46 protein-coding genes and 1 tRNA gene are annotated in these 44588 nt (G+C 46.3%); 29 read left to right on the top strand and 18 right to left on the bottom strand.

Annotated features, from left to right (window positions below):
* Nucleotides 1–172: 172 nt before the first annotated feature.
* Nucleotides 173–832 carry a tRNA-uridine aminocarboxypropyltransferase gene (locus DN062_RS17595; RefSeq protein ID WP_112160610.1) on the top strand — a complete coding sequence of 220 codons (660 nt, stop codon included), beginning with the start codon at nucleotides 173–175 and terminating at the stop codon, nucleotides 830–832.
* A gap of 18 nt (nucleotides 833–850) precedes the next feature.
* On the opposite strand, the gene secB is transcribed toward DN062_RS17595, so the two are convergent.
* From secB to DN062_RS17610, 3 genes are read right to left on the bottom strand one after another with little or no spacing between them, the layout of a single operon-like run.
* Complete coding sequence (gene secB / locus DN062_RS17600; protein ID WP_112160611.1) at nucleotides 851–1315, bottom strand: protein-export chaperone SecB; 465 nt, start codon at nucleotides 1313–1315, stop codon at nucleotides 851–853.
* Between the two features lie 31 nt (nucleotides 1316–1346).
* Entirely contained in the window at nucleotides 1347–1598 is a 252-nt protein-coding gene (gene grxC, locus DN062_RS17605) for a glutaredoxin 3 (protein WP_112160612.1), read from the bottom strand.
* Nucleotides 1599–1601: 3 nt separating this feature from the next.
* A complete protein-coding gene (locus DN062_RS17610; RefSeq protein WP_112160613.1) occupies nucleotides 1602–2018 on the bottom strand; it encodes a rhodanese-like domain-containing protein in 417 nt (138 codons plus the stop codon).
* Nucleotides 2019–2176: 158 nt separating this feature from the next.
* On the opposite strand from DN062_RS17610, the gene gpmI reads away from it, so the two are divergent.
* From gpmI to DN062_RS17630, 4 genes are read left to right on the top strand one after another with little or no spacing between them, the layout of a single operon-like run.
* Entirely contained in the window at nucleotides 2177–3727 is a 1551-nt protein-coding gene (gpmI, locus tag DN062_RS17615; RefSeq protein WP_112160614.1) for a 2,3-bisphosphoglycerate-independent phosphoglycerate mutase, read from the top strand.
* Nucleotides 3728–3741: 14 nt separating this feature from the next.
* Nucleotides 3742–4881 (top strand): murein hydrolase activator EnvC family protein, encoded by a 1140-nt coding sequence (locus DN062_RS17620; protein ID WP_133256781.1) that lies wholly within the window; start codon nucleotides 3742–3744, stop codon nucleotides 4879–4881.
* Nucleotides 4882–4918: 37 nt separating this feature from the next.
* A complete protein-coding gene (locus DN062_RS17625; protein WP_205126771.1) occupies nucleotides 4919–6202 on the top strand; it encodes a S41 family peptidase in 1284 nt (427 codons plus the stop codon).
* Between the two features lie 3 nt (nucleotides 6203–6205).
* Nucleotides 6206–7048, top strand: coding sequence for a divergent polysaccharide deacetylase family protein (locus tag DN062_RS17630; protein ID WP_112160617.1), 843 nt, complete (start codon nucleotides 6206–6208; stop codon nucleotides 7046–7048).
* A gap of 9 nt (nucleotides 7049–7057) precedes the next feature.
* Here the strand turns inward: DN062_RS17630 and slmA are convergent, their stop codons facing one another.
* From slmA to coaBC, 5 genes are read right to left on the bottom strand one after another with little or no spacing between them, the layout of a single operon-like run.
* Entirely contained in the window at nucleotides 7058–7681 is a 624-nt protein-coding gene (gene slmA / locus DN062_RS17635) for a nucleoid occlusion factor SlmA (RefSeq protein ID WP_112160618.1), read from the bottom strand.
* A 31-nt stretch (nucleotides 7682–7712) separates the two neighbouring features.
* Nucleotides 7713–8615, bottom strand: coding sequence for an acetylglutamate kinase (argB, locus tag DN062_RS17640; RefSeq protein WP_112160619.1), 903 nt, complete (start codon nucleotides 8613–8615; stop codon nucleotides 7713–7715).
* A gap of 24 nt (nucleotides 8616–8639) precedes the next feature.
* Nucleotides 8640–10037 carry a phosphomannomutase/phosphoglucomutase gene (locus tag DN062_RS17645; RefSeq protein ID WP_112160620.1) on the bottom strand — a complete coding sequence of 466 codons (1398 nt, stop codon included), beginning with the start codon at nucleotides 10035–10037 and terminating at the stop codon, nucleotides 8640–8642.
* 9 nt (nucleotides 10038–10046) lie between these two features.
* Complete coding sequence (gene dut / locus DN062_RS17650) at nucleotides 10047–10502, bottom strand: dUTP diphosphatase (protein WP_112160621.1); 456 nt, start codon at nucleotides 10500–10502, stop codon at nucleotides 10047–10049.
* Between the two features lie 8 nt (nucleotides 10503–10510).
* On the bottom strand, nucleotides 10511–11716 hold the full coding sequence (coaBC, locus tag DN062_RS17655) for a bifunctional phosphopantothenoylcysteine decarboxylase/phosphopantothenate--cysteine ligase CoaBC (protein ID WP_112160622.1): 1206 nt from the start codon (nucleotides 11714–11716) through the stop codon (nucleotides 10511–10513).
* 119 nt (nucleotides 11717–11835) lie between these two features.
* Between coaBC and radC the strand changes: the two genes are divergently transcribed.
* The 10 genes from radC to DN062_RS17705 all read left to right on the top strand — a co-directional run bounded on the left by radC (nucleotide 11836) and on the right by DN062_RS17705 (nucleotide 22397).
* Nucleotides 11836–12510, top strand: coding sequence for a RadC family protein (gene radC, locus DN062_RS17660; protein WP_112160623.1), 675 nt, complete (start codon nucleotides 11836–11838; stop codon nucleotides 12508–12510).
* A gap of 188 nt (nucleotides 12511–12698) precedes the next feature.
* Entirely contained in the window at nucleotides 12699–12935 is a 237-nt protein-coding gene (gene rpmB, locus DN062_RS17665) for a 50S ribosomal protein L28 (RefSeq protein ID WP_112160624.1), read from the top strand.
* Between the two features lie 11 nt (nucleotides 12936–12946).
* The gene (rpmG, locus tag DN062_RS17670) at nucleotides 12947–13117 is read left to right on the top strand and encodes a 50S ribosomal protein L33 (protein ID WP_112160625.1); all 171 of its coding nucleotides are present in this window, start codon (nucleotides 12947–12949) and stop codon (nucleotides 13115–13117) included.
* 195 nt (nucleotides 13118–13312) lie between these two features.
* On the top strand, nucleotides 13313–14125 hold the full coding sequence (mutM, locus tag DN062_RS17675; protein ID WP_112160626.1) for a bifunctional DNA-formamidopyrimidine glycosylase/DNA-(apurinic or apyrimidinic site) lyase: 813 nt from the start codon (nucleotides 13313–13315) through the stop codon (nucleotides 14123–14125).
* Between the two features lie 25 nt (nucleotides 14126–14150).
* The gene (locus DN062_RS17680; RefSeq protein WP_239995839.1) at nucleotides 14151–15068 is read left to right on the top strand and encodes an alpha/beta fold hydrolase; all 918 of its coding nucleotides are present in this window, start codon (nucleotides 14151–14153) and stop codon (nucleotides 15066–15068) included.
* A 492-nt stretch (nucleotides 15069–15560) separates the two neighbouring features.
* Nucleotides 15561–16568, top strand: a complete 1008-nt coding sequence (gene hemB, locus DN062_RS17685; protein WP_112160627.1) for a porphobilinogen synthase — start codon at nucleotides 15561–15563, stop codon at nucleotides 16566–16568.
* 11 nt (nucleotides 16569–16579) lie between these two features.
* Nucleotides 16580–18748 carry a polyphosphate kinase 1 gene (gene ppk1, locus DN062_RS17690; RefSeq protein ID WP_112160628.1) on the top strand — a complete coding sequence of 723 codons (2169 nt, stop codon included), beginning with the start codon at nucleotides 16580–16582 and terminating at the stop codon, nucleotides 18746–18748.
* Between the two features lie 122 nt (nucleotides 18749–18870).
* A complete protein-coding gene (locus DN062_RS17695; protein WP_112160629.1) occupies nucleotides 18871–19785 on the top strand; it encodes a hydrogen peroxide-inducible genes activator in 915 nt (304 codons plus the stop codon).
* Nucleotides 19785–21854, top strand: a complete 2070-nt coding sequence (recG, locus tag DN062_RS17700) for an ATP-dependent DNA helicase RecG (RefSeq protein ID WP_112160630.1) — start codon at nucleotides 19785–19787, stop codon at nucleotides 21852–21854. The genes DN062_RS17695 and recG overlap by 1 nt, the downstream gene beginning before the upstream one ends.
* A 33-nt stretch (nucleotides 21855–21887) precedes the next feature.
* Nucleotides 21888–22397: a DUF501 domain-containing protein gene (locus DN062_RS17705; RefSeq protein ID WP_112160631.1), complete on the top strand. Its 510-nt coding sequence runs from the start codon at nucleotides 21888–21890 to the stop codon at nucleotides 22395–22397.
* Nucleotides 22398–22443: 46 nt separating this feature from the next.
* Here DN062_RS17705 and DN062_RS17710 read toward each other — a convergent pair whose 3' ends face one another.
* Together DN062_RS17710 and coaD are read right to left on the bottom strand one after the other, a co-directional pair.
* Nucleotides 22444–22695 carry a YfhL family 4Fe-4S dicluster ferredoxin gene (locus DN062_RS17710; RefSeq protein ID WP_112160632.1) on the bottom strand — a complete coding sequence of 84 codons (252 nt, stop codon included), beginning with the start codon at nucleotides 22693–22695 and terminating at the stop codon, nucleotides 22444–22446.
* A 22-nt stretch (nucleotides 22696–22717) separates the two neighbouring features.
* On the bottom strand, nucleotides 22718–23206 hold the full coding sequence (gene coaD / locus DN062_RS17715) for a pantetheine-phosphate adenylyltransferase (protein ID WP_112160633.1): 489 nt from the start codon (nucleotides 23204–23206) through the stop codon (nucleotides 22718–22720).
* 274 nt (nucleotides 23207–23480) lie between these two features.
* Between coaD and DN062_RS17720 the strand changes: the two genes are divergently transcribed.
* Nucleotides 23481–24101 (top strand): TetR family transcriptional regulator, encoded by a 621-nt coding sequence (locus tag DN062_RS17720; RefSeq protein WP_162301324.1) that lies wholly within the window; start codon nucleotides 23481–23483, stop codon nucleotides 24099–24101.
* A gap of 8 nt (nucleotides 24102–24109) precedes the next feature.
* Here the strand turns inward: DN062_RS17720 and rsmD are convergent, their stop codons facing one another.
* Nucleotides 24110–24736 carry a 16S rRNA (guanine(966)-N(2))-methyltransferase RsmD gene (gene rsmD, locus DN062_RS17725; RefSeq protein WP_112160635.1) on the bottom strand — a complete coding sequence of 209 codons (627 nt, stop codon included), beginning with the start codon at nucleotides 24734–24736 and terminating at the stop codon, nucleotides 24110–24112.
* Between the two features lie 21 nt (nucleotides 24737–24757).
* Complete coding sequence (locus DN062_RS17730; RefSeq protein WP_133256782.1) at nucleotides 24758–25954, bottom strand: hypothetical protein; 1197 nt, start codon at nucleotides 25952–25954, stop codon at nucleotides 24758–24760.
* 108 nt (nucleotides 25955–26062) lie between these two features.
* Here DN062_RS17730 and ftsY point away from each other — a divergent pair, with 108 nt between their 5' ends.
* From ftsY to trmB, 6 genes are all read left to right on the top strand, one after another.
* The gene (gene ftsY, locus DN062_RS17735) at nucleotides 26063–27748 is read left to right on the top strand and encodes a signal recognition particle-docking protein FtsY (RefSeq protein ID WP_338039990.1); all 1686 of its coding nucleotides are present in this window, start codon (nucleotides 26063–26065) and stop codon (nucleotides 27746–27748) included.
* 8 nt (nucleotides 27749–27756) lie between these two features.
* On the top strand, nucleotides 27757–28422 hold the full coding sequence (locus DN062_RS17740) for a cell division ATP-binding protein FtsE (RefSeq protein WP_112160638.1): 666 nt from the start codon (nucleotides 27757–27759) through the stop codon (nucleotides 28420–28422).
* A complete protein-coding gene (ftsX, locus tag DN062_RS17745) occupies nucleotides 28415–29410 on the top strand; it encodes a permease-like cell division protein FtsX (RefSeq protein ID WP_239995840.1) in 996 nt (331 codons plus the stop codon). Before DN062_RS17740 ends, ftsX begins: the two co-directional genes overlap by 8 nt.
* Before the next feature lie 128 nt (nucleotides 29411–29538).
* Nucleotides 29539–30402, top strand: coding sequence for an RNA polymerase sigma factor RpoH (gene rpoH / locus DN062_RS17750; RefSeq protein WP_112160639.1), 864 nt, complete (start codon nucleotides 29539–29541; stop codon nucleotides 30400–30402).
* A gap of 63 nt (nucleotides 30403–30465) precedes the next feature.
* Nucleotides 30466–30840: a DUF423 domain-containing protein gene (locus DN062_RS17755; protein WP_112160640.1), complete on the top strand. Its 375-nt coding sequence runs from the start codon at nucleotides 30466–30468 to the stop codon at nucleotides 30838–30840.
* A gap of 90 nt (nucleotides 30841–30930) precedes the next feature.
* On the top strand, nucleotides 30931–31662 hold the full coding sequence (gene trmB, locus DN062_RS17760) for a tRNA (guanosine(46)-N7)-methyltransferase TrmB (protein ID WP_112160641.1): 732 nt from the start codon (nucleotides 30931–30933) through the stop codon (nucleotides 31660–31662).
* A gap of 64 nt (nucleotides 31663–31726) precedes the next feature.
* Here the strand turns inward: trmB and DN062_RS17765 are convergent, their stop codons facing one another.
* Nucleotides 31727–32179 (bottom strand): Spy/CpxP family protein refolding chaperone, encoded by a 453-nt coding sequence (locus tag DN062_RS17765; RefSeq protein ID WP_112160642.1) that lies wholly within the window; start codon nucleotides 32177–32179, stop codon nucleotides 31727–31729.
* A 135-nt stretch (nucleotides 32180–32314) separates the two neighbouring features.
* On the opposite strand from DN062_RS17765, the gene DN062_RS17770 reads away from it, so the two are divergent.
* Both DN062_RS17770 and DN062_RS17775 read left to right on the top strand, forming a co-directional pair.
* Entirely contained in the window at nucleotides 32315–33022 is a 708-nt protein-coding gene (locus tag DN062_RS17770) for a response regulator transcription factor (protein ID WP_112160643.1), read from the top strand.
* Between the two features lie 3 nt (nucleotides 33023–33025).
* Nucleotides 33026–34321, top strand: coding sequence for a sensor histidine kinase (locus DN062_RS17775; RefSeq protein WP_112160644.1), 1296 nt, complete (start codon nucleotides 33026–33028; stop codon nucleotides 34319–34321).
* A 149-nt stretch (nucleotides 34322–34470) separates the two neighbouring features.
* Here DN062_RS17775 and glnK (DN062_RS17780) read toward each other — a convergent pair whose 3' ends face one another.
* The 3 genes from glnK (DN062_RS17780) to glnK (DN062_RS17790) form a co-directional block, all read right to left on the bottom strand.
* Nucleotides 34471–34809, bottom strand: a complete 339-nt coding sequence (gene glnK, locus DN062_RS17780) for a P-II family nitrogen regulator (RefSeq protein ID WP_112160645.1) — start codon at nucleotides 34807–34809, stop codon at nucleotides 34471–34473.
* A gap of 206 nt (nucleotides 34810–35015) precedes the next feature.
* Entirely contained in the window at nucleotides 35016–36290 is a 1275-nt protein-coding gene (locus tag DN062_RS17785; RefSeq protein ID WP_193483912.1) for an ammonium transporter, read from the bottom strand.
* A gap of 39 nt (nucleotides 36291–36329) precedes the next feature.
* Complete coding sequence (gene glnK, locus DN062_RS17790; protein ID WP_112160646.1) at nucleotides 36330–36668, bottom strand: P-II family nitrogen regulator; 339 nt, start codon at nucleotides 36666–36668, stop codon at nucleotides 36330–36332.
* Nucleotides 36669–37043: 375 nt separating this feature from the next.
* On the opposite strand from glnK (DN062_RS17790), the gene DN062_RS17795 reads away from it, so the two are divergent.
* Nucleotides 37044–37337, top strand: coding sequence for an accessory factor UbiK family protein (locus DN062_RS17795; RefSeq protein ID WP_112160647.1), 294 nt, complete (start codon nucleotides 37044–37046; stop codon nucleotides 37335–37337).
* Between the two features lie 31 nt (nucleotides 37338–37368).
* On the top strand, nucleotides 37369–38880 hold the full coding sequence (locus DN062_RS17800; protein ID WP_112160648.1) for a YifB family Mg chelatase-like AAA ATPase: 1512 nt from the start codon (nucleotides 37369–37371) through the stop codon (nucleotides 38878–38880).
* On the opposite strand, the gene DN062_RS17805 is transcribed toward DN062_RS17800, so the two are convergent.
* Nucleotides 38849–40375, bottom strand: a complete 1527-nt coding sequence (locus DN062_RS17805; protein ID WP_112160649.1) for a putative bifunctional diguanylate cyclase/phosphodiesterase — start codon at nucleotides 40373–40375, stop codon at nucleotides 38849–38851. The genes DN062_RS17800 and DN062_RS17805 overlap by 32 nt on opposite strands.
* A 163-nt stretch (nucleotides 40376–40538) precedes the next feature.
* On the opposite strand from DN062_RS17805, the gene rep reads away from it, so the two are divergent.
* Nucleotides 40539–42554 carry a DNA helicase Rep gene (gene rep, locus DN062_RS17810; RefSeq protein WP_112160650.1) on the top strand — a complete coding sequence of 672 codons (2016 nt, stop codon included), beginning with the start codon at nucleotides 40539–40541 and terminating at the stop codon, nucleotides 42552–42554.
* A gap of 67 nt (nucleotides 42555–42621) precedes the next feature.
* On the opposite strand, the gene DN062_RS17815 is transcribed toward rep, so the two are convergent.
* Nucleotides 42622–43002, bottom strand: coding sequence for a c-type cytochrome (locus DN062_RS17815; RefSeq protein WP_239995841.1), 381 nt, complete (start codon nucleotides 43000–43002; stop codon nucleotides 42622–42624).
* Between the two features lie 290 nt (nucleotides 43003–43292).
* On the opposite strand from DN062_RS17815, the gene DN062_RS17820 reads away from it, so the two are divergent.
* Both DN062_RS17820 and DN062_RS17825 read left to right on the top strand, forming a co-directional pair.
* A tRNA-Arg gene (locus DN062_RS17820) sits at nucleotides 43293–43369 on the top strand.
* 202 nt (nucleotides 43370–43571) lie between these two features.
* Nucleotides 43572–44129 carry a hypothetical protein gene (locus tag DN062_RS17825; RefSeq protein ID WP_112160652.1) on the top strand — a complete coding sequence of 186 codons (558 nt, stop codon included), beginning with the start codon at nucleotides 43572–43574 and terminating at the stop codon, nucleotides 44127–44129.
* Nucleotides 44130–44588: the final 459 nt, after the last annotated feature.

The following is a 44588-nucleotide window of genomic DNA, read 5'->3' on the forward strand; positions in this document are numbered from 1 at the left end:
AGAAGTGAAACGCGTCATCGCCGATGGTAGTGTGGGGTTTCCCCATGTGAGAGTAGGTCATCGCCAGGCATTTATTTAGAGAAGCCCCTGATTCCATGAGTCAGGGGCTTTTTGCTTTTTTTTCGTAGACCTTCATCATTCTTTATTTTAAGACACTTATCGCGAACACAACATGAACTCCCAGTATCCACGCAAACCCTTTATAGCACGAGGTTCAAACGTTATTCGTTGTGATGACTGCAAGTTGCCAGTAGTTGCGTGCATGTGCTCTGATACACTTAAAAGCAATGCTGCCTGTGATTTTTGGTTACTGATGCATCATGATGAGTTTTACAAACCGACCAACACTGGGCGTTTGATTCAGCGAACCTTTCCATCAACGCAATGCTCTCGTTGGTCTCGTTTAGAACCCACTGAAGACCTGATCTCGGTTCTTGCCAATCCTAGGATATCCCCTTGTATCGTCTTTCCTGAAGCACCAGACTACTCAGACAGAATGATAAAGGATCTATCTAAGCTACCCAACCGACCTCTGTTTATTATTCCAGATGGAACTTGGAGGCAGGCAAGACGTATCTTCAGACACAGTCGCTACTTAGATGTTCTTCCTGTCATTGAGCCGACGATATTATTTGATAGTCGCTATAAATTGCGCTCTTCAGGTGAAGAACGGCATGTTTGCACTGCGGAAGTTGCGGCTGCTTTATTACTTCAGATAGGTGATATTGAGGCTGGAAATGCATTGTTGCAGAATTTTGAGACGTTTAATCAACGATATTATGAGTCCAAAGGGCGCAATCTGAATGCGGAGGAGGGCGCCAGCAAGCCGTAAGCGAGCTGGCGTTTTCTCTTAATGTGTTTCTGGTGCTGCTTCTTGCTGTGCTGCTTTCTGCTGTAATTGTTGTGCGTACAGCGCATCGAAGTTTACAGGTGCTAGCATCAATGGTGGGAAGCTAGCACGAGTCATCATGCTGTCAACGGCTTCTCTGGCATAAGGAAACAAAATGTTTGGACAGAAAGCGCCAAGTGTATGTCCTAACTCTGCCTCACCGAGTCCACTGATTAAGAAAATACCTGCTTGTTGTAATTCGACCAAAAGCGCTGTTTTCCCATCATTGGAAATGGTTACCGTCAGTGTTAATACGACTTCATAATGAGTTTCGTCAAGTGCATTGGTTTTGGTGTTCAAATCCAATTTGACATCTGGCTGCCAGGCTTTGGTGAAAACCTGTGGGCCTGCAGGTGTTTCAAGAGATACATCCTTAAGAAACACACGTTGGAGTGCAAATTGGGGTTTTGCTGCATTTTCTGACATTAGAAAAATCCTGCTCAGTAAGTGGTCGGTTTTATTTTAGAAGTGGATCGAGTTTATTATCTAGATCTAACTCATACAAGTCATCGCATCCACCTACATGAAAATCATCGATGAATATTTGTGGTACTGTTTGACGGCCACTGCGTGCAATCATTTCACGTTTGAGCTCAAGCGATGACCCGACATCAATTTCGGTAAATTCAACGTTTTTTTGTTTCAGTAGATACTTAGCCCTTACGCAAAAGGGGCAAGTTCGAGTTGTATAGATCGTTACAATTGCCATGGATTATTTCTTCACTATAGGTAAGTGTTGAGCTTTCCATTCGGTGATACCGCCACTCATCCTTGAAATATTTGTAAATCCGGCGCTTTTCAGTTTTTTACCTGCACTACCTGCCGCTTGGCCTAAATTACAGACAACAATTATTGGGACTTCTTTAGCAGAGTCGAGTTCAGAGATGCGTCGTTCCATGTCAGCAAAAGGGATGTTTTTAGAACCAGCAATGTGGCCTGCATCCCACTCTTTTTTCGGACGAATATCAACAACAATAGCAGATTCTTTATTGATCATCCGTGTCGCTTCAGCAGGAGTCACTGAGCGACCCGATTTATTCTTTTCAGTCCAAAGTAAGACAGCAAGTGTAATTAGCCAAGCTAGGACAAGAAAATAGTGGTTTGATATAAATTCAAAGAGTTGTTCCATCATGGGTTCCGTTCAGCGCATTTATAAATTCTTAAGTTAACAAGTATACAATGTAGGAGGCCCTCGGATAAGACTTATACCTGTTCAGCGTTAGCTATAATTGTATTTTGTCAGTAAAATGGCGGATATTATTAACCCTCCAATACAGATGACAGACAATGAGTGAAAGAAGAGCAACCAAAGCACTGATCATTCTCGATGGGTTCGGGATTGAGTCAACCCCTTCTTCGGCAATCGAAGCGGCGAATACACCTACTTGGGATATGCTGTTAGCATCTAACCCTAACTCTCGTATATCAACGTCAGGACTTGCCGTTGGGTTGCCCGAAGGGCAAATGGGCAACTCAGAAGTTGGTCATATGAATATTGGAGCAGGCCGTGTTGTCTATCAAAATTTTACTCGCATCTCTAAGGCGATTGCCGATGGAGAGTTTGAGCAGAATGAAGCATTGGTGAGTGCGATTGAATGTGCTCTTGCGAAGGGCTCTGCTGTACATATCACAGGGCTATTGTCGCCAGGAGGTGTTCACAGCCATGAAGAGCATATGTTTGCACTAATTGAAATGGCCGTGAAAAAAGGCGTGAAAAAAGTATTTTTACACGCAATTCTTGACGGTCGAGATATGCCTCCACGATCAGCAGAACCTTCGATTGCAGCCGCCGAAGCAACCTTTGCTCGTTTGGGAACGGGTGCTGTTGCAACTGTTGTTGGACGCTATTATGCGATGGATCGAGATAATCGTTGGGATCGTGTCCAACAAGCTTACGATGCGATGACGGCAGGTACTGCTCCTTATTTTGCGCAATCTCCGCAACAAGCTTTAGGCGAAGCCTATGCTCGTGATGAAAATGATGAATTTGTACAGGCGACAGTGATTACCGATATGGCGGGCCACCCAAAGGGCCTTATTCAAGACGGAGATGTAGTTATCTGTGCTAATTTCCGTCCAGATAGATCACGCGAGATCACGCGTGCTTTTGTCGAGAAGGACTTTGATGGATTTGTACGGACGTCGGCGCCAGCCCTAAGTGATTACGTTATGTTGACAGAATATGCAGCCAACATTGATGCAAGCTGTGCATTTCCTCCGACGGCTCTCTCGAATGATCTAGGTGAATTTTTATCTAAAAGAGGGAAAACTCAGCTGCGTATTTCTGAAACTGAGAAATATGCTCATGTCACCTTTTTCTTCAATGGTGGACAAGAAGCTGTTTATCCAGGTGAAGACCGGATTTTAATTCCTTCACCACAGGTGGCGACATACGATTTACAGCCTGAAATGAGCGCATTTGAGGTTACGGACCGTCTAGTGGAAGCGATTCTAGCTCGCAAATATGACCTGATCGTTTGTAACTTTGCCAATGGTGATATGGTTGGACACACAGGAAAGTTTGATGCAGCGGTGAAGGCCGTTGAGGCTATCGATGTTTGTATCAAACGTGTTATCGATGCAATGCGAGAAATCGGTGGTGAAACGCTGATTACCGCTGACCATGGCAATGTGGAAATGATGCAGGACCCTGAAAGCGGCCAAGCGCATACCTCTCATACTCTTTGGCCAGTTGCCTTAATTTATGACGGTCCTCGCGCTCATCAAGTCACGTTGAGTGATGGAGCTCTATGCGATTTAGCGCCTACTCTATTGAACTTAATGGATATTGAGCCGCCTGCAGAAATGACAGGGCACTCTTTAGTAACGTTCCACTGATTGATATTTGGCTTGTGAAAAACAAATTCTACCTATGGGCTTGCTTGGGGCTGCTGTTGTGCAGCCCTTTCTCAATGGCTCAAGACCAACAAGCTACCGCTGCACAGATTGAGCGTTTAAAGCGCGAAATACATCAGCTCCAGTCCAGTATTTCACAAACAGCCACTCGTCAAAGAAGTGAGCAGCAAGCGCTTGCAAATGCTGAACGAGAAATAGGTCGGGTTGTGGCTGAGATACGTAAAACAGATCAAGAGTTGGATGAACTTAATCATAATATGGCAGGGCTCCAGTCTCAGCGTCAAGGGTTAGAAAATCAGCTGACAGAGCGAAGGGAGCTAATCCAAACGCTTTTGCTAGAGCAGTATCGACAAGGCCGTCAGCCTAAAATCCAGTTGCTGCTACAGCAGCAGAATCCGGATCAGCTGGAAAGAATGCTAAAGTATTTTGATCGAGTGAATCAGCAGTTGAGTGAGCAGTTGCGAGTTTACCAAGAGCAACTTAATCGTTTAACGGACACTCGACAAAGTATAGGAGCAACCGAGGCGAGCATTCATGAACGTAGAGAGCGCTTACAGGCAGAGCAAGCTCGTCTTTCAGCGGCTAGAGCTGAACGAGAAAAACAAATTAAAGAGTTGGCTGAGCAGCAGCAGAGAGAGCAGCGAGAACTGGCTCAAAAACAGCAGGATCAAGAGCAGCTACAGCAAGTTCTTGCACAGATACAACGTTCACTTGAGTTGTCAAATTTAACACGAGACAATCAAACCTTTTCGTCTTTAAGAGGGAAGTTACCTTGGCCAATTCAAGGCAGTATTGCACGACGTTTTGGTGCTCAACACAGTGGTGTGGCATTTGAAGGTCTTTTAGTCCGAGCGTCGCAGGGAGCTGATGTTAAAGCTATTCATCATGGTCGAGTGGTGTTTTCCGATTGGCTAAGAGGTTATGGTTTAGTCTTGATTTTAGATCATGGTTCGGGCTATATGAGTTTATATGGTCATAATCAGACCCTGCTCAAAGAGCCAGGCGATTGGGTTAGCGCAGGCCAAGTCGTTGCTACTGCTGGGAACAGCGGAGGGCATGAAGAAGTCGGCCTGTATTTTGCTATACGTCACAACGGACGTCCCGTTGACCCTTCTGTTTGGTTAACTAAGCCTTAAATTTTAATGTTCCGATATTTGTTAGGATTGGATGATTATGAACCGTTACCCTAATATCAAGAAGCCGATTATTTCTCTCTTACTGTCCGCTTGTTTAGTGATGCCAGCTTTGGTTTTTGCGACACCTGTCGAGACAGAAGATGGGTTGCCAATTGATGAGATTCGACTGTTTGCAGAAGTGTTTGATCGAATCAAATCGGCTTATGTAGAGCCCGTGTCGGATCAGAAACTCCTAGAGGATGCAATACGTGGGATGTTGACGGGACTAGACCCGCATTCAGCTTACATGGACCCTAAAGCCTTTCAAAATATGCAGGTGCAAACCAGTGGACAGTTTGGTGGCTTAGGTATTGAAGTTGGCTTGCAAGATGGTTTTATTCGAGTAGTTGCACCTATAGACGATACTCCAGCGCAACGAGCAGGCATTCGAGCAGGCGATTTAATTACTAAAATCGACGATGAAGCGGTCCAAGGGATCAGTCTTAACGATGCGGTTGATAAGATGAGAGGGAAGGTTGGCACTGACGTTGTTTTGACATTGGTACGGGATGGTGTAGAAAAGCCTTTTGAAGTCCGACTGGTAAGGGAGAACATCAGTGTGACCAGTGTTCGGCATCGTTTGCTTGAAACACATTATGGCTATATACGGATCAGTCAGTTCCAGAGTAACACAGCAACTCAACTACGTAATTCAGTCAATGCCTTGCAAGACTTGAGCGAGCTGAAAGGGCTGGTGTTGGATTTACGCAACAACCCAGGTGGCGTCCTACAGGCTGCAATACAAGTCAGTGATGCTTTCTTATCGGATGGCTTGATTGTGTACACTGAGGGACGGTTGCCTAACTCTGAAATGCGCTTTAATGCGAGTGAAGCAACATTATTGCCTGATGTGCCTGTCGTGGTACTGATTAATTCGGGCTCAGCGTCAGCGTCGGAAATTGTTGCAGGTGCGCTGCAAGACCATGGTCGTGCGGTGATCATGGGGACGGATAGTTTTGGAAAAGGCTCTGTTCAAACCATTTTGCCCGTGGGCTCGGATCGTGCGGTTAAGTTGACTACCGCTCGCTATTTCACCCCCGAGGGGCGGTCAATTCAAGCTGAGGGTATTCGTCCGGATATTCAGGTCGAGGAGGCCCGAATCACGGCTATAGAAACCGCCCCGGTTTTGCGTGAGCGTGATTTAAGCGGTCATTTGGAGGGAAGTTCTACTAGCCATCGAGAGTCTTCTGTCACGAGAGATTCTGAAGAACGTGATTTTCAGTTATACGAAGCACTTAACTTATTAAAAGGTTTGAGTATTATGAAGGCGACTAGGGGTTGATGCGTGCGTAATTTGTCAAAATTTTTGACGTCATCCGTTTTTTGCGTTTGGTGCTCATGGGTAAGTTCAGCCCCTAATTCTGTTGAAATACCCCCTAGAATTGTGATTGTGATTGATGATATTGGCCAAAGCTTAGAGTATGGCCGGGCTGCGATTGAACTGCCTGGCCCTCTTACCTTCGCTTTTTTGCCATACACACCTCATGCAACGGCCTTATCTAAACTTGCAGAGGCAACCGGGAAGGATGTTATTCTACATGCGCCCATGGCGAATATTGCCGGTATCCCGATTGGTAAGGGGGGGCTATATCCACATCAGAGTGAGTCAGAGCTCAAAGGTGAGCTCAAAAAGAGCTTGGATTCATTGCCATTAGTATTGGGGCTGAATAACCATATGGGCAGTCTGCTCACCCAAAATGAGCAGTCAATGCGTTGGGTGATGGAGGTCGCAGCAGAACGAGACCTATTTTTTTTAGATAGCCGCACAACATCGAATAGTGTTGCGTTTAAGGTGGCACAGCGACAAGGTATTCCATCTCTGACACGCGATATTTTTCTGGATCATGAAATAACCTATGAATTTGTTGACCAACAGTTTTTGAAAGCGATAGAACTTGCGCAAGAAAAGGGTCATGCGATCATCATTGGACACCCATATCCGGTAACGATTGAATACTTAGCGACGGCACTACCGCGTTTGGATGAGCTAGGTATTCAATTGGTTGCTGCATCGGCCTTTTTACATCAACAAAGAGATATAGAGGCGCTGCAAGAGTGGTCATCGGATGTGTCTCTGCACACTGAGACAGAGGCTGTACAGGCTCTGTCCAGTACGCTGAGCAATTAACAGTTGAAGTTAAAGTGCCGCAGGGCTCGCTGCCTGGCGCTTGAATAGGCTTTCAGCAAGTTTAGGCCATTGTTCAGGCCAATGTTCCGTTGGCCTGCGTTTAAATTCACTGCGAACAAACTGCCGTATCCGACCTTCTGCAACGCTCATCAGAAGATTTGCGCAGGCTGTTGGTGGAATGAGTGTTCGAATGCCATCTGTGAGTTCAGCTTCTCGCATAAGCTGTTTGAGTTGAGTTTCCATACGTTCGAAGAGTTGATTCACCTGAATGCGCAAGCGTTCGGTTTCACCTGAAAGGGCATCTCCGCCTAAAATCCTGGCCATTCCTGGGTTTTTCTCAACAAAGGCAAGTAGAAGTGTCAGAATTTGCTCACACTGGCGCACACGTGTTGCACTCGATTGAGTGATGAGCCTGATTCTAGAAAAAAGTGTTTCTTCAATAAAGCCAATCAGGCCCTCAAACATTCGAGCTTTGCTTGGGAAGTGACGGTACAGAGCTGCTTCCGAGACGCCAACTTCCCGTGCTAAGGCCGCAGTGGTAATTCGCTGACCTGGGTTAACTTCTAACATTTGGGCAAGTGCCTGAAGTATTTGCTCTCGCCGTGAGTGTTTGTTCTGTTCTTTGTCAGCCATTTTCCTGCCTTAAGGCCTTATTTACCAAGAGTTAAAGTGTTTTGTTGGTAATTAGCGTACCAACGCCTTCATTGGTGAAAATTTCAAGCATGCAGGCATGTTCAACTCGCCCATCAATAATGTGTGCGGAGTTGACACCACATTTTACGGCACTGAGAGCACAGTCTATTTTCGGTAACATGCCACCATAAATAGTGCCATCTTCTATTAAGGCATCGACTTGTGCGGTGGATAGACCCGTAAGCACCTTGCCTTCTTTATCTAATAAGCCAGCAATGTTGGTTAATAGAATTAGCTTTTCTGCCCGCAAAACTTCCGCAACTTTGCCAGCAACTAAATCCGCATTGATATTGTATGCATGCCCATCTTCACCGACTCCTATGGGGGCAATCACTGGGATAAAGTCAGAGTTTACAAGCATGTCGAGTACTTTGACATTGACTTTTTCTACTTCACCTACATGACCAATATCGATGATTTCAGGTGCTTCCATGTCGGGCGTCTTATGTTTAACGACTAGCTTTCGCGCCCGCAATAGCTCACCGTCTTTACCTGTCAGACCGATTGCTTTTCCTCCCGCACTGTTAATCAAACCAACAATTTCTTTGTTTACCATTCCGCCGAGCACCATTTCGACAACGTCCATGGTTTTGGAATCGGTGACGCGCATGCCATTGATAAAGTGCGATTCAATCTTAAGTTGCTCGAGTAGGTTGCCAATTTGGGGACCACCGCCATGCACAACAATCGGATTGATGCCGATTAGTTTCATCATGACGATATCGCGCGCAAAGCTGGCTTTTAATTTCTCGTCCGTCATTGCGTTGCCACCGTATTTGATGACCAACGTCTTTCCGACAAAACGTTGAATGTAGGGCATTGCTTCACTCAAAATTTGAGAAGTGGCAATGGCTTGCTGGCGAGTTAAAGGCATAGTCTTAGTCCTTATACGAAAAAATTATTCTTGAGGAATCGTCAGGCATTTATCAATTTGATGCAATCGAATTTGGAAGTCATGGCGAATTTTTTTTAAGGCTTCGATGGACGAGGCCTCAAAGCGAAGGACAAGAGACGGTGTGGTGTTCGATGCTCTGACAAGTCCCCAGCCATCTTCAAAGTCTACACGTAATCCGTCAATACGAGAGACTTGACCTGTCTCAAAAGGCATCATCGCTAGCCGCTCGACAAGATCAAACTTCGACTCATCCGATACCGCAAGTGTGAGCTCTGGGGTGCTGATGTCTTCTGGAAAATGCATGAAACACTCCTCACAGGTGAGAGACTGTGCGGCCAGTAGCTCAATGAAACGAGCTGCGCTGTATAGGCCATCATCGAAACCATACCAGCGCTCTTTGAAGAAAAAATGGCCGCTCATTTCACCTGCAAGCAGTGCTCTTGTTTCTTTTAGTTTTCGTTTCATGAGCGAGTGCCCAGTTTTCCAAAGCGTTGCTGTTCCACCTTGTGCCTGAATGAGTGCAGGCAGTCGTCGTGAACATTTAACATCATAAAGAATTTCGGCTTTAGGATGACGCTTTAAAAGATCCGTTGCAAAAAAACGCATAATTCGATCTGGATATAGAATTTGGCCTGCATCCGAGATAATAAACATTCGGTCTGCATCACCATCAAAGGCAATGCCTAGATCTGCTTGATGTTGCTTAACCCAGCTGATCAGGTCAATTAGGTTTTTGGGCTTGCTTGGATCAGGGTGATGATTGGGAAAGTGACCGTCTACTTCACAATACAAGGGAATTACATGGCAGCCTAATTGCTCGAACAGCTCTGGTGCGATCATCCCGGCAATTCCATTGCCAGAATCAATGACGATTTTTAAAGGGCGTTGTAGCTTGATGTCACTGATAATCCTAGATAAATAGTCTGGGCAGACATTCGTTATTTGTCGTTTACCTTGGCCCTCAAAATAGGACTGCCTTTCGATCAATTGGTGCAGGTCTTGAATGTCATCTGCGCTTAAGCTGCTGCCATTCAACACCATTTTAAAGCCATTGTATTGGGCAGGGTTATGGCTGCCGGTGATCATTACGCCGCACTGGTCTTGCGAACGCTCGGTTGCAAAATAGAGAACCGGCGTTGGTACAAACCCTATATCCACTACGTCACAGCCAGACGCGAGGAGCCCTCGCATAAAGACTTCTTTTAAGTGTGGTCCGGATAAACGACCATCTGCAGCAACAATCACTTGCTGTTTATTTAGGTTTTTGACTTGCTGTGCAAAGGCGCGTCCTAAATGCCAGACAAGGTCGTCGGATAAGTCGTCAGGGACCACACCTCGAATATCATAGGCTCGAAAAATGTGCGAATTTAACTTGGGCTTGGGATAGTGTGGCTGTTCCATGCTTAGCCTTTAGTGACGACCGGAAGAGCCAAAGCCACCGTCCCCTCGATCTGAGTCCGAAAACTCACTCACCACCTCAAATTCTGCTTGAACCACAGGCACTAAGACCAGTTGGGCAATGCGCTCACCAGGTTCGACTACAAACCTTGTTTGGCCTCGGTTCCAGCAGGATACAAACAGTTGTCCTTGATAGTCTGAATCTATAAGACCAACCAGATTACCCAGCACGATACCGTGCTTGTGTCCTAGTCCTGATCTAGGCAAGATCATGGCACATAGGTTTGGGTCTTCAATATGGATGGCTAGGCCGGTCGGAATTAACTCGGTTTGTCCTGGCTCTAGTGTGAGCGCCTGATCCAAACAAGCTCTCAGATCTAAACCTGCGGAGCCAGCAGTGGCATAACTTGGTAAAGGAAACTCATTACCAATCCGAGAGTCGATCAATTTTACTTGAAGCTTTTTCATTGTTGTCATCATCGTGTTGTAGGTAAGTGTGGGGCAATATGTTCGATTAATTGACGTGCTAACTGGCGTTTTGATGTTTGAGGTAGGGATATTTCATCGGTTGATGTGATTAACGTGACTTGGTTCTCATCACTGTTAAAACCGATACCTGCAATCGACACATCGTTGGCAATAATCATATCCAACTGTTTACGAAGGCGCTTCTCGCGTGCGTAATTTAAGACGTCGTTGGTTTCAGCTGCAAACCCTATGGTAAAGGGCTTGTTGGGTAGGGCTGCAATGGTGGCAATGATGTCAGCGTTTTTGATGAGTCGAATCTCCATTGATTCTTCTTTACCCTTTTTGAGTTTGTTCGTTGATACGAACTCTGGGCGATAGTCTGCAACGGCGGCTGCTCCAATAAAAACATCACAGTTGTCAGCGGTATGTAAGGCGGCATCAAGCATATCTTGCGCGGATTCTACCATAATGCGTTTTACATGTGCTGGGGCATGTAAATTGACCGGACCACTAATTAATATGACTTCTGCACCGGCATCTGCCGCAGCTTCTGCTAAAGCGTACCCCATTTTCCCAGAACTGTGATTGGATATGAACCGAACAGGATCTATCGCTTCTCGGGTGGGCCCTGCTGTGATAACAATACGTTTACCATTTAGTAGATCATAATCAAATTGGTTGGCAATAGCCTGTAGTAGCGCTTCTGGCTCTAGCATACGTCCTATGCCCGTATCACCGCAGGCTTGTTCACCAGACGCTGGTCCAAAGAGCTGGATGCCTCTTGCTTGTAATGCTTGAACGTTTAGTTGAGTTTGCTGATCGCGCCACATTGCTTGATTCATAGCGGGCGCTAAACACAGGGGCGCATCGGAAGCTAGGCATAGGGTGGTGAGAAGATCATTTCCCATACCTGCTGCGACACGTGCCATAAAGTCCGCTGTTGCGGGGGCCACTAGAATAAGGTCAGCCCAACGCGCCAGCTCGATATGTCCCATGCCAGCTTCAGCTTCTGGGTCAAGAAGCTGTAGGTGAACTGGGTTACCCGATAAGGCCTGTAAGGTTAAAGGGGTAATGAACTCCGCAGCGGCAGGTGTCATGACAACCCTGACATCAGCCCCTGCTTTTTTAAGCATGCGAGTGAGCTCTGCGCTTTTGTAAGCTGCAATCCCCCCAGTTATTCCTAGTAGTATCTGTCGATTGGTCAGTCTTAGCATGGCTTAGAGATCCGATTTCCCATGTGTTCCAGAAGTTTGATAAGATAACATTTCACTTTGCATTTGCGTAGACTCGTTCAAGCGGGAAGCTTGATAAATCGGAACTAGGGAAGTTTATTATGTCTATACGTCACTGGCCTGTTGCCGAAAGACCAAGAGAAAAACTCTTATCTCAAGGTGTCACCAGCTTATCTGACGCTGAGTTATTGGCCATTTTTTTGCGCACGGGAATTGCGGGCAAGTCGGCAGTTGATCTTGCAAGAGAGTTGCTTCATCGCTTTGGTGGGCTGCGGCCTCTGATGGAAAGCAACGAGTCGGATTTCTGTCAGGCGCACGGCCTAGGCCAAGCTAAATATGTTCAGCTGCAAGCCATTATGGAAATGTCGAGACGGCACTTAGAGTCAACATTAATGAGAGACTCTGCGCTCGAAAGCCCGCATGTTGTCAGACGTTACCTCTCGGCGAAATTAAGGCACGAACCGCGCGAGATTTTTGCATGCTTGCTGCTCGATAACCGTCACAGGGTCATTCGCTATGAAGCTTTGTTTTTCGGGACCATCAATGCCGCATCCGTTTATCCAAGAGAAGTGGTAAAGCTCGCATTAGCGCATAATGCCGCCGCAGTTATCCTTAGCCATAACCATCCTTCGGGGATTGCCGAGCCTTCGCAGGCGGATCGTCAGATTACCGACCGACTTGTTGAAGCCTTAGCTGTTGTCGATATTCGCGTTCTAGATCATATGGTTATCGGTGATGGCGAAGTGGTTTCTTTTGCCGAGCGAGGGTGGATCTGAGTCTGTTGGTGAAAAAATCATCAATTAACTGGTAAATGAAGGATAAAGCGGTATAATATGCGCCCTTCTATCCCATAATGGTACGGTATTTTGTCCGGGTCAGTGGACGCTCCGCCTGAGAGAGTCATAGTGTCGCTCTCAATAAACATCGGATAGGGTCAATTAACTTATGTATCAGGATTAATACAATGTCTCGAGTTTGTATGGTTACGGGTAAAAGCCCGATGACCGGAAACAATGTATCACACTCTAACCGTAAAACGCGTCGTCGTTTTTTGCCTAACTTGCATTGGCACCGTTTTTGGGTTGAGAGCGAGAACCGCTTTGTACGTCTGCGTGTATCTTCTAAAGGTATGCGCATTATTGATAAAAAGGGTATCGATTCAGTTCTGACTGAATTGCGTACTCGTGGCGAAAAGGTTTAAGGAGCTAGACGATGGCAGCAAAAGGTGCTCGTGAGAAGATCCGCCTGGTTTCCTCAGCCGGAACAGGACACTTCTACACTACTGACAAGAACAAGCGCAACACACCAGACAAGTTCGAATTCAAAAAATACGATCCTGTCGTGCGTAAGCATGTAATGTATAAAGAAGCTAAAATTAAGTAATTCTTAATTTGCTTCGAAAAGCCCGGACTTGGTGACACTAAGTGCCGGGCTTTTTTTTGCCTGACCCGATGATAAGTTAAGGTCTGAGGCTCACTTCTGATACACTCTAGTTAGTTGCCTGTGCTAATCGGTATTGAGATTGCACAACGTATTCCTTGTATAGACTCATAACCTCGCTTAGCTAAGACAGTAATCATGCCTGAATTGCCCGAAGTAGAAACCACTCGACGTGGAATAGAGCCCCATATTCTTAGTCATCGTGTAGATAAGGTCATGATTCGCCAGCCGAAACTTCGCTGGCCTGTACCGGATGACCTTGCGACGTTGATCGAACATCAATTAATTGAGGGCGTCTATAGGCGAGGTAAGTATCTCCTGATTGATGTTGGCCGAGGTGTCATGCTGATTCATTTAGGTATGTCGGGTAGTTTACGGATTGTGGAGCAAGGCACTCCCGTGGCTAAACATGATCATGCAGATTTCTGTTTGAGCTCTGGACAATTGATGCGTTTTACAGATCCTAGACGTTTTGGAGCGATACTTTGGCAGGCAAAGGGCGAAATTCATCCCTTGCTCACTCGTTTGGGGCCAGAGCCCTTAACTGATGAATTTAATGCTCAGTATTTGTTTTTGAAGTGTCAGGGACGAACTCAAGCAATAAAAACTTTCTTAATGGATGCACAGGTTGTTGTAGGCGTTGGAAATATCTACGCGAATGAGGCACTGTTTGCCGCTAGAATTGACCCTCAAAAAGCAGCAGGTTTGCTCTCTTTACAAGATGTGGAGCGTTTAACCCAGGAAGTTAAGCGTATATTGACTTATGCTGTTGAGCGAGGAGGGACGACCCTGCGTGATTTTGTGGGTGGTGATGGTAAGCCTGGCTATTTTCAACAGGAGTTGTATGTTTATGGCCGCAAAGGATTGCCTTGTAAAGTATGTGAGAATATCTTGGTAGAAGTACGTATGGGACAGCGAAGCACGGTGTTTTGTAAGGTTTGCCAGTGCTAATAATGAAACTGAAGAGGTTTAAAACGTGAATATAGCATTTAACTGGCTGTCGATGACATCAGATACCGTTAATGACGACCCTGCTCAGCGGGCTAAACTTCGGAAAAAACTTGGTCTAGATCCCTATTTGGCACGTCGTGAAGTACTACGCTTTGTCAATGATGAAATACACGCAGAGCTTTATACGTATGATGAAGCGGCCCCAGTAATTTTGTTTCTACCAGGAATCGGCACCTATTCTGAACTCTATGCTGAGTGTTTATCCGATTTATCTGATACCGGATTTAATGTAATCGGCATTGATCTGCGTGGCCATGGTTATTCGAAAGGCGCACGTGGTGATTATCGTGTCGAGCAGGTTGTACAGGACTTGATTCAGATTGTTGATGCCTTATCTGAACGTTTTAAAGGTCCTATTGGAGTCTATGGATACTCAATAGGAGGGTTGCTTGCGGTTGCCTTGGCCGAACGAGATGCACGAATTAAGTCCATCTTGTGTGGAACTTTGTTGGTGACTGAAATTGCGCCGGACTTATTGCATCAGTTTGGCTGGGCATGGACATGGGGCACTTCTTTGTTTTTTCCTGCGGCGTGCTTGCCTTTAAAGTCCTTCATTGATTACGAACAGCTGTTATCCGGCCATCCAGCAGGTCGAGAAATCAACAATGATCCTAGAATTATTTTCGACTATCCCATAGGGACTTTGGCAAGCTTGTTTACTCATACCAGTGGTGTGGCTAAAAAAGTCTATCCATTCAAGTCTGCTATTATTCATGGTGAGCATGATGAAGTGTTGCCTTATGAATATTCCGAGCAAGTGGTGCGGACGCTGCGTCACCCATTTGAGCTCATCAAGGTGCCAGGAGAGGGGCATATGATTCCTTGGGATAATCCAAAGCATTTGTCACAGGTTGTATCCGATTGGTTCAAGCGTAGTTTTTGATTGAGTCAGCTGCGATTGCTAGCAGAAGTATTTATACAATACGCTGCTTATTCAGAACGGGGAGTACGGCGCAGATGTTGTATTCTTGACATAAAAGATCAAGGCGACATAAAAGTAAAAGGGGCATGTTATCCTTAACATGCCCCTCTTTTAGACTGGCTTTCCTAATCCTTGCGAACCCAAACATCGCTGCTCTGCATACTGCATCCGTGGCCGCTGTACTTGCCTTCCTTCAATTCATTCCATGAACAGGAGATCCACAAGAGCTATTATGCCTATAGAAAAATTTTAGGATATAGGAGTTTTTCCTAAAATGTCTTAAAACTTCAAAAAAGTGAAAAACTATACTTGTCAAATAGGTGCCAGCTATTCTCGAACAGGCTAAGCTAGTTATCTTGTATAGTCTGTTTTTAGGAAAAGATGCGGATGGCATCTTTTTGTCATCATACTGTCATATAGCCTAGTTTCAATAGTCAACATGAGGAGTCCAACGTGGGATTTAACAATAGTCAGCGTTACTACCCTGAAACGCGAATGCGTCGGATGCGTGCCGATGATTTTTCCAGACGTTTAATGCGAGAAAACCTGCTGACCCCCAATGATCTTATTTATCCAGCTTTTGTTATTGAAGGTAAAGGGGAGCGTGAGACCATTCATTCAATGCCGGGTGTTGAGCGGTTGAGCATTGATCTCATGGTCAAGAAAGCACAAGAATTGGTGAGTTTAGGGATTCCGGCCATTGCATTGTTTCCTGTAACTCCGTTGACAGCTAAGTCCGAGTTAGCTGAAGAGTCATTTAATCCAGATGGCTTAGCTCAGCGAGCTGTGAAAGCAATCAAAGACGCCTGTCCTGATTTAGGTGTGATCACGGATGTTGCGCTTGATCCGTTTACTACGCATGGCCAAGATGGAATCATTGATAATTCAGGCTATGTTTTAAATGACAGAACCATTGAAACGCTTGTTGCTCAAGCCGTATCTCATGCGCAGGCAGGCGCCGATGTGGTTGCACCCAGTGATATGATGGATGGCCGTATCGGCTATATTCGTGCGGCACTTGAGGAGCACGGGCTTGTGAATACCCGCATCATGGCCTATTCAGCTAAGTATGCGAGTGCGTATTACGGCCCATTCAGAGATGCAGTCGGATCTGCGGGTAACTTGGGTAAAGGCAATAAATACAGTTATCAGATGGATCCTGCTAACAGTGATGAAGCATTGCACGAAGTCGCACTGGACCTAGCAGAAGGTGCTGATATGGTGATGGTTAAGCCAGGCATGCCGTATCTTGATATCGTACGACGCGTTAAAGAAGAGCTGAAAGCTCCGACCTTTGTTTATCAGGTCAGTGGCGAATATGCGATGCATATGGCGGCTTTTCAACAAGGTTGGCTAGATGAACGTAGTGTTATGCTGGAGTCCTTGCTTGCTTTCAAACGGGCAGGAGCCGATGGTATTTTAAGTTATTTTGCTGTGCGTGCCGCACAAGAGCTAAATTAAGGAAATTGCAAATGAGTGAAGAGGTTATAGAACAACTGGAAGCTGAAGCCCTGGCGGCTGCAGCCTTGCTTGAAAGTCGTGAAATTTTGCCGACGATAGACCCTATCGAAAAAGTGCCCGTCGATTTAAAAGCTTCAGAGTTGTATATCAACAGGGAACTCAGTCATTTGCAGTTTAACGTGCGGGTTCTGGAGCAGGCGCTTGATGAGCGTTATCCCTTGTTGGAACGGCTGATGTTTCTGCTGATTTTCTCGAGCAATCTGGATGAGTTCTTCGAAATTCGAGTGGCTGAACAACTTCGCCAACTTAAATACGGACGCGAAGATGTCGGTCCAGATGCGATGCACCCTCAAAAAGTGCTGGAGAAAATTCGCGAGATTTGTGAAGTGAATGTGGATCGGCAATACAAAATTCTCAATGAAATTATGTTTCCTGCCCTAGATGCGCAGGGAATACGTTTTGTGCGAAGAGGCGCTTGGACCACAGATCAAAAACGTTGGGTTAAAGCCTTTTTTGAAGAGAAAATAGTGCCCGTGATCAGCCCAATTGGGTTAGATCCATCCCATCCCTTCCCTAGGCTGGTTAACAAAAGTTTGAACTTTATTGTTCAGCTAGAAGGGAAAGATGCCTTTGGTCGCGAAACGGGTCTTGCCATTATTCCAGCACCGCGGTCTTTGCCAAGGTTGATTCGCTTACCGGATGAATTCTGTGAAGGTGGTGACAACCTCATTTTCCTTTCTTCGATTATCCATGAGTTCGCAGATGAGCTATTCCCTGGCATGCGTGTAAAAGGTTGTTACCAATTCAGGATTACTCGAAATGCAGATTTAAGTTTCGATATCGAGGAGGTTGAAGATTTAGCACGAACCTTAAGAGGGGAGCTTCACTCACGAAAATACGGGGATGCCGTGAGACTTGAGGTTGATCAACGCACACCAGAGGAATTAATCAGCTTCTTGATTGCTGAATTTCATTTGAACGATAGCCAAGTTTACCGTGTCAATGGGCCCGTTAACTTAAACCGTTTGATGGCAGTGAGAGACTTGGTTGATCATCCGCATTTACGCTGGAAGCCCTTTACGCCTGGCTTACCGGGCAAATTGAAAACCAGTAAAGATATTTTCGGTATCTTGCGTAAAAATGATCAATTACTGATGCACCCCTTTCAGTCGTTCACGCCGGTGATAGATCTGCTGCGACAAGCGGCCAAAGACCCTGATGTGATTGCGATTAAACAAACGCTATATCGAACAGGCGTCAAGTCCGACATTGTTAACTCGCTGGTCGAAGCGGCTCGAAATGGCAAGGAAGTCACGGTTGTGATTGAGTTGCGTGCGCGCTTTGACGAAGAAAGTAACTTGCAGCTCGCCAGTCGTCTTCAGGAAGCGGGATGCTTGGTCGTGTACGGTGTGGTTGGATATAAAACACATGCCAAAATGATGCTGATTATTCGCCGTGAGGGCAATAACTTAGTGCGCTACTGTCATTTAGGTACGGGGAATTACCACTCAGGAACCGCTCGTCTCTATACTGACTATAGCTATCTGACGTGTGATAAAGACGTTGGGGAGGATGTGCATAAAGTCTTCCAGCAGCTAACGGGTATGGGTAAGATCCAAAAACTGAAGAAGCTGTTTAATGCGCCCTTCACACTGCATGCGAGAATGATCGAGCTGATGCAGAATGAAATACGCAATGTCCAAGCTGGAAAAGTTGGCCGCATTGTTATAAAAGTGAATGGCTTAACTGAGCCGCGCTTGATCCGAGGGTTGTATGAAGCGTCTCAAGCGGGTGTGCAAATTGATCTTATCATTCGTGGAATGTGTCGACTGCGCCCTGAGTTGCCTGAAATCTCAGAAAATATCCGTGTGCATTCAATCATTGGCCGCTTCTTAGAACATACCCGTGTTTACTATTTTGAAAATGCGGGCGATCCATTGGTGTATTGCAGCAGTGCCGATTGGATGGAACGCAATATGCTCAATCGTGTTGAAACGGGTTTCCAAATCATGGGTAAGCATGCTGAGCGAATCAAGAAAGAGCTCGACTACTATATAAAAGATAACTGCCAAAGCTGGGAGTTGCATTCAGATGGAAGCTATTCTTTACTGCAGCCTGCCGAAGGAGAAGAGCGCTTTAGTGCTCAACAAGCACTCTTAGAAGAGCTTGCAACACTCTAGATTTAGCCTTCCTAGAAACATTCAAAAACAGCGACTTATAATAGTCGCTGTTTTTGTCTGGATGCAGATCAATAGCTGGTTTATATTACTAGGCTAGAGATAACACGATATAAGGAATGAGCATGACACTTACAGAGCTCCGTTACATTGTTACTTTAGCTCAAGAACAACACTTTGGTCATGCTGCTGAGCGATGCTTTGTTTCACAGCCGACGTTATCCATTGCGGTAAAAAAACTTGAAGATGAGTTAGGTGTTGCTTTATTTGAACGCAGTAAAAGTGCGGTGCGTGTGACGCCGGTGGGTGAGAAGGTCATACGCCAAGCGCAGGTTGTGTTAGAACAGGCTGAGGCGATTCGAGACTTAGCCAAAGAAGGCAAAGACCAGTTAGCCAGCCCTCTGCGTGTTGGTGCCATCTTCACGATAGGACCGTATTTATTTCCTCATTTGATACCGCAGATGCAAGAGCTAGCACCGCAAATGCCTTTGTATATCGAAGAGAACATGACCGAGACCCTACGCGGTAAAATACGCAATGGCGACTTAGATGCTATCATCATTGCGCTACCCTTTAACGAAGCCGATGTTCTCACCCGACCGCTCTATGAAGAACCTTTTATGATGGTGTTGCCAAAAGAGCATCCTCTCAGTTCAAAAAAAGAAGTCGACCCCTCAATTATAGGCGAGCTGAGAATGCTGTTACTGGGTGAAGGCCATTGCTTTCGAGACCAAGTGCTAGAGGCATGCCCCACACTGAACCAATCCTTTCATAACCAGCATACAGTGACTGAGGGCAGCTCCTTAGAGACGATTCGCATGATGGTGGCGTCGGGATTAGGCTGTAGTGTATTACCTCAATCTGCGATTGAAGGGCACCCCTCTAGCCACTTAGTTGCGGTGCGGCCTTTTTCTAAACCCAGTCCTATGAGAACCGTTGCGGTGGCTTGGCGGGCAAGCTTTCCACGTCCACAAGCGATTGAAGCACTTATGCAAGCGATCAGTCGTTGCCCACTTAAACCGATTCAATCAAAAGACTGATGCAGCAAGAATCCCCAATTCGTGATTTGAAGGGCGTTGGCGCTGCTTTAGAGCTTAAATTGCAGCGTTTAGGCATTACAACGATTCAAAGTTTAGTGCTTCATTTACCCATACGCTATCAAGATCGAACGCGTGTCCGCGAATTGGCAGATGTAGGGCCTAGCGATGAATGTGTCATTCAAGGTGAAATTCAAAGCACGGATATAGTGCAAGGACGCAGGCGAGCGCTGGTTTGTCGCCTTAGAGATGAAACAGGCGGGATTACCCTGCGCTTTTTTCATTTCGCGGCGGCTCAAATAAAAATCCTGTCCCCTGGAAAACAGCTTCGTTGTTTTGGTGAGGTGCGTCCTGGGCCGTCGGGTCTAGAAATGATTCACCCCGAATACAGGCTAGTCGCTCGTGAACAGAAAGACGCGACGGAAGAAACACTGACACCTGTCTATCCTTTAACAGAGGGGTTGCCTCAAGGACGTTTGAGGAGCTTGATCCACCAAGCACTCGAACAGCTAAAAGTCAGTGGATTAGACGACTTATTACCGCTTGAGGTCAAACAACATTGGCGTTTACCGGACCTGCTTGAGGCGTTACTCTATTTACATCAGCCTCCTCCCTCAGCCAATCTTGCATTACTTGAGTCAGGACGTCATCCGGCGCAGCGTCGGTTGGCGTTAGAAGAATTGTTGGCGCATCATTTGTCATTAGTGAAAGTCCGGCAGCAGATGCAGCAGCAACGTGCTAAGCCCTTACACACTAAGGGTGAGTTGGAAGCTCAGTTTCTAAAGCATCTACCTTTTGCCTTGACCTCGGCACAAATAAGAGTCAGTGAAGCGGTGTCTGCCGATCTGGCGAGGTCTATGCCGATGTTACGCTTGGTGCAAGGGGATGTGGGATCGGGAAAAACCATGATCGCTGCTTTAGCTGCGTTAAAAGCCATTGGGCAAGGGTGTCAAGCGGCGGTGATGGCGCCAACGGAAATCTTGGCTGAACAGCACTTTGCCAACTTTAAAGCGTGGTTTGAGCCATTGGGCATTACAGTGGCATGGTTGGCTGGCAAGGTAAAAGGTAAGCAGCGCTTAGAGCAATTGCAGCGAATAGCGTCAGGAGACGCGACGCTGGCTGTGGGAACCCATGCCTTGTTCCAAGAAGGTGTCACCTTTGCGAATTTAGTATTGGTTGTGATTGATGAACAACATCGTTTTGGTGTTCACCAGCGGCTTAGTTTACGGGAAAAAGGGCGTGATGGACGTATAGCACCTCATCAGCTCATCATGACCGCAACGCCTATTCCTCGCACCTTAACCATGACGGCCTATGCCGATTTGGATTGCTCTATCATAGATGAGCTACCACCTGGACGAACACCCGTCAAAACGCTTGTCATCGCTGATACAAGACGCGATGAAGTCGTGGAGCGTGTGCGTGCCGCATGCGGCCAGGGTCGTCAAGCTTACTGGGTATGCACCTTAATTGAAGAGTCCGATGTTCTGGAGTCGCAAGCTGCAGAAATAGCTGCACAGTATTTAACAGAGTCCTTGCCTGAGCTGCGTATTGGTTTAATTCATGGGCGAATGAAAGCGTCTGAAAAAGCTAAAATTATGGCGGACTTCAAAGCGGCAGAGCTGGACTTGTTAGTGGCGACGACGGTGATTGAGGTGGGGGTCGATGTGCCGAATGCCAGTTTAATGATTATTGAAAACCCAGAACGTTTGGGATTAGCGCAGTTGCATCAACTCAGAGGAAGGGTGGGACGAGGCAGTATCGAGAGTTACTGTGTGCTCATGTACCACGCTCCTTTATCCCAACAGGGGCGTGAGCGCTTACGTGTTATGAAAGAAACCACAGATGGTTTCAAAATTGCTGAAAAGGATCTGGAATTGCGTGGTCCCGGTGAAGTCTTAGGCACTCGGCAAACCGGGCTCATGCAACTTCGAATTGCCGATTTGCAGCGTGATGCCGATCTTTTACCTAGCGTAAAAAACATCGCGCAAGCCATATTGAAGCATGATGCATTAAGCGATGCCATTATTCAGCGCTGGATGGGCAGCAGTGAAGCCTACGCTCAGGTATAATTCCGACTTCAATGATCTAAAGAGTAGAAAAACATGCAGCCTACCGATATTCAGTTGGACATCATTACTCGGCAATTGGGGCGTCAGCCTAGAGGAATTGCAGCGATTGCGCATCAAACCGAGGCAGGAGTTCCTGTTGTCTTACAAATGCGGTCTTTGGTTCAGGGCAAACCCTTTCCAACACTATTTTGGCTCTGTAGCCAAGATTTGGATAAAGAGCTAGCACGCATTGAAAGCACTGGCTGGATAAAGCAAATGGAGCAGGAACTACAAGAGAACCCTTTGCTGCTAGAAACATACCGTCAGCAACAACAAGATTATGTTGATTTGCGTTGGAAGTTGATGGATCCAGAGGATCGTCGTTTGATTGAAGCTCAAGGCTTTGTGGACTTATTTAACACGCTTGGAATTGGTGGGATTGCGCAGTGGGATAAAGTGCGTTGTTTGCACATGCAGTATGCGCATCACTTAGTGGCAGACAATTTGATCGGGCAGCGATTAGACCAAGAGTTCGCGTTAAATGAGTGCAAGTTGAACTTTTGAACAATTGAAGCCACCGCGTTAAGCGGTAGCTTCATAGCAAAGCGATTTATTCTTTACCTGTGAGTAACTTGTACTTGATCATCAGCACGTCCTCTGTCTCGACATGCTCAGGATCCTTAGGAATACAGTCGACCGGGCAAACCTCGACACACTGAGGTGTATCGTAATGTCCAACACACTCTGTGCATTTGTTCGGGTCGATTTCATAAATCTCTTCACCCGGATAAATGGCCTCATTGGGACATTCGGGCTCGCATACATCACAGTTGATGCATTCGTCGGTGATCATCAATGCCATGACGGCTACCTCATTGACTTCGTTATACGTTAGGTTGACTCAAATACTGAATAAGTGACGCTGATACCTTTGGGTGCACAAATTGGCTGACATCTCCACCTAGTGATGCGATCTCTCGAATCAAGGTTGAGGAGATATAGGTCAAATGCTCTGCGGGTGTCAGAAACAGACTTTCGATATCCGGGCTTAACTTACGATTCATATTCGCGAGTTGAAACTCATATTCAAAATCTGAAACCGCCCGCAATCCCCTCAGGATAATATTGGCTTGTTGTTGACTAAGAAGGTCAGCCAATAAGCAATTAAATCCCACGACTTTAACATTCGGCACATGCCGTAATGACTCTTCAGCCAACTCGACTCGCAAGCTAAGCGGCAATAGAGGACGTTTTTTAGGGCTTTCAGCAACAGCAACCACTACTATATCAAAAAGCTTACATGCCCGCTCGACCAAATCGGTATGTCCGTTGGTGATTGGATCAAATGTACCAGGGTAAACGGCCGTATTCATAATATCCCCAAGCGTATCAGCGGTGTACTTGCGCGGATCTTAGCCCAATCAGGGGGCGTGTACAAATACAAAAAGAGTATGGTTTGAGTCTATAAAGTAATAAAAAAAAATTTCTTAACCCATATAGTTATATAAATTTTACGTGTATTAGCATTTTTATGAAAGCCTTTCCTCCTTGGACGATGCCATCATTATTGCTTGAAGCTCGTTTGATCGTATAGAGTAGCCCTTAAGGATGAATAATCATAATCACAAGCGAAGTCTAAGGAGCGATATGCCTCGTCGAACAAAACAAGAGTCAGAACAAACGCGATCTGCCTTATTGGCTAAGGCACTTGAGCTGTACGCAGATCGGGGAATTGAGCATGTGTCATTAAAGGAAATTGCCGCTCAAGCGGGGGTGACACACGGCGCTGTTTATTGGCATTTCAAAAATCGAGATGATCTTTTATTTCAGATCTATCATCAAATCGAGTTACCCTTTGAGATTCAGTATATTGAACAAAGGCAATCGGCTAAACAAAACCCCTTGCAGGCGTTACAGGATTATTTAATGGGGGTTATTCATCTAGTGACTACCTCGACCTCTGTACAGCAAGGGTATCGTTTATTTTTCACTCTACCTGCATCTCCGGCTTTGGCTTCAATGGCGGAAAGGCTCTTGGAAGATCGAGAAATGGTCACAAGCCATTTACGGTATTTTTTAAAGCAGGCAAAAAAGCATAAGTTACTTCAAAAGAAATTATCCGTTATTTTGAGTGCTCAGAGTTTAAGCTTGGTGTTGTTTGGATTGCTGGATCAGAGCCTTGTTGAATCTGATCCAAAGCAGTATAAAGCCCAAGCACATAATTTAATTCATATCGTTATGCAGGGCATGGCAGCTGAAAAAGCCTAGGCTCTTGCTTAATCTACTTCAGGATTTGAATAGAGATAGAGCCGATATGCCACCTGACCTGCTACTTTTTCGCGATAAAGCTGCCATGGTGTTGTTGCAATGTCAGGTATCCATTCACTTTCCGCTTCGACATACACGAGTGCGCCTGTGTTGAGCAGGTTTTTAGTCTCTAGTAACTGTAACATTGGCTTGATTAGCCCTTTTCGAAAGGGTGGATCAAGAAATACAAGGTCGTAGCGAGCCTCTTGATCTTTTAAGCGGGACTCTAGCCATTGCAAGGCATCTTGATGCAAGACGGCACCGTTTTGGGCTTTGAGCAATTGTAGATTTTGTTTGATTTGTTGAACAACTATCGATGATTGGTCGACAAAGGTGACAGCCGCAGCTCCTCTAGATAAGGCTTCGAAGCCTAATGCACCGCTACCGCAGCACAGATCAAGGCAGTTTGCGCCTGGAATAGAGGTTTGCAACCAGTTGAATAAGGTCTCTCGAACACGGTCGGGCGTCGGGCGTAAACCTTCTACTGGAATAAACGGGATTTTACGACCTCGCCAAACACCAGCAATGATACGTAAGTTTGAAACGTCGCTTGGTATCTTATCACGAGAGCGAGCAGCACTATTTCGGCGAGTCATAGTTAATCCTAGGGCAAAATGTCAGTAAGGACGCAAGCTTAGATTCAGTAAATGATCATTGCTTAGGTTATCTAGCATCCAGTTGTGCAGTGTGTTGATGTCGGCCTGTTGTAAAGAGCTCAACGCTGTTTGATAGGCGTCAGGAGGCCAATTAAAACGTGTCATTAGGTCTAGCCAAGCCAACATGCCTAGCTCCGAGCTTGTTTGTTGCTCAAGAGTCGCTGCTAAATTGGCCTTTGCTGTTTCAAGAGAGGGTGTGACTAAGGGCATGATGGTGTTGATATCAACACGGGCAAAGTTTGTTAGTGCATCAGCGTTAGATGCTGATTGATAGATCATCAAATAGCCAACAGATTCTGAGGGTTGCCAAAGCAATCGAAACTCTCCTGATTGCGAGTTGATCCACTCTTGCAAATAAAGAGCAGCCAAACGGCCCATCACCCAATCTTCAACCTGGTGGGCAGGTCTTAGAGGCCAAGCTTTTAAGTGAAAAAATTCGGATTGATAACCCTCTAAGGTAAGGTTAGCGGCAGTAGGGCGCTCACTGGTACTGAGTTGTTTTGAAACAAAAGCATCGGATGTCCGCTTTCCTTGAAAGTTGCCACTTAAATGATAACGCCCTTGTGAGTCGGCTAAGACTTGTTGGTAGAGCTCTGGGGCAATGGCGGAAGTGGAGGGTTGGGTTGATAGCCAATTCGCCGCAGCTGATAACAATTTTGATTCGGCTCCTTGCAGCGTCAGGCGTGCTTGCGCCAAAGCCCTCATTTGTAATTGCTGCCAGTCTGTTTCTGGAGGTTGGGTTAATAGTGCCCAGAATGCGGATAAAGACTGTGTTTCCGGGATGTTTTGAAATACTAAATTGATGACGAGGTGAGTCTGGAAGCGCTCTAAGTAGAAATCAGAGCTTTGTTTTTGCAACCAATCTTGAAGGTCCTTTTGAAGGATGCGTTGGCCAAGGGCATCGACTAGAGCATTTTGCTGAGCAAGAGCGGTCTCACTGAGCGCCGGAGAGGTTGGAATCGGAATGCGAACCAGCACCCTATCTGTTGTCAAAGGCAGCAAATAATGCGGTGGGTTGGCTTGAAAAACGATTTGATCCAGTGGCTGGGGTTTCTCTCTCCCAGTTGCACTTAATAAGACAATTGCAATGGCAACAAACCACATGAGCCAGTATAGGTAGCGTCGATTAAAAATAGGCTTGTATTCAGATGAACTCATAGTGTTTTGTCGGTTTGTCGAATGAATGGTTGTGGTAAGATATCGCAATTAGAGACTTTTTATCCACTATGGCCAGCATAAGGCCTCAATCGCGGACTCAAGAACGTTATGGAATCATTCTACACTTGGATGCTGAATAATGGCATAAACCCTTCATTGTTACTTTACATTCTAGGCGGTTTGGTTTTAGCAATTGCTGTCTACGTGTATCTTAAAAAAGATCGCTCTGAACTTATAGAAGAGCCTGCAGAAAAGTCTAGCGAAGAAAAGCCTACCGACAAGCGCACAGAAGAGCCTACGCCAGCGCCTAAGAATGACCTAAGTGATGTTAAAGCGGCTGTAGCGATTGAAGAGCCTCAGCCTGCTGCAGAGTCGCCTGTTTCAGTAGAATTCACTGAAACAACATCCTCTGTTGATGAGGTGCCATCTAAGCCGCAAGAGGTAGTTGTTCCTGAGTCTGAACCTGAACCCTCTAGCTCGATCGATGTACCGTCTGATATTCGTGCAGAGGCTGAGTCTGATGCTCAAACCCTTAACGAGCCCGTTGTTGAACCTGAAATTAAAGACGTTGTGGCCGTTGAAACAGAACGCCAAGCTGACGTCCTAGAGCCTAAAGCTGCAGCAGAAACCAGTCTGGTTGAGCCTGAACAAAAGGATATTCTTGCACCTGAAGTGTCGTTAGAAGTGCATGATCTTGCAGAGGCAGAGCCAGAGGTCGAAGTCACCGAAACTGAAGCGAAAACGCTTGAGTCGTCAGATGTTGATGCTCAAGACGTGCCTGACACTAAAGCCGCTGACGTCGTGCAAGAAGAGCCAGTTGCCGCCCCGACACCCCTCGTGGCCAAATCAGAGCCAGAAGAAGCACCAGAGCAACGGAAAAAACGTTTATTTGATCGTATTCGCAGTGGTTTAAGCCGCACTAAAGAGAACCTGACCTCACAGATCAGCGAACTCTTTGGCAGTAGTAAAGAAATCGATGACGACTTGTTAGAAGAACTTGAAACGCTCCTGCTCACGGCCGATGTTGGGATGGATGCGACCACCGCACTGATGGCGCGTTTAACCGAAAAAGTGGCACGCAAGCAGCTCAAGGATCCTCAGGCCTTGAAGGATGCACTAAAAGCCGAGCTCATCGAACTCTTGAGTCATGTCGAGCAAGGCTTAGTATTGCCTGCGGCGGATAAGCCTCAAGTGATTTTAGTCGTGGGCGTGAACGGGGTGGGTAAAACAACAACCATAGGCAAGCTTGCCAAGCGTTTTCAGGCGGAAGGTAAGTCTGTCATGTTGGCTGCCGGTGATACTTTCCGTGCTGCCGCTGTTGAGCAACTACAGGTTTGGGGTGAGCGCAATGCAGTCCCCGTTGTGGCGCAACATACGGGTGCTGATTCAGCTTCTGTGATTTTTGATGCACTGCAATCTGCCACCGCAAAAGGCATTGATGTGCTCATTGCTGATACGGCGGGTCGCTTGCAAAATAAAGAAAACCTGATGAATGAATTGGCCAAAGTTGTCCGTGTTATGAAGAAAATTGACCCTGAGGCGCCGCATGAGGTGATGCTGGTGTTGGATGCAGGCACCGGACAAAATGCGATTAGTCAAGCTAAGCAGTTTCAAGAGGCTGTGGGCGTAACAGGGATTACGTTGACTAAATTAGATGGAACCGCGAAGGGAGGTATCATTTTTGCGGTTGCAAAACAGTTTGGTTTGCCGATTCGCTTTATTGGCGTAGGCGAGCAAATTGATGACCTTAGGCCCTTTGCAGCAGATGAATTTGTTGCCGCATTGTTTGACTGAGGCAGGGTATGGCAGCCATTCAATTTCTTAATGTCGGTAAGCGTTATTCAGAAGGACATGATGCACTGATAGGCGTAGATTTTACGCTGGAGTCAGGAGAAATGGCATTTCTGACCGGTCATTCTGGTGCGGGTAAAAGCACGTTGCTTAAACTCATCATGTTGATGGAGCGGGCAAGTCGAGGTCATGTGCTGGTGGGCGATGAAGACTTAGGAGCGCTGCCAAGGCGTCTAGTGTCTTGGCATCGACGTAGAATTGGCGTGGTATTGCAAAACCATCAGCTGCTATTTGATCGCTCTGTCTTTGCAAACGTCGTTATGCCTTTAGAAATAGCCGGTTATGCACCCGAAGATGCCGCCCGACGTGTTCGGGCCGCGTTGGATAAAGTTGGCTTATTAAATCGAGAAAAGCACAACCCTATTACCCTGTCGAGCGGTGAGCAGCAGCGTGTTGGCATTGCAAGAGCCATTGTGCATAAGCCGCAAGTGCTCTTGGCAGATGAGCCAACAGGAAACCTAGACCCTGAACTGTCGGAAGGGGTGATGCGTTTATTTGAGCAGTTCAATCGGATAGGGACAACCGTCTTGATTGCAAGCCATGATCTTTCCTTGATTCATCGTATGCGTAAGCGAACCTTGGTACTTAAAAATGGGAGGCTTGTCTCCGGTGTCTAAACACGATATGAATCAAGGTAGTACAACGCCTCGTCGAGGTGCGCAACGTCATCACATCAGCTTTAAGTCAAAAAGCCATGGTTGGTTGCGTCACAATCGGGTTGTGGCACTAGATGCCTTGCGCCGCATGTTCCTTACTCCGGTAGCCACTCTCATGACATTGGCTGTTCTGGCGGTGTCCTTGGCATTACCCGGCTTTCTCATGACCGCTGTCAATAATATCCAGCAGTTTAGTGAAGGCTTTGATGCCAATCCACGCATCGCGCTCTATCTCAAGACGTCTGTTTCAGATGCTCGAGCAGAGCAGTTTAGCTTGGAACTCATGCTCAATCCGGCGCTGTCCGGCGTAGAGTTGATTGATAGAGAAAAGGGTTTACAAGAGTTTTCATCCTACTCGGAATTTGCCAACTTATTAGAGCTGTTTGATACCAATCCCTTGCCAGCGGTTGTCTTAGCTTTGCCATTGGATCACAGTCCGCACATGTTGCAGGCCTTACAAAGTGAGTTGCTGGCGTTACCTGAGGTTGAGGAGGCGCAGTTGGATTTAGAGTGGATTCAGCGTTTAAATGCGTATGTGGTGCTTGCAGAACGCTTTAGCTGGGTATTAAGTGCTTTATTAGGCTTAGCTGTATTGCTGGTCGTGGGGAATACACTGCGTATGTTGCTAGAAAGCCGACGAGATGAAATTTTGGTTGCAAAGCTGGTTGGGGCAACAGATGCTTGGGTTAGGCGTCCATTTTTATACTCTGGATTCTGGTATGGGCTGATTGGCTCCCTCTTCGCAATTGTTATGGTCAGTTTTGCCATCCATTTGATTGATCAGCCTGTAACAGAGTTGATGAGCTTGTATGCTAGCCGCTTCGAACTTGAAGGGTTAGGATTCAAAGGCGGGTTTACACTCATGGTAGTGGGTGCCACTCTTGGCCTTTTAGGTGGTTTCTTATCCACAGGCCATCATTTGCGTGAAATAGAGCCGGATGATCGTTAGGCGCTTGCAATTTTACTCGACAGCAGCTATTTTTTAGCTCGCTGAGTCAAGGTTCATATTGAACTTTAGGCGTTAGATCTTGTCTTAGTGTGAGTTAATCATTGAGCGATAAAAGAGGTTATTTATACATGGGCACAAGCTTACGAGTTGTTGAGCATCTATCTCCAGGTGGCAACGTTAATGCTTATGTTCAAACCGTTAGTACCATTCCTATACTGAATGCAGATGAGGAAAGAGAGCTAGCTGAGCGTTTACATTACCAGAATGATCTGGAAGCCGCTCGCCAGTTGGTTTTATCTCATTTAAGATTTGTGGTTCATATTGCCAAATCTTATTCTGGCTACGGATTGCCATTAAGCGATTTGATTCAAGAAGGAAACGTCGGTTTGATGAAGGCGGTAAAACGCTTTGATCCAACAGTCGGCGTTCGTCTGGTTTCCTTTGCGGTGCATTGGATCAAAGCTGAAATGCATGAGTTCATCTTGCGTAATTGGCGCATTGTTAAAGTCGCCACGACCAAAGCTCAACGTAAACTTTTCTTCAACTTACGTTCACAGAAGAAGGGTTTAGGCTGGATGACGAATGATGAAGTCAATGCCGTCGCCGCAGACTTAGGTGTCGACTCTGCCGTTGTTAGACAAATGGAAGGTCGAATGGCATCGTCAGATACCGCTTTCGATGCGCCTGTCGGTGAAGACGATGAGTCGGTTAATAGCTGGTCACCTGCGCAATACCTTGAAGATGAGTCGGCTGATCCAGCACTTCAGCTAGAAGAGACGAACTGGGAAGAGTCCTCGCAGCAACAATTGATGTCTGCTATGGAGCTGCTGGACCAGAGAAGCCGAGACATCTTAGCGCAGCGTTGGTTGGTTGACGACAAGGCGACACTTCATGATTTGGCAGCGAAGTACAATGTATCCGCTGAGCGTATTCGCCAACTCGAAAAAAATGCCATGAAGAAGCTGCGTGATGCCATGGTACTTGTAGCCTAGCTCCACCAAAAACTTTCTAAGCTATGATTAAGAGCCGCTTTTTAGCGGCTCTTTGGTATTCAAATGTTAACTTCTAAATTGCTCGTTCTTATTGCTGCAATATCAGGTTTACTAGCCGTTGCTTTGGGTGCCTTTGGAGCTCATGCACTTAAGGCACAATTAGAGCCATCGATGATGTCAGTGTATCAAACATCGGTTCAGTATCATTTCTGGCACACCTTAGCTTTATTGGGTGTAGGTTTATATCATCAAGCGCGTCCAGGGCGTTTGAGTGCATGGAGCGGTGCTCTCATCATAGTGGGTATGCTATTGTTCAGCGGCAGCCTTTACTTAATGGCCATCTTGGACGTCCGTGCCTTGGGAATGATCACCCCTGTAGGTGGCGTCACGTTGATGGCAGGTTGGCTGGCATTGGCTCTTGCAGTTTGGCGCTCGTGATTCTGGTCGTCTTTCGTATCAGTCAGTATAATACCCAGCACTAACCCGTCTGTTTAATTCGCATTAAACAGCTTAACCGACGATAGGCCTATGACTGATCAGCGCACAGAAATACCGGAATCCCCAGAAAACACACCTGTATCGAAACCCTTGCGGAGCATTCGCAGCTTTGTTGTTCGTGCTGGGCGCATGACCGAAGGTCAAGAACGAGGGTTAAAAGATAACTGGCCAGCCTATGGTTTAGAGTTGGCCGATGGAATGCTTAACTTTGAGCAGGTATATGGTCGAGAAGCACCGATTGTCTTGGAGATAGGGTTTGGGATGGGTGATTCGCTCCTCGAAATGGCGCGTCAAATGCCGGAGAAGAACTTTCTAGGAATCGAAGTTCATCCACCTGGCGTCGGGCGTTTGCTCGGCAGGCTGAATGAAGAAAAAATAACCAATGTACGTGTTTACTGCGATGATGCTATCGAAGTGTTAGCGCAGTGCATTCCAGATCAAAGCCTGACCGCACTTCAGTTGTTTTTCCCAGATCCTTGGCCTAAAAAACGCCATAATAAGCGACGCATCGTTCAGTCTGAATTTGTGCAAAGTTTACGCACCAAATTGGTGCTAGGTGGTCATTTCCACATGGCAACCGATTGGCAGCCTTATGCGGAGCATATGATGGAGGTCATGAGTCAAGCGCAAGGGTATGAAAATGCTGCGGGTGAGGGAGAATATTCACCTCAACCTGACTGGCGTCCAGTGACCAAGTTTCAGCGCCGGGGTGAACGTTTAGGTCATGGTGTATGGGATCTAATCTTTAACCGTATCGCCTAAGTACAAGGATTAAAGCCATCAAACTATCCGTAATTGGCTTGATGGCTTTTGAATGTTCTGATGGTTAGCAGTTAGATCCTGCGTTTCGGCCCATTTTGCGTCCTTCACCGTCACCCTTCGCTTTGAAGTGTCCATTGCGTCCTTCGCCGCGCATTTGCTTCATTTGTTCTAATTGCTCAGGTGTTAATATTTGACCGAGCTGTTCCTGATGTTGCTGTCTTAGCGTTTCACGCGTACTTTGATGCTCATTGTGCATGGCTTTCATTTGCTCAGCTTGCTCGTCTGATAAGCTGAGTCGTGTTTTTAGTCGCTCAAGGCGCTCGTCTTGGCGAGCCTCGCGTTGAATGCTTTGTAAGTCTTTAAAGGCTTGTACTTGCTCTTCTGTCAAATTGAGTTGCTGTTGAAGCGTTTCAATTGAAGCCTGTCCACGCCCGAAACTAGGATTGGCGACAGCGGCAACAGACATAGCACCTGCCATCAATAGCACTAAACTTACAGATATGATTTTCGTATTCATGATGTGTCTCCTTTGTTTTGATGTGTTCATTATGGACAATCACTCTGCAAAGTAGGGTGAGGACAGCGTAAAGTTTGGTAAAGCTTGTTTTATAAATATCAGGACCTTTTATGATGTACTCAAGAGGAGAGACGAATGAGTGAAGAACGATTACTGCTGATTGATGATGATGTAGAACTCTGCGAGTTACTAAGTGACTATTTAAAACACGAAGGTTATCAGGTGGAGGCGGTTTACTCTGTTGATCAAGCTTTGCAATGTTTGAACGATGGGCCTGCCTACGACCTACTCATATTGGATGTGATGATGCCTGGCCGTACGGGTTTAGAGCTGTTACAAGAGTTGCGGCCACGTGTGTTAACCCCCGTGATTATGCTAACGGGGCGTGGACAAGAAATTGACAAAATTCTGGGTTTAGAAATGGGCGCTGATGATTACATGGCAAAGCCTTGTAATCCTCGTGAACTGCTGGCGCGGATCCGAGCCGTGTTACGAAGAGGGCAATATGTTGCGGTTGCCAACCAATCCCCAACTTCGGCCATTATTTCGTTGCATGGTATTGAATTAGATGCTGGGCGCCGAAGTGTTGCAGTTCAAGGTGAACCTATTGAGTTGACCAGTGCTGAATTTAATGTCTTGTATGAATTAATGAAGCAAGCTGGTGTTGTGTTATCGAAAGAGTTGCTGACCGAAAAAGTGCTGCATCGAAAACTAACGGCCTATGATCGGGCACTGGATGTCCATGTTAGCCGTGTTCGGCAAAAGCTGGCGCTGAGTTTAGGAGGGGATGTTGAACTAATAAAGACCATTCGTGGGCAGGGGTATTTGTTTGTTAAGGAGTAGAGCATGAGGTGGTATCAGCATCTTTTTTGGAGGATATTTGCCGCGACTTGGTTGGTTAGTACCTTGCTGATGGGTGGTTTAACCTATGGTTTGTTGACCCTTAGTGAAGAGCGCCATTGGCAAGACATGCTGCATACGCGTGCCACATCTGAAGCGCAATTTATCATTGAACGTTATGAGGATGGACTTTTATTTCTCAATGATACCCGCCATACACGCGGTCGTCCTTCTCGGATATCTGTCCAGGTAACTGATTTAACAAACAATAAAGAACTGATCTCTTTCCGACGCCACTTGCCGCCAGAGGCGATCCTTAGTTTTACAATGGATGCTGATTCGGGGAAGCGCTATTTAGTTGAGATCCCAATTCCTCAGGAGCGATTCCATTTAGTTCGGATGCTACGCTTCACACTTTCTATACAGATGATATCCGTTATGCTGGTGGCAGGACTTATGGCACTTTTGCTAAGTGTCTGGATCGTAAGGCCCATTAATCAATTGCGGCAGCATGCACGAAATTTATACGATCAGCAGAATTTAAGCAGTCGTGCAAAGGGGCGCTTAAGTCGCCGTACTGATGAAATAGGTGAACTGGCAAGAGAGTTTAACCGGATGGCCGATTATGTTGAAAACACACTGACGGATAGGGAGCGTTTGCTACAAGATGTATCTCATGAACTTAGAGCCCCCTTAGCTCGGTTACAGATGGCAGCAGGGTTGGTAGAGCAGTCGGTTGGACAGGAGAGCAAATCCTTACTGCGCATCAATAAAGAGTGTGATTACATGAGCCGTTTAATTGACGAGATTCTGTCATTTTCTCGAATGGGGAGCGAAACACTCTATGAGCCTCCTTATGCGTTGCAAGTGCTATTGGAACAACTGCTCCAAGATGTACAGCTATTAAAGCAAGAGCGTCGGTTGTTGATTTCAGCTCCGTCTGAAGTGATTATGTGCACCTATCGAAAAGATTTACTCCTACGGATGCTCAGTAATGCGTTGGTGAATGCTCTGAAATACACCGCAGTAGATGGTGAAATTGAATTGAGGATTGAGATTGATGGAGGAAAGTTGCATTTCCTGCTGCTCGATAATGGCCCAGGCGTCGATGAGGAGATGTTAGAGACCTTGATTGAACCTTTTGTTAGAGGAAAAACCTCGGGAGTATCGGACGGATACGGGCTGGGCTTGAGTATTATAAAAAGAGGTGCCGAGTGCTTTGGTGGGGAGCTTAATATAGCTAATCGAGCAGAAGGGGGGTTTTCTTTAGAAATTACGCTGCCATTTGATCCAATCAGTTAAACATGTTGATAAAAAGGGTGTAAGTTAGGGATTACATGGGAGTTGTTTTTATAAATAATAATTAAATCAGTTATTTATATCGGTTTCGTAAAAGGCTTTACTCTGTGGATAAGTCTGATGCAGACGTTCTGCATCAGACTCCGTCTAGATTAAAGAGCATCTGGACCTGTTTCACCGGTACGAATACGAACCACTTGTTCTAAGGGGGTTACAAAGATCTTACCATCACCAATTTTGCCGGTATTAGCGGTTTTAGTGATAGCTTCAATCACTTGCTCAATCATGGCATCATCAATTGCGACTTCTATTTTGACCTTGGGTAAAAAGTCGACAACGTATTCAGCACCTCTGTAAAGTTCAGTATGACCTTTCTGACGGCCAAACCCTTTGACTTCAGTCACCGTGACGCCCTGAATTCCAATATCAGAAAGTGCCTCTCGTACATCGTCTAATTTGAAGGGTTTGATTACGGCTGTAATCAGTTTCATTCTATTCTCCTATAAATCCGGCCTGTGAGTTGGAAGCAGTGTCATAGCAATACCAAGGCAGTATTGATATCAGTATACCTTGAATCCTTGCGCTAAGCATTGCTGAATCGAGCGCAAAGCACAAGTACAAATGAGGCCTGCTCATACTTGATTAAAACGCAATAAAAAAGGAGCTACGATGAGCTCCTTTTTATCTAAGGTGTTAATTACTTGCGAGTAGTTGCGAATTCTGGATAGGCTTCCATTCCGCACTCTGCAATATCGACGCCTTCGTATTCTTCTTCTTCAGTGACACGGATACCCATGACCGCTTTCAGAATAACCCAGACGATCAAGCTAGCGATGAAGACCCAAGCAAAGATGGATACGATACCTAGAATCTGAGCACCAAAGGTCGCATCTTCGTTGGTCAGTGGGACGGCAAGCAGACCCCAGATACCAACAACACCGTGGACAGAGATGGCACCGACAGGATCATCGATTTTCAGCTTGTCTAAGGTGATGATTGAGAAGACCACGATGAGACCACCGACTGCACCAATTAAGGCCGCGCCTGGAGCTGATGGCGCCAGAGGTTCTGCTGTGATGGCAACCAGGCCAGCCAGCGCACCGTTAAGCGCCATGGTCAGATCTGCTTTTTTGAACCACAGGCGAGCAAAGATAAGGGCTGCAATCACACCACCTGCAGCGGCTGCGTTGGTGTTGACGAATACTTGAGCTACGTTGTTGGCTGAATCAACATCAGACATTTTTAGCTCAGAGCCGCCGTTGAAACCGAACCAGCCCAACCAAAGTATGAAGGTACCTAGCGTTGCCAGTGGCATATTTGCCCCAGGAATCGCATTGATTTGACCGTCTTTGCCATACTTGCCTTTACGTGCGCCCAGTACTAACACACCCGCTAATGCTGCTGCTGCACCCGCCATGTGAACGATACCTGAGCCTGCAAAGTCAGAGAAACCTGCTTCACTCAAGAAGCCGCCGCCCCAAGTCCAGTAACCACTAACAGGGTAGATAAAGCCTGTCATCACGACAGCGAAGGCAAGGAAGGCCCAGAGTTTCATACGCTCAGCAACAGCGCCTGATACAATTGACATACAGGTTGCAACGAAGACCACTTGGAAGAAGTAATCAGAGCGAGCTGAGTAGTATGGCGCATCTTCATCACCAGACAGGACGTCAGCGACGCTGTTTTCATCACCAATTAAACCGCCCAGACTTGGGAATATGCCGCCTGCATCAGAGCTGTACATGATGTAGTAACCACATATCAGATACATAGTGCATGCAATGGCATAAAGTGCGACGTTTTTAGTCAGGATTTCTGTGGTGTTTTTAGCACGTACCAAGCCTGCTTCGAGCATGGCAAAGCCAGCGGCCATCCACATCACCAAAGCACCACAAATTAGGAAATAAAACGTATCTATAGCATAGGCAAGGTGTCTAACCTCGTCCGCGGTGGCGAGAATCATCTCTTCCATCGTTTAGCCCTCCATCAGGCGAAAAGTGAAAAAATCGTATTAGAGTGCGTCGTGGCCAGTTTCACCGGTACGAATGCGAATGACTTGCTCTAACGGAGTGACAAAAATCTTGCCATCACCAATCTTTCCAGTTTGAGCGGCCTTGCTGATCGCTTCGACGACTTGGTCGACGACATCATCGGCAATGGCTGCATCAATTCTGACTTTAGGCAGAAAGTCGACAACATATTCTGCCCCACGGTACAATTCGGTGTGTCCTTTCTGACGCCCAAATCCTTTGACTTCAGTCACTGTAATCCCCTGAATGCCAATATCGGATAGTGCTTCCCTTACATCATCAAGCTTGAAAGGTTTAATGATCGCTGAAACCAGTTTCATAAGAATGTCTCCCCTGGATACAAAATGGTCAAACTCATACTCGTGTGTCCCCCCTGTGCACAGAGATGGGTTCGCTTGCCAATACCATAGCGAAACCTGTGCCAACAATTTATTATTGATTTTTTTCAACTATTTAAGTGTCATTGGTGCTCAATAGGTGCTCGAATTAAAGCATCATAAATGTTCAGTCGTATGATTTAGGTGCACTCAAATCGTGCACGCACCCAAATGGTGCAATGGTGGCGGAGTTATCATTGAGATGACTGGAAAAGGGTGTGTTTAGATGCAGGCTTACGTAAGTTGAGGTAAGCTATGTTGACTTATTCATGGGCCATCTAGTTTAGTCGGTAGTAGGCCAATCATTGGAGCAATGTCATGATTCATCAAAAACTGGCGGAAGGGTTCTCAGAGCAGCTGAGTCAATTCTTGAATGGCGCTAAAGAGTTACCGGGTCAAAAAGAGCTGCAGCAGCAAATGAATACTCTGCTACAGGGTACGTTTAACCGACTCGATCTTGTCACTCGAGATGAATTTGACGTGCAGAAAGCCGTTTTACTCAGAACGCGCGAAAAGCTCGAAGCGCTGGAAGATAAGGTTGCTCAATTAGAAATGCGTTTGGACATTGCTCATCAAGCTTCGCAGAGCGGGTCGTCTACTACAGAAAGCTAGGTTTTCGCTTCATCAGCCAAGGAAGGTTATTATGTCATTAGCGGTTTTATTTAGCCGTGCTCAAGTGGGAATTGAGTCGCCTCAAGTTGTGGTTGAAGTTCACCTCTCTGGTGGACTTCCCTCCCTATCTATCGTCGGGTTGCCTGAAACAGCCGTCAAAGAAAGTAAGGAACGTGTACGAAGTGCGCTTTTAACGGCAGGCTTTGAGTTTCCTCAGCGTCGGATTACCATTAATTTAGCCCCCGCTGACTTACCCAAAGAGGGCGGTCGTTATGATTTAGCGATTGCGATTGGTATTTTACAAGCGTCGGGTCAGTTAAAGTGCAAATCGCTCGATCAATACGAAATGATTGCTGAACTTTCCTTATCTGGCGAAGTACGTGCTATTCGAGGCGCTCTGCCTGCATCCGTTGCCTGTGGGAAGGTGAAACGGAGCCTTATCCTGCCAGAGGCCTGTGCGCAGGAGGCGCGCTTGATTGGTGATACCTGCGTCTTGCCTGCAAAACACTTGTTGCAAGTGTTTGCTCACTTACAGGGCAAACAACTGATTGAGCCTTATGTTCCCTTGCCTGTTAACCTTAGCTTGACGACGGCTCCAGATATGGCTGAAGTAAAAGGCCAGTTGCAAGCGCGTCGAGCTTTAGAAGTCGCTGCAGCAGGTGAGCATAATATTTTATTCACTGGACCGCCTGGCAGTGGTAAAAGCTTATTGGCATCTTGTTTGCCCGGTATTCTGCCAGAGTTAACGATGGATGAGCGCTTAGAAGTCGCCGCGATTCATTCTATCGCGGGTCACAGTGTAGATGCCGCATGTGCGGGGATTCGCCCTTTCCGTAACCCACATCACACGGCCTCGGCCGTTGCTTTAGTCGGCGGAGGTTCTCATCCACGACCGGGTGAAATTTCATTGGCCAATAAAGGCATCTTGTTTTTAGATGAACTGCCTGAGTTTCCCCGCCGGGTGCTGGATGTATTGCGAGAGCCAATTGAAACGGGCTCTATTATGATATCGCGTGCCACGCGACAGGTTTGTTTTCCAGCCTCCTTTCAGTTGGTGGCTGCTATGAATCCCTGTACCTGTGGCTATGCAAAAGATGGAACGGATCGTTGTGCCTGTTCGCCTGATCAAGTTCGACGCTATCAAGGGCGAGTCTCTGGGCCCTTGCTTGATCGTATCGACATACAGCTATGGGTGTCAGCCCTATCACCGGACACTTTGTTAAATCGTCAGTATCCAGCTGAATCAAGCGCTGATGTCCGTAGGCGAGTCGTTGCCGCCAGAGAGAAGCAGTTGAGCCGTCAGGGCTTTAGTAATCGCCACCTGAATGGTCGCTTGCTGGACCAACATTGCTCGCTGGCAGATGATGGCCAAGGACTACTGACAGCGGCAATGAAAAACTTTTCATTATCCGCACGGGGCTGTCACCGCGTCTTGCGCGTTGCAAGAACCTTGGCGGATCTAGCAGGTGACGAGCAAGTGCAGACAATGCACCTGCTTGAGGCCTTGGCGTTTAGAGGGCAGTTGCAGCCGATTGCTGATTAAGCAGTTTGATAAACGCATCACGAGTAATCGGAGGGCTGTAATAAAAGCCTTGCCCGAAAAGGCAGTCATGCTCCACTAAGAATGCGCGCTGCTGCTCATTTTCTACACCTTCAGCGATGATGTTTTTATTCAAATTTTTACCTAATCGGATTAGGGTACGGACAATTTCTTCATCGTCGGCATGACAGCCAATACCAGCAATAAATGAGCGGTCAATTTTCAGGGTTGAGATGGGTAACTTTTGCAACATAGAAAAAGAAGAGTAGCCCGTTCCAAAATCATCTAACGAGAACTCAATGCCCAAATCGGAAATGGCCTTCATGCACTGAATGACGTGCGCTTCATCGGTGTACAAGGCTGTTTCGGTGAGCTCAAACTCCAGCATTTGTGGTTTCGTAGGATGTGGTGTGATCAAGCGTTCAAGAGTGTTTACAAAATAGTCATCCTGAAACTGACGAAAGGATAGGTTGACACTAATGTTGCCCTGTAACCCCGTATGTTGAAAGTCGATGATATCTTTGCCCGCTTGCTCAACAATCCAATATCCCAAGGGGACGATAAGGCCAGTGCGTTCGCATAATTGAATAAAGTGGTCGGGCAAGATGAGCCCCAAAAGAGGATGTTGCCAACGAATTAACGCTTCGGCGCCAATTATGTTGCCACTTTTAAGGCAAACACGAGGTTGGTAGTACAGACAAAACTCCCTTTTTTGCAGTGCTCGCCAAAGTTCAGGCTCCAGCGCGGTGGCGGCGCGCGAGTGCCGATCTAGATTGTCATCGTAGATGGCGAAACTGTGCCCATGTGTGTGCTTTGCGCGTTTTCTGGCTAGGTTGGCGTAATTCATCAGTTGGTCAACATCTTTATGATGTTGCGGTGCGAGTACGATGCCTAAACTGCAAAATAATGACACCTCGTGCGACCCGATTTGATAGGCTGGCGCTAAGGTTTCTAAAAGATGATTAATCAGATGTCGAACATCCACTCGTTGAGTTTGTTTATTTTCAAAGTGGACAATAAAGCAGAACTCATCACTGCCAACCCGTGAGACGGAGCGCGCAGGTTGGAAGTGCATTAATCGTTGAGCCAAGGCTTTAACTAATTCATCCCCAATGGCTTGCCCATATTGATGATTAAGCGCTGAAAAACGATCAATATCCAAGCTCACTAGCGCAAAGGGTGACGATAGCTCCAATAGTGCCGTTTGCAAGGATTTATAAAAAAAAGCACGATTACCCACCCCTGTAAGAGGATCGCATCGATCAAATGGATAGGTAGGTTCTGGCGTCTGGTCATCCATCGGAACAATTAAGTAACGTGTCGCCCCATTTTGTTTGGGTTCACAAATGGTATCGATTGATGGAAAGCGTGAAACAGACCCTATTTCAGATAAAAGTCGACAAAGCCTTTCGGTGATCTGGCTATTTTCGTTATTATCAACCAGAATCAGTTGGAATTCAGGAATAACAAGGTTATCCCTCTCAACAACTGGTGACATACAGTTACACCCTCGGTTATGCCTGCAGTCCTATTGCAGCCATACTCTGAAAACAACAGAGTCCATGTCATACTAGCGACTTAGATCAAATCAGAGGTTTGAGATTACCATGCTTAAGGCTCAACTCAAACAATTGTTTCGTACAAGTTAATGTGAAAAATAGATGAATAAGCTAAACCCACGACAAAAAGAAGCCGTGCTGTACATTGATGGCCCGATGTTGGTGTTGGCGGGTGCTGGCTCCGGTAAAACCAGTGTCATTACACGAAAAATAGCCTATCTCATCAATGAATGTGGCATTGAAGCTCGTCATATTGCAGCAGTGACCTTTACGAATAAAGCCGCGCGTGAAATGAAAGAGCGTGCAATGACGCTGCTGCAAAAAGGTGAAGGGCGTGGGTTGACCGTTTCGACGTTTCATAACCTTGGCTTAAATATTATTCGTAAAGAATACAAAGCTTTGGGGTATAAACCCGGCTTCTCGATTTTTGATGATCAGGATACAAAATCCTTATTAAAGGATTTGCTATTGCATCAAGATGAGGATGCAGATCAAGTGGCAGATGTACAACATAGGATTTCGGGTTGGAAAAATGAAATGTTGGATCCACAGCAAGCGCTGTCGACAGCGGTGGTGCCGCATGAAATTCTTGCCGCGCGTGCTTACGAAGCCTATCAACGGCATTTGCGCGCATATAATGCAGTGGATTTTGATGATTTAATTTTAACTCCAGTGCGGCTATTTGAGCGTAACCCGGACGTGCTGGAGCGATGGCAGCGTAAAATTCGTTATCTTTTGGTGGATGAATACCAGGATACAAACCTTTCGCAATACCGATTGGTTAAGCAGTTGGTTGGAGGTCGCGGTGCATTAACTGTCGTTGGCGATGACGACCAATCTATTTATTCTTGGCGTGGCGCTCGACCTGAAAATTTGGTGCAGTTGCAGCAGGACTTCCCCAGTTTACGGATTGTTAAGCTTGAGCAAAACTATCGTTCGACAGGACGCATCTTAAAAGTCGCGAACATTTTGATTAATCATAATCCTCATGTGTTTGAGAAAACCCTGTGGAGTGATAAAGAATATGGAGAGCCGATTCGTATCATTCATAATCGCAATGATGATGCTGAATCAGAACGGATAGCAACGGAAATTTTAGATCGACATTTGCGTCAGCGGATCCCGTTTAAAGACTTTGCTATTCTCTACCGCAGCAACCATCAATCAAGGATACTGGAAATGAAGCTGCAGAGCTTTCAAGTTCCTTATAAATTGAGTGGTGGAACGTCTTTTTTTGCACGAGCTGAAATTAAAGATTTGATGGCGTATTTACGATTGCTGATTAATCGAAATGATGACAATGCCTTTTTGCGTATCGTCAATCTACCGCGTCGGGAGATAGGGCCGACGACACTTGAGCGTCTGGGTGAGTATGCCAGCTCAAGGCAAATCAGCTTGTTTGAAGCCTGCGAAGAAATGGGGTTACAACAAGCCTTGCCTGCTCAAGCCTGTGAGCGTTTGCGTCGCTTCAGTCATTGGATAGCGCAGTTGTATGATAAGTGTCAGTCAGGTGATCCCATTGATGCCATACGCCAGATGATTCTGGATATGGATTATGAGGACTGGATTCGACAAAGCAGCTCAAGCGAAGGCGTGGCTGAAAAGCGTATGCAAAACGTCTGGTTCTTGGTCGAATCATTGAAAAGTACGCTTGAACGTTTGCAGGAAGAAGATGCCGATGCTGGCATAAATGATGCTGTCTCCCGTTTGATACTGCTCGATTTGTTGGACCGTCAAGAAGAGGAGGACGATTCAGATCGTGTGCAATTATTGACCTTGCATGCATCAAAAGGGCTAGAGTTTCCTCATGTATTCTTAATGGGGATGGAGGAGGAGTTGTTACCCCATCGCAATAGTATTGAATCCGATACCATAGAGGAAGAGCGGCGTCTTGCGTATGTCGGCATTACGCGTGCTCAAAAAACCCTGACACTCACCCTGGCCAAAAAGAGACGGCAGTATGGCGAATGGCAAGAGTGTGCGCCAAGCCGATTCATCGATGAGCTGCCACCTGATGATTTGGAGTCAGAAGGGCTGGGCGAGGTTTCCCCAACACAGAATTTAGCGCGAGGTCGCGCCACAATTTCAAGTTTGAAGAATTTATTTGATGATCTTTAGCGGGGAGTGTAGATGGTTGCCGATACCCTGAGTGTCTAATGACTAGGGTATCGACGCTTAGAGCGACTTAGTCGTTATCTAACATGTACTGAATTGTGCTCTGGATTTCGTCGTCAGAGCAGTCATTACAAGTTCCTCTGGGCGGCATGGCATTGATACCGTTAATCGCGTTTGCCATCAGTCCGTCCATTCCGTGGTCGTTCAGTCGAGCAGTCATAGCGCCATCACCGAACTTAGGTGAGCCTAAGATGCCGCTGGCGTGGCAAGCCGCACAGGAGCGGTTGTAGATATCAGCACCAGAGCGACCGGCAGATGTAGTGGCTGCCGCTGCGGCGGCAGGAGTACCACACGTATCGTCTCCCTGGATACAGATTTGACCATGCGGCTTGATACGCTCGATGATGGCATCACGGTCTGCCGCTGCGTTAACAGCAGTGGCAAGAACCACGCCTAAACCAAGGGTGCACAGTGCAGAAGCAGCTTTTGCAACAAATTTGTTCACGTTGTAGACCTCATCACTCTTTTTAATAGTTTGCGTAGATGCCTATTGCAGTTCAGCCCTAAGAACAAAATCCATAGAGAGCAGAGCGTAGACAATACCGCTTATAAAATCAGTGGCTGATTATACCTGCAAATATCCCTTACGGAAATGCTGTGAAAATAGTTCTTAAGGCGTAAGACTTGGCAAGCCTAGATAGAATGCGTATTATTAGCGCCTCTTGAGTTATCCCTCCTTATGCGCCCGTAGCTCAGTTGGATAGAGTAGCAGGTTCCGATCCTGTTGGTCGGGGGTTCGAATCCCTCCGGGCGCGCCATAAGTGTTTGTTTTCTAAAAAATCCTTGTTTTTTCTGGTTAATTTCGGAAGCTGCTACTCTATCCAGCTGAGCCACGGGCGCATGTGCAGGGTAGCCAAATGACGCAATTCCGGAGTTGGTCACAATCTGGTCACAACGGGTGATGGTGGATAGAAGCCGGAGAAGTGGATATTCTGCTACTTGGCACATGGTGGATAAAAGATGAAGTTTACTGAAGCAGAAGAGCAGTTAAAGTTTGCAGAGGACTTTCTGGAAAGAGTTGGTAACTCTGAAAGTCATCAAGAGTTCAAAAAATGGTGGCAGGCATTTCGTAACTGTCTAGCTACAGCATGTTACTCGATTAGAAATCAGTTAAAAAATGCGGACTATCAAAAAAATCATCGAATTTATCAGGCCATAAATAAAGCTGAAGATCAGCTGGAGTTACAGTACATTATTCAAGCTAGACACTCATCGTTTCATAGAATTGATCCAGTGTCTGAGGTTAGCCCAGGTTCTATTTCTTATTATGCTCCTGAACCACCCACAGTAGAGGTTCAAGAGGATGGTTCAATTGTTGCTCCAGCACATAATTTACTGAATATTAAGATCGTGAGACCACGGATTAAACTGATCCCTGTAAGTAATCGTGGAATGGTCTATTCAGTTCCTGAGTATGAAAGTGTTAGTGGTGTTGCTACCGAGCATGATCCAATAACATTGGGCACTGTTGCTATTAGTCAGATCAGAAAGGCCGTTGAAGAAATAGAGAAAAAATAACCATTTAGCAGGTCTAAATGGTTAGTAGTCTCAGGTTTGTAAGGCTGCTTTGTGCTGATGTGATTTAACTCATCGTTTAAAAGTTGGTTTAATCGCTTTTTGCCCAGCCTTCTGCAAAGTCACGGCTAGTATTGATAATAGGAGCGAAGCTGGCTTGAGCTCACGCTGTATGGTCTCACACACCTCTGCTATTTTCCCACTCTCCAATCTGTACTTTCCTATCTATTTCCTTCACAACTCGCTCATTAACCTTTGACGAGTGATCGATTGCATCAGGTCGATGCCCTACATGAGGGTAAGCATATAGCTGTGATGCCAGAGGCCATTGCCATTTGCAAGGTAAGCGCCCATGAAACAGCACCTATAATTTAAGATTTAACCGCGACACACTACCTCCATCACTTTTAATCGATGGAGGTCGGTATGAGCAACCAAACCAAGCAACACACCTGGCAACAG

The sequence above is a fragment of the Nitrincola tibetensis genome, assembly GCF_003284585.1.
Taxonomy (GTDB): Bacteria; Pseudomonadota; Gammaproteobacteria; order Pseudomonadales; family Balneatricaceae; genus Nitrincola; species Nitrincola tibetensis.

Coding starts and splice junctions, on each gene's coding strand:
- DN062_RS17595 (WP_112160610.1), top strand. CDS start 173: ATGAACTCCCAGTATCCACGCAAACCCTTTATAGCACGAGGTTCAAAC.
- secB (WP_112160611.1), bottom strand. CDS start 1,315: ATGTCAGAAAATGCAGCAAAACCCCAATTTGCACTCCAACGTGTGTTT.
- grxC (WP_112160612.1), bottom strand. CDS start 1,598: ATGGCAATTGTAACGATCTATACAACTCGAACTTGCCCCTTTTGCGTA.
- DN062_RS17610 (WP_112160613.1), bottom strand. CDS start 2,018: ATGGAACAACTCTTTGAATTTATATCAAACCACTATTTTCTTGTCCTA.
- gpmI (WP_112160614.1), top strand. CDS start 2,177: ATGAGTGAAAGAAGAGCAACCAAAGCACTGATCATTCTCGATGGGTTC.
- DN062_RS17625 (WP_205126771.1), top strand. CDS start 4,919: ATGAACCGTTACCCTAATATCAAGAAGCCGATTATTTCTCTCTTACTG.
- slmA (WP_112160618.1), bottom strand. CDS start 7,681: ATGGCTGACAAAGAACAGAACAAACACTCACGGCGAGAGCAAATACTT.
- argB (WP_112160619.1), bottom strand. CDS start 8,615: ATGCCTTTAACTCGCCAGCAAGCCATTGCCACTTCTCAAATTTTGAGT.
- DN062_RS17645 (WP_112160620.1), bottom strand. CDS start 10,037: ATGGAACAGCCACACTATCCCAAGCCCAAGTTAAATTCGCACATTTTT.
- dut (WP_112160621.1), bottom strand. CDS start 10,502: ATGAAAAAGCTTCAAGTAAAATTGATCGACTCTCGGATTGGTAATGAG.
- coaBC (WP_112160622.1), bottom strand. CDS start 11,716: ATGCTAAGACTGACCAATCGACAGATACTACTAGGAATAACTGGGGGG.
- radC (WP_112160623.1), top strand. CDS start 11,836: ATGTCTATACGTCACTGGCCTGTTGCCGAAAGACCAAGAGAAAAACTC.
- rpmB (WP_112160624.1), top strand. CDS start 12,699: ATGTCTCGAGTTTGTATGGTTACGGGTAAAAGCCCGATGACCGGAAAC.
- rpmG (WP_112160625.1), top strand. CDS start 12,947: ATGGCAGCAAAAGGTGCTCGTGAGAAGATCCGCCTGGTTTCCTCAGCC.
- mutM (WP_112160626.1), top strand. CDS start 13,313: ATGCCTGAATTGCCCGAAGTAGAAACCACTCGACGTGGAATAGAGCCC.
- ppk1 (WP_112160628.1), top strand. CDS start 16,580: ATGAGTGAAGAGGTTATAGAACAACTGGAAGCTGAAGCCCTGGCGGCT.
- DN062_RS17695 (WP_112160629.1), top strand. CDS start 18,871: ATGACACTTACAGAGCTCCGTTACATTGTTACTTTAGCTCAAGAACAA.
- recG (WP_112160630.1), top strand. CDS start 19,785: ATGCAGCAAGAATCCCCAATTCGTGATTTGAAGGGCGTTGGCGCTGCT.
- DN062_RS17705 (WP_112160631.1), top strand. CDS start 21,888: ATGCAGCCTACCGATATTCAGTTGGACATCATTACTCGGCAATTGGGG.
- DN062_RS17710 (WP_112160632.1), bottom strand. CDS start 22,695: ATGGCATTGATGATCACCGACGAATGCATCAACTGTGATGTATGCGAG.
- coaD (WP_112160633.1), bottom strand. CDS start 23,206: ATGAATACGGCCGTTTACCCTGGTACATTTGATCCAATCACCAACGGA.
- DN062_RS17720 (WP_162301324.1), top strand. CDS start 23,481: ATGCCTCGTCGAACAAAACAAGAGTCAGAACAAACGCGATCTGCCTTA.
- rsmD (WP_112160635.1), bottom strand. CDS start 24,736: ATGACTCGCCGAAATAGTGCTGCTCGCTCTCGTGATAAGATACCAAGC.
- DN062_RS17730 (WP_133256782.1), bottom strand. CDS start 25,954: ATGAGTTCATCTGAATACAAGCCTATTTTTAATCGACGCTACCTATAC.
- ftsY (WP_338039990.1), top strand. CDS start 26,063: ATGGAATCATTCTACACTTGGATGCTGAATAATGGCATAAACCCTTCA.
- DN062_RS17740 (WP_112160638.1), top strand. CDS start 27,757: ATGGCAGCCATTCAATTTCTTAATGTCGGTAAGCGTTATTCAGAAGGA.
- rpoH (WP_112160639.1), top strand. CDS start 29,539: ATGGGCACAAGCTTACGAGTTGTTGAGCATCTATCTCCAGGTGGCAAC.
- DN062_RS17755 (WP_112160640.1), top strand. CDS start 30,466: ATGTTAACTTCTAAATTGCTCGTTCTTATTGCTGCAATATCAGGTTTA.
- trmB (WP_112160641.1), top strand. CDS start 30,931: ATGACTGATCAGCGCACAGAAATACCGGAATCCCCAGAAAACACACCT.
- DN062_RS17765 (WP_112160642.1), bottom strand. CDS start 32,179: ATGAATACGAAAATCATATCTGTAAGTTTAGTGCTATTGATGGCAGGT.
- DN062_RS17770 (WP_112160643.1), top strand. CDS start 32,315: ATGAGTGAAGAACGATTACTGCTGATTGATGATGATGTAGAACTCTGC.
- DN062_RS17775 (WP_112160644.1), top strand. CDS start 33,026: ATGAGGTGGTATCAGCATCTTTTTTGGAGGATATTTGCCGCGACTTGG.
- glnK (WP_112160645.1), bottom strand. CDS start 34,809: ATGAAACTGATTACAGCCGTAATCAAACCCTTCAAATTAGACGATGTA.
- DN062_RS17785 (WP_193483912.1), bottom strand. CDS start 36,290: ATGGAAGAGATGATTCTCGCCACCGCGGACGAGGTTAGACACCTTGCC.
- glnK (WP_112160646.1), bottom strand. CDS start 36,668: ATGAAACTGGTTTCAGCGATCATTAAACCTTTCAAGCTTGATGATGTA.
- DN062_RS17795 (WP_112160647.1), top strand. CDS start 37,044: ATGATTCATCAAAAACTGGCGGAAGGGTTCTCAGAGCAGCTGAGTCAA.
- DN062_RS17800 (WP_112160648.1), top strand. CDS start 37,369: ATGTCATTAGCGGTTTTATTTAGCCGTGCTCAAGTGGGAATTGAGTCG.
- DN062_RS17805 (WP_112160649.1), bottom strand. CDS start 40,375: ATGTCACCAGTTGTTGAGAGGGATAACCTTGTTATTCCTGAATTCCAA.
- rep (WP_112160650.1), top strand. CDS start 40,539: ATGAATAAGCTAAACCCACGACAAAAAGAAGCCGTGCTGTACATTGAT.
- DN062_RS17825 (WP_112160652.1), top strand. CDS start 43,572: ATGAAGTTTACTGAAGCAGAAGAGCAGTTAAAGTTTGCAGAGGACTTT.